This window comes from Hydrogenophaga sp. (assembly GCF_050182545.1).
GTDB lineage: Bacteria > Pseudomonadota > Gammaproteobacteria > Burkholderiales > Burkholderiaceae_C > Hydrogenophaga.
Window position 1 is genome coordinate 54323 of record NZ_JBFXCD010000015.1, and the last position, 42811, is coordinate 97133.

At 67.2% G+C, this 42811-nt stretch carries 39 protein-coding genes and 1 pseudogene (1 of these 40 only partly in view); 21 read left to right on the plus strand and 19 right to left on the minus strand.

The window, feature by feature from the left end; translation table 11 throughout:
* The 5 genes from AB7P10_RS15135 to AB7P10_RS15155 form a co-directional block, all read left to right on the plus strand.
* Nucleotides 1-202, plus strand: partial view of an amidohydrolase family protein gene (locus tag AB7P10_RS15135; RefSeq protein WP_428294677.1) — the end only. 833 nt of this gene lie to the left of the window's left edge; the window shows 202 of its 1035 coding nt (coding positions 834-1035); the start codon falls outside the window, past its left edge; the stop codon is at nucleotides 200-202.
* The gene (locus AB7P10_RS15140; RefSeq protein WP_428294678.1) at nucleotides 199-1107 is read left to right on the plus strand and encodes a VOC family protein; all 909 of its coding nucleotides are present in this window, start codon (nucleotides 199-201) and stop codon (nucleotides 1105-1107) included. The genes AB7P10_RS15135 and AB7P10_RS15140 overlap by 4 nt, the downstream gene beginning before the upstream one ends.
* A gap of 46 nt (nucleotides 1108-1153) precedes the next feature.
* Nucleotides 1154-2020 carry a fumarylacetoacetate hydrolase family protein gene (locus AB7P10_RS15145; protein WP_428294679.1) on the plus strand — a complete coding sequence of 289 codons (867 nt, stop codon included), beginning with the start codon at nucleotides 1154-1156 and terminating at the stop codon, nucleotides 2018-2020.
* Nucleotides 2021-2022: 2 nt separating this feature from the next.
* Nucleotides 2023-3576: a bifunctional 3-(3-hydroxy-phenyl)propionate/3-hydroxycinnamic acid hydroxylase gene (locus AB7P10_RS15150; protein ID WP_428294715.1), complete on the plus strand. Its 1554-nt coding sequence runs from the start codon at nucleotides 2023-2025 to the stop codon at nucleotides 3574-3576.
* 112 nt (nucleotides 3577-3688) lie between these two features.
* Nucleotides 3689-4024: an ankyrin repeat domain-containing protein gene (locus tag AB7P10_RS15155; protein WP_428294680.1), complete on the plus strand. Its 336-nt coding sequence runs from the start codon at nucleotides 3689-3691 to the stop codon at nucleotides 4022-4024.
* Between the two features lie 11 nt (nucleotides 4025-4035).
* On the opposite strand, the gene AB7P10_RS15160 is transcribed toward AB7P10_RS15155, so the two are convergent.
* Nucleotides 4036-4476 carry a hypothetical protein gene (locus AB7P10_RS15160; protein ID WP_428294681.1) on the minus strand — a complete coding sequence of 147 codons (441 nt, stop codon included), beginning with the start codon at nucleotides 4474-4476 and terminating at the stop codon, nucleotides 4036-4038.
* A 337-nt stretch (nucleotides 4477-4813) separates the two neighbouring features.
* The gene (locus tag AB7P10_RS15165; protein ID WP_428294682.1) at nucleotides 4814-5578 is read right to left on the minus strand and encodes an enoyl-CoA hydratase; all 765 of its coding nucleotides are present in this window, start codon (nucleotides 5576-5578) and stop codon (nucleotides 4814-4816) included.
* Between the two features lie 148 nt (nucleotides 5579-5726).
* Here AB7P10_RS15165 and AB7P10_RS15170 point away from each other — a divergent pair, with 148 nt between their 5' ends.
* Entirely contained in the window at nucleotides 5727-8012 is a 2286-nt protein-coding gene (locus AB7P10_RS15170; protein ID WP_428294683.1) for a patatin-like phospholipase family protein, read from the plus strand.
* Between the two features lie 111 nt (nucleotides 8013-8123).
* Here the strand turns inward: AB7P10_RS15170 and AB7P10_RS15175 are convergent, their stop codons facing one another.
* The 6 genes from AB7P10_RS15175 to AB7P10_RS15200 are packed head-to-tail and all read right to left on the minus strand — an operon-like array spanning nucleotide 8124 to nucleotide 15620.
* The gene (locus AB7P10_RS15175) at nucleotides 8124-8939 is read right to left on the minus strand and encodes an acyl-CoA thioesterase (protein WP_428294684.1); all 816 of its coding nucleotides are present in this window, start codon (nucleotides 8937-8939) and stop codon (nucleotides 8124-8126) included.
* 5 nt (nucleotides 8940-8944) lie between these two features.
* Nucleotides 8945-10153, minus strand: a complete 1209-nt coding sequence (locus AB7P10_RS15180; protein WP_428294685.1) for an acetyl-CoA C-acyltransferase — start codon at nucleotides 10151-10153, stop codon at nucleotides 8945-8947.
* Between the two features lie 9 nt (nucleotides 10154-10162).
* Nucleotides 10163-12562 (minus strand): 3-hydroxyacyl-CoA dehydrogenase NAD-binding domain-containing protein, encoded by a 2400-nt coding sequence (locus AB7P10_RS15185; protein WP_428294686.1) that lies wholly within the window; start codon nucleotides 12560-12562, stop codon nucleotides 10163-10165.
* A 32-nt stretch (nucleotides 12563-12594) separates the two neighbouring features.
* The gene (locus tag AB7P10_RS15190; protein WP_428294687.1) at nucleotides 12595-13035 is read right to left on the minus strand and encodes a DUF2147 domain-containing protein; all 441 of its coding nucleotides are present in this window, start codon (nucleotides 13033-13035) and stop codon (nucleotides 12595-12597) included.
* Nucleotides 13036-13070: 35 nt separating this feature from the next.
* On the minus strand, nucleotides 13071-14867 hold the full coding sequence (locus AB7P10_RS15195; protein ID WP_428294688.1) for an acyl-CoA dehydrogenase C-terminal domain-containing protein: 1797 nt from the start codon (nucleotides 14865-14867) through the stop codon (nucleotides 13071-13073).
* Between the two features lie 39 nt (nucleotides 14868-14906).
* Entirely contained in the window at nucleotides 14907-15620 is a 714-nt protein-coding gene (locus AB7P10_RS15200; RefSeq protein WP_428294689.1) for a TetR/AcrR family transcriptional regulator, read from the minus strand.
* Nucleotides 15621-15898: 278 nt separating this feature from the next.
* On the opposite strand from AB7P10_RS15200, the gene AB7P10_RS15205 reads away from it, so the two are divergent.
* From AB7P10_RS15205 to AB7P10_RS15220, 4 genes are all read left to right on the plus strand, one after another.
* Nucleotides 15899-16726, plus strand: coding sequence for a hypothetical protein (locus tag AB7P10_RS15205; RefSeq protein ID WP_428294690.1), 828 nt, complete (start codon nucleotides 15899-15901; stop codon nucleotides 16724-16726).
* Nucleotides 16723-17235: a hypothetical protein gene (locus AB7P10_RS15210; protein WP_428294691.1), complete on the plus strand. Its 513-nt coding sequence runs from the start codon at nucleotides 16723-16725 to the stop codon at nucleotides 17233-17235. The genes AB7P10_RS15205 and AB7P10_RS15210 overlap by 4 nt, the downstream gene beginning before the upstream one ends.
* Nucleotides 17232-17501: a hypothetical protein gene (locus AB7P10_RS15215; protein WP_428294692.1), complete on the plus strand. Its 270-nt coding sequence runs from the start codon at nucleotides 17232-17234 to the stop codon at nucleotides 17499-17501. Before AB7P10_RS15210 ends, AB7P10_RS15215 begins: the two co-directional genes overlap by 4 nt.
* Nucleotides 17502-17588: 87 nt before the next feature.
* The gene (locus tag AB7P10_RS15220; RefSeq protein ID WP_428294693.1) at nucleotides 17589-19724 is read left to right on the plus strand and encodes a calcium-binding protein; all 2136 of its coding nucleotides are present in this window, start codon (nucleotides 17589-17591) and stop codon (nucleotides 19722-19724) included.
* Here AB7P10_RS15220 and slmA read toward each other — a convergent pair whose 3' ends face one another.
* The 5 genes from slmA to AB7P10_RS15245 form a co-directional block, all read right to left on the minus strand.
* A complete protein-coding gene (gene slmA / locus AB7P10_RS15225; protein WP_428294694.1) occupies nucleotides 19725-20417 on the minus strand; it encodes a nucleoid occlusion factor SlmA in 693 nt (230 codons plus the stop codon).
* A 109-nt stretch (nucleotides 20418-20526) separates the two neighbouring features.
* Nucleotides 20527-22020, minus strand: coding sequence for an ATP-binding protein (locus AB7P10_RS15230; RefSeq protein ID WP_428294695.1), 1494 nt, complete (start codon nucleotides 22018-22020; stop codon nucleotides 20527-20529).
* A complete protein-coding gene (locus AB7P10_RS15235; protein WP_428294696.1) occupies nucleotides 22004-22696 on the minus strand; it encodes a response regulator in 693 nt (230 codons plus the stop codon). The genes AB7P10_RS15230 and AB7P10_RS15235 overlap by 17 nt, the downstream gene beginning before the upstream one ends.
* Nucleotides 22697-22699: 3 nt before the next feature.
* A complete protein-coding gene (gene argB / locus AB7P10_RS15240; RefSeq protein WP_428294697.1) occupies nucleotides 22700-23599 on the minus strand; it encodes an acetylglutamate kinase in 900 nt (299 codons plus the stop codon).
* A gap of 159 nt (nucleotides 23600-23758) precedes the next feature.
* A complete protein-coding gene (locus tag AB7P10_RS15245; RefSeq protein WP_428294698.1) occupies nucleotides 23759-25744 on the minus strand; it encodes an SDR family oxidoreductase in 1986 nt (661 codons plus the stop codon).
* 245 nt (nucleotides 25745-25989) lie between these two features.
* Here AB7P10_RS15245 and AB7P10_RS15250 point away from each other — a divergent pair, with 245 nt between their 5' ends.
* From AB7P10_RS15250 to AB7P10_RS15265, 4 genes are all read left to right on the plus strand, one after another.
* On the plus strand, nucleotides 25990-26508 hold the full coding sequence (locus tag AB7P10_RS15250; protein WP_428294699.1) for a phasin family protein: 519 nt from the start codon (nucleotides 25990-25992) through the stop codon (nucleotides 26506-26508).
* Between the two features lie 119 nt (nucleotides 26509-26627).
* Nucleotides 26628-27875, plus strand: a complete 1248-nt coding sequence (locus AB7P10_RS15255; protein ID WP_428294700.1) for a patatin-like phospholipase family protein — start codon at nucleotides 26628-26630, stop codon at nucleotides 27873-27875.
* A gap of 13 nt (nucleotides 27876-27888) precedes the next feature.
* Nucleotides 27889-28548 (plus strand): TetR/AcrR family transcriptional regulator, encoded by a 660-nt coding sequence (locus tag AB7P10_RS15260; protein WP_428294701.1) that lies wholly within the window; start codon nucleotides 27889-27891, stop codon nucleotides 28546-28548.
* Between the two features lie 26 nt (nucleotides 28549-28574).
* Nucleotides 28575-29351: a hypothetical protein gene (locus tag AB7P10_RS15265; RefSeq protein ID WP_428294702.1), complete on the plus strand. Its 777-nt coding sequence runs from the start codon at nucleotides 28575-28577 to the stop codon at nucleotides 29349-29351.
* 1 nt (nucleotide 29352) lies between these two features.
* Here the strand turns inward: AB7P10_RS15265 and AB7P10_RS15270 are convergent, their stop codons facing one another.
* The 3 genes from AB7P10_RS15270 to AB7P10_RS15280 all read right to left on the minus strand — a co-directional run bounded on the left by AB7P10_RS15270 (nucleotide 29353) and on the right by AB7P10_RS15280 (nucleotide 32941).
* Entirely contained in the window at nucleotides 29353-30456 is a 1104-nt protein-coding gene (locus AB7P10_RS15270) for a M14 family metallopeptidase (protein ID WP_428294703.1), read from the minus strand.
* A complete protein-coding gene (locus tag AB7P10_RS15275; RefSeq protein WP_428294704.1) occupies nucleotides 30453-31670 on the minus strand; it encodes a M20 aminoacylase family protein in 1218 nt (405 codons plus the stop codon). Before AB7P10_RS15275 ends, AB7P10_RS15270 begins: the two co-directional genes overlap by 4 nt.
* Nucleotides 31671-31789: 119 nt before the next feature.
* Nucleotides 31790-32941, minus strand: coding sequence for an ABC transporter substrate-binding protein (locus AB7P10_RS15280; RefSeq protein ID WP_428294705.1), 1152 nt, complete (start codon nucleotides 32939-32941; stop codon nucleotides 31790-31792).
* 218 nt (nucleotides 32942-33159) lie between these two features.
* On the opposite strand from AB7P10_RS15280, the gene AB7P10_RS15285 reads away from it, so the two are divergent.
* The 3 genes from AB7P10_RS15285 to AB7P10_RS15295 are packed head-to-tail and all read left to right on the plus strand — an operon-like array spanning nucleotide 33160 to nucleotide 36734.
* On the plus strand, nucleotides 33160-35256 hold the full coding sequence (locus AB7P10_RS15285) for a molybdopterin-containing oxidoreductase family protein (protein ID WP_428294706.1): 2097 nt from the start codon (nucleotides 33160-33162) through the stop codon (nucleotides 35254-35256).
* Nucleotides 35256-36368 carry an aminopeptidase gene (locus AB7P10_RS15290; protein ID WP_428294707.1) on the plus strand — a complete coding sequence of 371 codons (1113 nt, stop codon included), beginning with the start codon at nucleotides 35256-35258 and terminating at the stop codon, nucleotides 36366-36368. The genes AB7P10_RS15285 and AB7P10_RS15290 overlap by 1 nt, the downstream gene beginning before the upstream one ends.
* Before the next feature lie 36 nt (nucleotides 36369-36404).
* The gene (locus AB7P10_RS15295) at nucleotides 36405-36734 is read left to right on the plus strand and encodes a polyhydroxyalkanoic acid system family protein (RefSeq protein ID WP_428294708.1); all 330 of its coding nucleotides are present in this window, start codon (nucleotides 36405-36407) and stop codon (nucleotides 36732-36734) included.
* 15 nt (nucleotides 36735-36749) lie between these two features.
* On the opposite strand, the gene AB7P10_RS15300 is transcribed toward AB7P10_RS15295, so the two are convergent.
* Nucleotides 36750-37004 carry an acyl-CoA-binding protein gene (locus AB7P10_RS15300; protein WP_428294709.1) on the minus strand — a complete coding sequence of 85 codons (255 nt, stop codon included), beginning with the start codon at nucleotides 37002-37004 and terminating at the stop codon, nucleotides 36750-36752.
* An 11-nt stretch (nucleotides 37005-37015) separates the two neighbouring features.
* Here AB7P10_RS15300 and AB7P10_RS15305 point away from each other — a divergent pair, with 11 nt between their 5' ends.
* Nucleotides 37016-38710, plus strand: a complete 1695-nt coding sequence (locus AB7P10_RS15305) for a wax ester/triacylglycerol synthase family O-acyltransferase (protein ID WP_428294710.1) — start codon at nucleotides 37016-37018, stop codon at nucleotides 38708-38710.
* 70 nt (nucleotides 38711-38780) lie between these two features.
* Here AB7P10_RS15305 and AB7P10_RS15310 read toward each other — a convergent pair whose 3' ends face one another.
* Both AB7P10_RS15310 and AB7P10_RS15315 read right to left on the minus strand, forming a co-directional pair.
* A complete protein-coding gene (locus tag AB7P10_RS15310) occupies nucleotides 38781-39551 on the minus strand; it encodes a type III pantothenate kinase (RefSeq protein ID WP_428294711.1) in 771 nt (256 codons plus the stop codon).
* 72 nt (nucleotides 39552-39623) lie between these two features.
* Complete coding sequence (locus AB7P10_RS15315) at nucleotides 39624-40292, minus strand: helix-turn-helix transcriptional regulator (RefSeq protein WP_297650270.1); 669 nt, start codon at nucleotides 40290-40292, stop codon at nucleotides 39624-39626.
* Nucleotides 40293-40475: 183 nt separating this feature from the next.
* Between AB7P10_RS15315 and AB7P10_RS15320 the strand changes: the two genes are divergently transcribed.
* The 3 genes and pseudogenes from AB7P10_RS15320 to AB7P10_RS15330 form a co-directional block, all read left to right on the plus strand.
* A complete protein-coding gene (locus AB7P10_RS15320; RefSeq protein ID WP_428294712.1) occupies nucleotides 40476-41708 on the plus strand; it encodes a sensor histidine kinase in 1233 nt (410 codons plus the stop codon).
* 7 nt (nucleotides 41709-41715) lie between these two features.
* On the plus strand, nucleotides 41716-42756 hold the full coding sequence (locus tag AB7P10_RS15325) for a response regulator (protein ID WP_428294713.1): 1041 nt from the start codon (nucleotides 41716-41718) through the stop codon (nucleotides 42754-42756).
* Nucleotides 42722-42811: pseudogene (locus AB7P10_RS15330) on the plus strand (IS6 family transposase); the annotation flags it as partial. The gene AB7P10_RS15325 and the pseudogene AB7P10_RS15330, both read left to right, overlap by 35 nt.

The following is a 42811-nucleotide window of genomic DNA, read 5'->3' on the forward strand; positions in this document are numbered from 1 at the left end:
CGACGCGCCGACGCTGCGCCATCTGGTGGCCAGCTTTGGCGACACGCAGCTGATGGTCGGCACCGACTACCCGTTCAATTTCCACGACCAGACGCCGGTGCAGCGCATCGAGGCCGCCGGCTTCGACGATGCGGTCACCGCGCGGCTGGTGCAAGACAACGCCGGGCGCTTCCTGGGCCGGCAAAAGGTGACATTCCCATGAGTTCTCCCTGGATCGAGGGCCTGCGCAGCGTGGCCCTGAACGTGCCCGACCTGGCGCAGGCCGAGGCCTTCTACACGCAGGTGTGGCGCCTGGACGTGGCGCACCGCAGCGAGGGCAAGGCCCTGTACCTGCGTGGCACCGGCAGCGACCACCACCTGCTCGCGCTCTACGCCGGCGGTCCGGTACCGCAGCTGCGGCAGGTCACGCTGCGCGCGCGCAGCGCCGAGGCGTTGCAGGCGGTGGCCGAGGCCGTGCCGCGCGCGGGCGGCCACATCGTCTCGCCCATCGGCCCGCTGACGAAGAACCCGGCGGGCGGCACGGGCCTGACGCTGCGCGACCCGCATGGCCGCGTGTTCCAGGTGGTGCACGGCGACGCCCGCGCCGACGACATGGGCGAGTGGAAAGACCGGCCGGTGCGCCTGACCCACGTGGTGCTCAACAGCCACGCCGTGGACGACACGCAGCGCTTCCTGACCGAGGCCCTGGGCTTCACGCTGGCCGACCGCACCGTGGCCATCGCCTTCATGAACTGCAACAGCGACCACCACACGCTGGCGGTGGGCGTGGCCGACAACGATGCGCTCAACCACATCGCCTTCCTCATGCCCGATGCCGACTCGGTGATGCGCGGCGGCGGCCGCATGAAGGACGCGGGTCACCCGATCCAGTGGGGACCGGGGCGCCACGGCCCGGGCAACAACCTCTTCAACTACTTCATCGACCCGTTCGGCATCGTCATCGAATACACCGCCGAAGTGGAGCAGGTGGACGAGAGCTACACACCGCGCGGCCCGGCCGACTGGAAGTGGCCGCCCGGGCGCGTGGACCAGTGGGGCATCTCAGCCCCGCCCGGCCCCACGCTGAAGGAGGCGCAGCGCCGCGTGCTGTTCGCGCCGCCGGCCTGAATCCGTTCTTGCTCTTCCGTTCTTCTTTTCTCAACGACAGACTCCCATGAAGTTCACCACCTACCTGCGCGACGGCGCGCCCCGCCTCGCCGTTGTCGACGGCTCCGAACTGATCGACCTCAACGATGTCCAACCCCAGGTGCCGGCCGACCTGCGCGCCGCGCTGCGCGCCGGCGTGGACCTGCACGCCGCCGCCCGCGCCGCGCTGGCCGGCCCGTTCGCGCGGCTTGCCCTGGCCGCGACGAAACTCGCCCCGCTGTTGCCCGATCCGGGCAAGACCGTGTGCCTGGGCCTGAACTACTTCGACCACGCCAAGGAAGGCGGGCGCGAGAAGCCGGACTACCCCTGGTTCTTCTACCGGGGCAGTTCCTCGCTGATCGCGCACGGCGACGCCGGCGTGGTGCCCACGGTGTCCACCAAGTTCGACTACGAGGCCGAACTCGCGGTGGTGATCGGCCGCCGCGTGCCGCGCCACACGAAGGAGGCCGACGCGCTGCCATACGTGTTCGGCTACAGCTGCTTCAACGACATGAGCGTGCGCGACTACCAGAAGCGCACGCCGCAGTGGACCATCGGCAAGAACTTCGACGGCACCGGCGGCTTCGGCCCGGTGCTGGTCACGGCCGACGAACTGCCGCCCGGCGCGAAAGACCTGAAGATCCGGGGCCGCCTCAACGGCCAGGTGATGCAGGACGCCAACACCAGCGACATGATCTTCAACGTGGCCGAGACCATCGCGCTGTTGGCCGACGTGCTGACGCTCGAACCCGGTGACGTGATCGCCATGGGCACGCCGGCCGGCGTGGGCCAGGCCCGCACGCCGCCGGTGTGGATGAAGGCCGGCGACACCTACGAGGTGGAGATCGAAGGCATCGGCACGCTGATCAACCCGATCGTGAACGAGCGGGTGTGACGATGGAACGCGTGTTCGATGTCGCCATCGTCGGCTATGGGCCGGCCGGTGTGGTGGCCGCCGGCCTGCTGGGCCAGGCGGGCCTGCATGTGTACGTGTGCGAGCGCCTGACGGAGGTCTACCAGATTCCGCGAGCGATCGCGCTGGACCACGAAATCATGCGCGTGTTCCAGCAGCTCGGCGTGGTCGACGCGGTTGCGCCGTTCTGCGAACCGTTCACGCCCTCGGAGTACTTCGGCGTCGATGGCCAGTTGATCCGCCGCATGACCATGGTGGCCCCGCCCTACCCGCAGGGCCACACGCCGTCCATGGTGTTCACCCAGCCCGAGGTGGAGCGCGTGCTGCGCGAGCGCGTGGCGCAAATGCCCAACGTGGTGGTGGAGCTGGGTGTGGAGATGACGCGCGTGGCGCAAGACGCCTCGGGCGTGTCGCTCGACATTCGCGACGACAGCGGCCAACACACGGTGCGCGCGGCCTGGGCCATCGCCTGCGACGGTGGGTCCAGCACGGTGCGCACCCAGCTGGACATGCCGCTGGAAGACCTGGACTTCGACGAACCCTGGCTGGTGGTGGACGTGCTCGTCAACGAGCAAGGCCTGGCGAAGCTGCCCACCGTGAGCGTGCAGTACTGCGAACCCGAGCGCCCCTGCACGCTGGTGATCGGCCCGAAGAACCACCGCCGCTGGGAGATCTCGCTCAAGCCCGGCGAAGACCCGAAGGAAGCGGCCACACCCGAGGCCACCTGGCGACTGCTCTCGCGCTGGCTCACGCCCGAGGACGGCACGCTGTGGCGCCAGGCCAGCTACCGCTTTCACGCGCTGGTGGCGCAGCGATGGCGCCAGGGCCGCGTGTTCCTGGCCGGCGACGCGGCGCACATGCAACCGCCGTTCCTTGGGCAGGGCATGTGCCAGGGCGTGCGCGACGCCGCCAACCTGTCGTGGAAGCTCGCCGCCGTGCTGCGCGGCGAGGTCACGGGCGCGCGCGCCGAGGCCCTGCTGGAGAGCTACGGCGAAGAACGCAAGGCCCACGTGCGCGAACTCACCAGCCGCATCAAACACGTGGGCGCGGTGATCTGCGAACGCGACCCGGTAAAAGCCCGCGAGCGCGACGCGAAAATGCTCGCCGATTGCGGCGGCGTGGTGAAGGACACGCCGCGCCAGGACATCCTGCCGCGCCTGGAGACCGGCCTGCTCGCCGACCAGCAACACGCCGCGCGCGGCAGCCTGTTCCCGCAGCCCTGGCTGCTGAACGGCCCGCAGCGCCAGCGCATGGACGCCATCGCCGGCAACGGCTGGCGCCTGGTGCTCGCCCCCGGCCAGGCCACGCCGGCCAGTGCTGCGGCCCTGCCCTGGCTGCGCACGCTGGCACTGGGCACGGCCACCGCAAGGGAGACCGACGGCGTGGCCGAGGCCTGGTTCCAGCGCCACCAGTGCGTGGTGGCGCTGGTGCGGCCGGACAACTACGTGTACGGCGTGGCGGGCACGGCCGACGAGGCCGAGGCGCTGGTGGACGAACTGTGCGCGCGGCTGGGCATGGGAGAGGTGTGCGGCGTGTGAGACGTGGACGGGTGCAGGCCTGGGAGAGGGCGGTCCTACAATCGCCACGGCCTTCGCCCTCCGCGCGCGCACCGCACAGCCCCCACAACCCACCACCCCGACGAGCAAGCCCATGTCCGCAGGCGACTGGAAGGATCTGTACCAGGCGGCCCTGACGGGCGATCTGCCGCTGGTGCGGCACCACCTCGACGGGGGCGTGAACCCCAACTACCAGCACCCCGAGGTCCTGTGCACGCCGCTGGTGGCCAGCCTGATCCACGGGCATGACGAGGTTGCGCGGTGCCTGCTGGACCATGGCGCCGACCCGAACCTGCTGTCGGACTTCGACGACCTCACCCCCTTGCAGGCCGCGCGCCGGCATGGCCGCGAGGCGCTCACGCAACTGCTCGTCGAGCGGGGCGCCCGGGACGGCCGACGGCCGTTCTGGTGGGGGTGGCTGCCCGTTTGAGGGTCAACGCGTCAGGGCTCCCGGAGCCTGAGGGAGGCAACGCTGCGACGCAAGGGGCGCTCCATTTCCGCGAAGTCACGTTTCGTGGAGTTGAAGTTCACTGCGAGCATCCGGCCCCTGAACGAGGTCGCCAGCATGATGTTGTGGACGTCCGTGTCCACCGCATGGGACGTGAACTCCAGCTGAATCCACTGACGACCAGCGATTTCCGTCAACTCGCGCCGTTTCCAGACGATGCCCGGAATGACGCGCGTGAACACGCCCTCAAACGCCTTGAGCGCTTTGTCCAGATCCTTCGGGGGAAGGGCATTCGCCTTCAGGTCATAGGCAATCGCCGTTGAGCGCGCCGTATTGCCGACCACAAAGCTCGGCGGGGATGCCGAGGTGGGCCATTTCTGTCGTATCTCGTCGGCAGAAAGCGTCGTGAACCCGTCAGGAACGGTGAGGGTCACGGCCCCATCCGGGGTGACGACCTCTCCAGCATGCGCCGTGAACGCGAGCAGAAGAACGGGGAAAAGTGAAAGCAGTCGATTCAGCATAAGGGACCTGGACGATGGCGGGGATGAAGGTTTGTAATGATAAGAGATTAATCATTAAGAACTCGTCATCATCCTGGGCTGCAGTCGATACGCCTTGCTTTCCGGGGCGGGAAGTCCTGGACGATGCACCGCCGAAGCGCAGCACGCCAGGGCGTGCATGAAGGTCCTGCTGCCCGGGTGCCTGGTCAACTTGCTTGCATCACACCGGAGGGTCGAGCCGGGAACGCCGCGCGCGGCCCGGCCCGAAGATTCACAGCTTGGAAAAATCCGGCTTCCTGCGTTCCATGAAGGCGCCGAACGCTTCCTTCGCGGCCGGCTCGCCGAGCATGCGGCCGAAGCTTGCGCCCTCCTCAGCCATCACGGCCAGCACCTGCTGCGTCTGGTTCTTCTTCATGAGCCGCTTGGTCTCGATCAGCGCGCTGATCGGCTTGGCGGCGAGCTTGCGCGCGACGGTCTGCGCATAGCCCGCGGCTTCTGTCGGTGGCAGCACGCGGTTGACCAGGCCCACTTCGAGCGCGGCCTCGGCCATGAAGGGCTCGCCCAACAGCAGCGCCTCGGCCGCGCGGTGGTGGCCCATCATCTGCGGCACCAGCAGGCTGGACGCGGCCTCGGGGCACAGGCCGAGGTTGACGAAAGGCATGGAGAAGGCGGCGTTGTCGCCGGCGTAGACCAGATCGCAGTGGAACAGCATCGTCGTGCCCACGCCCACCGCCGGGCCACAGACGGCGGCGATCAGGGGCAGCGGAAACTCCGCGATGCCGCGCAGGAAACGGAACACCGGCGAGTCGGCGCCAGCGGGTGGGTTGTTCAGGAAGTCGGCGATGTCGTTGCCGGCGCTGAAGATGGTCTCGTTGCCCTGGATGACAACGCAGCGCACGCCCGGCTCGGCCTGCGCGGCCTGCAGCGCGTCGGCCAGCGCACCGTACATGGCGGCGGTGATGGAGTTCTTCTTGTCCGGGCGGTTGAACGTGAGGGTGCAGACGCCGGCTTCGGTGTGGACGAGGATGTCGCTCATGGGGGTGTCTCGTGTGGTGCGGGAAGGGAAGCCGCAAATTACCACGAACGGGCGTGCTTTTTTGAAGTGCGCGCCCTGCGGCTGACGGGTGCGTGACAGCGTGTTTCAGCGCATGGCCTGACGCGCACCCGCCCCTACACTTGCCGCCATGCTGTCCCGCCCCCTTTCCCTGTTCGCCGCAGGCCTGGCCGCGCTGCTGATATGCGCATCGATCCAGGCCCAGCCCCGGAACCCCGCCCCGGCCACGGGCGCCGCCACACCGGGGGAACGCCCCCGCGTGGGCCTGGTGCTCTCGGGTGGCGGGGCGCGCGGTTTCGCGCACGTGGGCGTGATCAAGGCGCTGGAAGCGGCGCGGGTGCCGGTGGACCTGATCGTGGGCACCTCCATGGGCGCGATCATTGGCGGGCTGTACGCCAGCGGCATGAGCGCGGAAGACCTGGAGCGCGAGATCCAGGCGGTGGCGTGGGGCGATCTGTTCGAGCGCCGCGAGCCGCGGCAGTTGCTGTCGCAGCGCCGCAAGGAGGAAGACTTCGAGCTCTCACCGGTGCTCTCGGTGGGTTTTCGCGATGGCCAGTTCATCCTGCCCAGCGGTGCGGTGTCGTCCCGCTCGCTGGAGATGCTGCTGCGGCGCTACACCCTGTCCACGCGCCACCTGGCCAGCTTCGATGGCCTGCCGACGCCGTTTCGCGCCGTCGCCACCGACATGGAGACCGGCCAGCCCGTGGTGATGGACCACGGCGACCTCGCAGCCGCGCTGCGCGCGAGCATGTCGGTGCCAGGGGTGTTCGCGCCGCTTGATGTCGATGGCCGCCTGCTGGGCGACGGTGGCCTGGTGAACAACCTGCCGGTGGACGTGGCGCGGCGCATGGGCGCGGACGTGGTGATCGCGGTGGATATCGGCACACCGCTGGGCAAGCGCGCGTCGCTGGGCACCTTGTTCGGGGTGACGATGCAGATGGTGCACATCCTGACCGAGCAGAACGTGCGCGCCAGCATCGCGTCGCTGACGCCGAAGGACCTGCTGCTGCAGCCGCCGTTGGGCGCACTCACGTCGGCGGACTTCGGCAAGGTGGCCGAGCTGGTGCAACTGGGCAACGACTACGGCAAGACCGTGAGCGAGGCGCTGGCGCGCTTTGCCGTGGACGCACCGAGCTACCAGCGCTGGGCCCGGGCGCGCGAGGCGACGGCGCAGGCCCACTCGGGCCGCATCGGCGCGGTCGCGTCGGTGAAGTTCGAGGGCGTGAACGAGGCGCATGCCCGGCGCCTGGCCACGGCACTGGACACGGCCGAGGGGCAGCGGCTGGACGTGCCCAGGCTGGAACGCGACCTGCAGAAACTGGCCGCCACGGGCGACTACGAGCGCGTGGACTACAGCCTCACGCGGCGCGACGACGGCGCCGAGGACCTCACCGTGCATCTGCGCGAGAACGGCTGGGGCCCCAACTACCTGCGCGTGGGCCTGGACCTGCGCACCGACTTTCAGGGCCAGGGCGCGTTCAACCTGCGCATCAGCCACAACCGGCACTGGCTCAACGACAGCGGCGCCGAATGGCGCAACCGCGTGCAACTGGGCGAGACGCTGGGCCTTTACTCGGAGCTCTACCAGCCGCTGACGCTGCGCAGCGACCGCTTCCTGGCGGGCTATGTGGACGTGAGCCTGCGCCGCGTGGAGTACTTCACCGAGGAAGGCGACATGGCCGCGCTGCTGCAGCGCCAGGGCCTGCAGGTGGGGGTGGACCTGGGATGGCCCATGGGACTGCTCGGCAACGTGGGCGACATGCGTGTGGGTCTGGTGGCGGCGCGGCGCAAGGTCCGGCCCGAACTCATCGCAGGGTTGATGCCCAACGAGGCGCGCGGCGCCCTGGTGTGGAGCGAGGCCGGCGTGCGCGCCGCCGTCATTGCCGACCAGCTCGACTACGCCAACTTTCCGTCGCGCGGCTACCGCGCCAAGGGCGAGTTGGTGATCGGTCGCCGCGCGTTCGAGGACTCGGAAAACAGCGGCAGCTTCACGCGCTGGGAAGGCTCCGCCACCGGCGTGAAAAGCTGGGGCGTGCACACGCTCAACGTGGGCGCACGCCTGGCCTACGCCAGCCAGATTCCGGTGGGCGCGCTGGACGAATACTCGCTCGGCGGCTTCCAGCAACTCTCGGGCTACCGCGTGGGCCAGGTGGCGGGCAACTACCTGGTGTTCGGCCGCCTCACGTACTACCGGCGTCTGCCCTGGAACGTCGGCATCGCGCGGGCGCTGTTCGTCGGCGGCTCGCTGGAAGCCGGCAACGCATGGACCGAGCGCCGCGACGTGTCGCTGGGCGACCTGCGCGCGGGCTCCAGCCTGTTCGTGGGCGCGGACACCGGCATCGGCCCGCTGTACCTGAGCATCGTGAGCGCGCCGCGCGGCTACACCGGGCTCTACCTGTTCCTGGGCCGGCCGTAGCGACATCGGCCGGCGCGCCAGGCCTCCCTTCCAGCAGACACCGCGGAACTGGCTCTGCCAGGCCGCAGGTGTCGCCCCCTTGAGGGGGTCGCGCGCAGCGCGGCAAGGGTGTCACTCCTTGTAATAGACGGTCTGGTGCGTGGTGGCCAGCAGCGCGCCGGCCTGGCTCCAGACCTGCGCACTCTGGTCGAAGAAGCCGTTGCGAAACGCCTGGGCCTGGGCCTGGCCGAGCAGCCAGCCGGTACCGACCGCGGCCAGCTGTGCCGCGCCGGCATGGAAGTACACCGTCATCGACACCGTACCCGCCGGCACGCGCGTCGCGCGGCGCAGCCACACGCGGGGAAAGAACACGTCGGCCATGGCCGCCAGGCTGGCGAAGTCGAGCGGCCGCAAGGGCTCTTCGCGCACCCACAGCGTGCTGCGGCTGGCGTCGCCGCGGCCATCCCAGGTGGTGGGGATGGCGCCCTCGGCGATGCGGATGTCGTAGCGCCTGACCCATTCCACCGGCGCGGCCATGTTGGGCCGGCCCACCGCTTCGGGCGTGGGCACGGCAGGCATGGGCGCGTCGTCCACGCCCCAGGTTTCACGCCGCGCCGCAGTCACGGCGGTGGCGGTGAGCACCGTGGACTCGGTGCCCTGCGCATCGGGCTGGGTGATCTCCATCACCCAGTGCTGCGTGGAGCGGTTGGTGCGCACCGGCCGCGCATGCACGGTGAAGGCACCATCGGCCAACGCGGCGGCGAAGTTCACCGTCAGCGCCACCGGCTCGCCCAGCAGCGCCGGGTGCCGCAGCACCGCATTCAGCACCGTGGCCGCGGTCACCCCACCGAACGGCCCGACCATGTTGCCGTAGGCGGGCGAGGTCGCACCGCTGTAACTGCCTTCACCCTGTACAGAGAGGGCAATGGCCTGGTCGAACACGTGCATGGTGGTCAGACTCGCTCGAAAATGCCCGCGGCGCCCTGGCCCATGCCCACGCACATGGTGACCATGCCGTACTTCTTGTTGTGCCGCCGCAGCGCGTGCACCACGGTGGCGGCGCGGATGGCGCCGGTGGCGCCCAGCGGGTGGCCCAGTGCAATGGCACCGCCCATGGGGTTCACCTTGCCTGGGTCGAGGCCCAGGGTGTTGATGACGGCGAGCGACTGCGCGGCAAAGGCCTCGTTGAGTTCGTACCAGTCGATCTGGTCCTGCGTGAGGCCGGCGGACTTCAACGCGGCGGGGATCGCCTCGATCGGGCCGATGCCCATGAGGTGCGGCGGCACGCCGCGCGAGGCGTAGCTGACGAAACGCGCCAGCGGCGTGAGGTTGTAGCGCTTCAGCGCGGCCTCGCTCACCAGAATCAGCGCGCCCGCGCCATCGCTGGTCTGCGAGCTGTTGCCGGCGGTGACCGAGCCGCGCGCGGCGAACACGGTGCGCAGCTTCGCGAGACCTTCGATGGAGGTGTCGGGCCGTGCGCCTTCGTCCAGGCTCACGGTGCGCGTGGTGGTGCTGACTTCGGCGCTTGCCAGGTCCACGCTGCGCTCGGTGACCTCCACGGGCGTGATCTCGTCGCTGAACTCGCCATTTCTCATGGCGAGCACAGCACGCTGGTGCGACTGCAGCGCGAAGGCGTCCTGCGCCTCGCGAGAGACCTTCCACTTCTGCGCCACCTTCTCGGCCGTCAGGCCCATGCCGTAGGCGATGCCGTAGCTCTCCACGTCGTCGGTGTTGGTGAAGATCGTGGGCGAGAGGCTGGGCGTGTTGCCCATCATGGGCACCATGCTCATGCTCTCGGTGCCGGCGGCGATCATCACGTCGGCCTCGCCCACGCGGATGCGGTCGGCCGCCATCTGCACCGCCGAGAGACCCGAGGCACAGAAGCGGTTGACCGTGATGCCGCCCACGCTGTTGGGCAGGCCGGCCAGGATGGCACCGATGCGCGCCACGTTCAGGCCCTGCTGCGCTTCGGGAATCGCGCAGCCGCAGATCACGTCTTCGACGGCCTTCGGGTCCAGGTCGGGCACTTGCGCCATGGCGGCGCGCAGGGCGTGCGCCAGCAGGTCGTCCGGGCGCAGGTGCTTGAACGAGCCCTTGTGCGAACGGCCGATGGGGGTGCGGGTGGCGGCGACGATGTAGGCGTCTTGAATCTGTTTGCTCATATCGCTTCCTCAGTTGCGGACGGGCTTGCCGGTGTTGAGCATGCCCAGAATGCGCTCTTGCGTTTTCGGGTGAACGATCAGTGAGCAGAAGGCCTGACGCTCCAGCGTCATCAGGTAGTCCTCGTTCACCATGGTGCCGGGCTCGACGTCGCCACCGGTGACCACGTGGGCGATCAGGCTGGCGATGTGGAAGTCGTGCTGGCTGATGAAGCCGCCGTCGCGCATGTTGACCAGGCTGCCCAGGATGGTGGCCTTGCCGTCGCGGCCGGCCACCGGGAACAGGCGCTTGTGCGGCGCGCGGTAGCCGCCGTTGAAGAGGCCCTTCGCTTCGTTGATCGCCACGTACAGCAGTTCGTCCTTGTGCGGCACGATCACGTCGGAGTGCAGCACGTAGCCCAGCTTGCGGGACTCCAGCGCGCTGGTGCCCACCTTGGCCATGGCCGCGGCGGTGAAGCCTTCGGTGAGGAAGGGCAGCAGGTCCTTGCCCGTCGAGGTCTCGGCGTTCTCGGCCGCGCGGCGTGCGATGTAGGTCAGGCCGCCGGCGCCGGGCACCAGGCCCACGCCCACTTCCACCAGGCCGATGTAGCTCTCCATGTGCACCACGCGGCGCGCGCTGTACACGGCCATTTCGCAGCCACCGCCCAGCGCCAGGCCGCGCACGGCGCTGATCACCGGCACGTTGGCGTAGCGCAGGCGCAGCATGGTCTGCTGCATGAAGCCTTCCGCATCTTCAATCGCGCTCACGCCCACGGCCATGAAGGCCGGCAGCATGGCCTGCAGGTCGGCACCCGCGCTGAAGGGTTCGTCACCGGACCAGATCACCAGGCCCTGGTATTCCTTTTCGGCCAGGTCCACGGCGGCCATCAGGCCTTCGCAGACCTCGGGGCTGATGGCGTGCATCTTGGTCTTGATGCTGGCGATCAGCACCTGCTCATCCAGCGTCCAGATGCGGATCGAATCGTTCTCTTCGATGGTCGTGCCGGCGGTCTCGAACTTCGGGCCGGCTTCGCCGAGCAGCAGCTCGGGGAAGTGCTGGCGCTGGTACACCGGCAGCTGCAGGCGCGGCTGGAATTCGCCCTTGGCCGGGTTCCACGAACCCTGTGCGGTGTGCACGCCGCCCGCGTCGGCCACCGGCCCCTTGAACACCCATTCGGGCAGCGGTGCCTGGCTCAATGCCTTTCCGGTGTCGATGTCTTCCTGGATCATCTTGGCCACCTCGAGCCAGCCGGCCTCCTGCCAGAGTTCGAACGGGCCCTGCTTCATGCCGAAGCCCCAGCGCATGGCCTGGTCCACATCGCGCGCGGTCTCGGCGATGGTGGCCAGGTGCACAGCCGCATAGTGGAAGCTGTTGCGCAGAATCGCCCAGAGGAACTGGCCCTGCGGGCCTTCGGCGTTGCGCAGCAGCTTCAGGCGTTCGGCGACCGGGCGCTTGAGCATGCGGCCATAGACCTCGTCGGCCTTCTCGCCGCCGGGCACGTACTCGCCACTGGCGAGGTCGAAGCGCAGGATGTCGCGCCCCACCTTCTTGTAGAAGCCGGCCTTGGCCTTCTGGCCCAGGTTGCCGGCCTCGATCAGCGCCTTGAGCACGGGCGGCGTGCCGAAGCTGCCGTAGAACGGATCGGTCTCCAGGCTCAGGTTGTCCTGCAGGGTCTTGACCACGTGGGCCATGGTGTCCAGGCCCACCACGTCGGCCGTGCGGAAGGTGCCGCTGCTCGCGCGGCCGAGGCGCTTGCCGGTGAGATCGTCGACCACGTCATACGTGAGCCCGAAGTTCTCTACCTCCTTCATCGTGGCCAGCATGCCGGCGATGCCGATGCGGTTGGCGACGAAGTTGGGCGTGTCCTTGGCGCGCACCACGCCCTTGCCCAGGCCGCTGGTGACGAAGGTCTCCAGGTCGTTGAGTATCTGCGGCTCGGTGGTCGGTGTGGCGATCAGTTCCACCAGCGTCATGTAGCGCGGTGGGTTGAAGAAATGGATGCCGCAGAAGCGCGGCTTGATCGCCTCGGGCAGGGCCTCGCTGAGTTTCGTGATCGACAGGCCCGAGGTGTTGGACGCGACAATGGCGTGCTCGGCGATGAAGGGCGCGATCTTCTGGTACAGGTCGAGCTTCCAGTCCATGCGCTCGGCGATGGCCTCGATGATCAGGTCGCAGTCTTTCAACTGGTCCATGTGCTCTTCGTAGTTGGCCTGGCCAATGAGGTCGGCATCGGCCGCCACGCCCAGCGGCGAGGGCTTGAGCTTCTTCAGGCCTTCCACCGCGCGGGTGACGATGCCGTTCTTCGGGCCCTCTTTCGCGGGCAGGTCGAACAACACCACCGGCACCTTGACGTTGACCAGGTGCGCGGCGATCTGCGCACCCATCACGCCCGCGCCGAGCACGGCGACTTTTTTCACTTGAAATCGGTTCATTGTGGGTTCCATGGTTGCTGGTGGGGGCGCATTCATTCCACCCGGATCCAGACTTGCGTTCGGTAGAACGGGCCGATGTAGCCGCGCATCTCGAGCTTCTTGCCGTCTTCGACGGGCTTGAGGCGCGTGCGATAGACCTTGCCGTTGTTGGGGTCGACGATGTCACCGCCGTCGTACACGCCCTTGTCGTCGGCGCTCTGCCGGAGGTTGCGCAGGATGGTCATGCCCAGGATGGGTTTGTCCTTGCGCTCGTCGGTGCACTTGTCGCACACCGCGTCCTGCTTCGCAGCCGGATCGAGCAGCTTCTCGATGGTGCCGCTGTAGACGCCGTTGGCTTCCTTGATGCGCACCAGGGACTTTTCCTTCTTCGTGTCATCGTCGATGGTTTTCCACAGGCCCACGGGCGACATCTGCGCGAACGCGGACAGCGACGCCAGCGACAGGGCAAGCGTGCTCACAACGGTCTTGATCATGAAAGTCTCCTGGTGGTTGGCGCCATGGCAGGGAATCAGGCCAGGGCTTCGTTCGTGTCCATCAGCACCTTCGAGCCGGCGCGCGCCGTGCGCATCAGCGCCGCGGTCTCGGGGAACAGCTTGGCGAAGTAGAAACGCGCGGTCTGCAGCTTGGCGGTGTAGAACGGATCGGTGTTGCCGGCGGCAATTTCGCGCAGCGCCACCTGTGCCATGCGGGCCCAGAAGTAACCGAACACCAGGTGGCCGGCCACACGCAGGTAGTCCACCGCGGCGGCGCCCACTTCGTCGGCGTTCTGCAGGCCCTTGAATCCGATCTCCGTGGTGAACTTGGTGATCTGCTCGCCCAGCACGGCCAGCGGGTTGATGAACTCGGCCATCTTCTCGTTGACGCCTTCCTCGACCACCAGCGCACCCACGAGCTTGCCGAACTTCTTCAGCGTGGCGCCGTTGTTGCCCAGCACCTTTCGACCCAGGAGGTCCAGGCTCTGGATGGTGTTGGTGCCTTCGTAGATCATGTTGATGCGGGCATCGCGCACGAACTGCTCCATGCCCCATTCCTTGATGTAGCCGTGACCGCCGAATACCTGCTGGCACTGCGTGGCGGCGTTGTAGCCGTTGTCGGTCAGGAAGGCCTTGGTGATGGGCGTGAGCAGCGAGAGCATGTCGTCGCTGTCCTTGCGCACCTTCTCGTCGGGGTGGTGGTGCACCTTCTCCAGCAGGACCGAGCAGAAGATGGCCAGCGCGCGGCCACCTTCGGCGTAGGCCTTGGCGGTGAGCAGCATCTTGCGCACGTCGGGGTGCACGATGATCGGATCGGCCGGCTTGTCCTTGGCCTTGGGACCGGTCAGCGAGCGCATCTGGATGCGGTCCTTCGCATAGGCCAGTGCATTCTGGTAGGCCACCTCAGTGAGGCCCAGGCTCTGGTTGCCCACGCCCAGGCGGGCCGCGTTCATCATCACGAACATGGCCTGCATGCCCTTGTTGGGCTGGCCCACCATCGTGCCGATGGCGCCGTCGATGACGATCTGCGCGGTGGCGTTGCCGTGGATGCCCATCTTGTGCTCCAGGCCGCCGCAGTAGATGCCGTTGCGCTCGCCCACCGAGCCATCGGCCTTGGCGTGGTACTTGGGCACGATGAACAGGCTCACGCCCTTGATGCCGGGCGGCGCGTCGGGCAGGCGGGCCAGCACCAGGTGGATGATGTTGTCGGCCATGTCGTGTTCACCGGCGCTGATGAAGATCTTGTTGCCGGTGAGCTTGTAGGTGCCGTCGGGCAGGGGCTCGGCCTTGGTGCGCATGAGGCCCAGGTCGGTGCCGCAGTGCGGCTCGGTCAGGCACATGGTGCCGGTCCATTCGCCGCTGGTCATCTTCGGCAGGTAGGTCTTCTTCTGTTCGTCGGTGCCGTAGGTGTGCAGCGCGGCGTAGGCGCCGTGCGTGAGGCCGGGGTACATGGTCCAGGCCTGGTTGGCCGAGTTCATCATCTCGTACAGGCACTGGTTCACCACCAGCGGCAGGCCCTGGCCACCGAATTCGGGGTCGCACGAGAGCGCGGCCCAGCCGCCGTCCACATAGGTCTTGTAGGCCTCCTTGAATCCAGAAGGCGTCTTGACTTCATGCGTCTTCTGGTCGAGCGTGCAGCCCTCGGTGTCGCCGCTGATGTTGAGCGGGAAGATGACCTGCGAAGCGAACTTGCCGCCTTCCTCGAGCACCGCATTGATGGTGTCGACATCGACCTCGGCATGCTGCGGCATGGCCTTGAAGTCGTCGGTGACCTTGAGCACCTCGTGCATCACGAACTGCATGTCTCGCAGGGGTGGGTTGTAAACGGGCATGAGGAACTCCTGTGCGGGTTTGGTGGAAATTGAAAAGGATCAGCTCCGCGCCACACGGGCGGGGGGCGGGGTCTTGCGGGCGCGCACGGCCGGCGCGCGCGCCGCTTGCGGGTTGCTGTAGCGCGCCACGATGCTGTCGAAGGCCTGCAACGCGCGGCGCACCGAGTCGGGGCTTCTCAGGAAGCGCGCCTCGTAGTGCAGCGCCAGGATCAGGCCATGGATTTCAAAGGCCGCCTGTGACGCGTCCGTGTCGGCGCGAAAGTGGCCTTCCTCGACCGAGATTTCGATGGCGCGGCGCAACGCGTCCTGCCAGGTGTTGACCGAGCTGGCCAGTGCATCGCGCACCGGGCCGGGCCGGTCGTCGAACTCGACCGCGCCACTGATGTAGATGCAGCCGGAATCGATCTCGACCGAGGTGCGCTTCATCCAGTTGGCGAACATCGCGCGCAGCCGGGGCAGGCCCCGCGGCGCGCTCATGGCCGGGTAGAACACCTCGTCCTCGAAGCGCGTGTGGTACTCGCGCACCACCGAGATCTGCAATTCCTCGCGCGAACCGAAGTGGGCGAACACGCCCGACTTGCTCATCTGCATCACCTCGGCCAGCGCGCCGATGGACAAGCCCTCCAGCCCGATCTGCGTGGCCAGACCGAGCGCGGCCTCCACGATGGCGGCCTTGGTCTGCTGGCCCTTCTGCAAGGGCTTGGGGGCCGAAGCGTCGGCGCGCGTGCGGCGGGCGGTGGGTGTCACGCTCATGCGGTCGGTCCTGGTGGGCAACGGGATCATGAAAAAAACAACCGCTCGAATAATCGAACGGTCGTTCTATTTTTACCGCAAAACCAGCCCCTCGCGCAAACGACCGGCCAATTTCGAGATTTTGTTTAGAGGCCGCGCCCTAATGCACGGCCCAGCGGAAGCGGCTCCGCCCATACCCAGAGGGGTGTCGCCGCTCCGGCCCCACCAGAATGAACCGATTCATACGCCGCAGGAGGAATCATGAAGCGTTCTGAAAGCCTCGCTTTGGAGGAGGTCCGATGAATCTATCGCAAGGCAGATACCAGCGTCTTCGCAGCGTCGCGCTGACAACCCTGGCGGTGCTCCTGGCCTTGGCAGCAGCCATCGGACTCGGGAAGGCGTTTCAGTACACACACTGGTCGGGGTTTGTGCCAGTTCAGACGCCGACAAGAGGCGGAAAAGCTGCGCCAACGATTGGCCAGTTGGGTGGTGTGGCCATGCACATTCCGCCCTTTGTGGCCGACTACCCCGAATTCGACGGCGATCCAACATGGGTGCATTGGCCACTCCACCAACCGCGCCGCGCAACGTCAACTTCGATCCGACGCTTCGGATTCTTGCTGCAACACCCAAGCATGCAGATGGTCTACGACCCCAGCCAGCGCTCGAAAGCCGGCACAGCCTTGGAACTTGAAGCCGACCACCCTTGGCTGCTGGCGCAGGCGGTCAGCGGTGAACAGTTTCCTGGGCCCGGGGCCTTGAGGCGATTCGTGCGCGAACGTGTGCCCGACGAAAGCAGTTGGCCCGACGCACCCCCCAACGGCCGGAAAGCGCTGGTGGAGCTGAAGCCTTTTGCAGTTCCACCACCCGCCGGAGCAACTGCAGGACACAGCCACCCACCGGATGACCGCCACCTCGCCTACGACGCCCAAGGCCGCCTGCTCGCCTATCTTGCCTGCAGCAACGACCCCGTGTTGCCGCGGCACTGCCTGCAAGTGTGGTCGCTGGAGGACCAGGGTTGGCCGGTGCTCATGTCAGTGCACTACCGCCGAACGCTGCAGGCGGACTGGGCGCTCATACAAAAGGGCGTGACCGAGGCGCTGCTCGCCATGAGGGTTTCGCCATGAGCCTGCTTTCTCGCTGGCGCCGGCCACTCCTGTTCGTACTGCTGCCTTTGGTGTTGTTCTATGGCACTTACTTCTTGTCGCGGTATGCCGTCTTCAGTTTGACCACGGACAGGCACTCGATCGTGATTGAAGAGCTCATTCGTTCCGCCGTCATGCAGCACTCGGAGGAAATGGGTGCACTGCTCAGATCTCACTCGTCGGGACCAAATCGTGCATCGGATTGCTCATTTTTTCTCCTCGAAGAAATCTGGCGCGACTGCAAGTCGATCACTTTGGTAGGCAAAGCGAAACGTGAACACGTTCTTGAACTTGAAGCGGTCATTCGATCGGTCGCTCCAGCCATCGTCGCCGACCCCTGCGCTCACTTTACAGATGCCACTCTGGTTGAAGGAATCGACCGACGTCGGTTTGGCTGCGACGGGATTCCCTCTCCGTTCCGCGCGGTTGTGAGGTACGCCTCAGGAGGAGAGATTCACTTTCACTTTTCATCTCAAGGGAGCATTAAATGACAGCCACTGTTTATGTCCGATCCATCATGCCGGGAACAAGTCAGAACGACGGCCCGGGTGTTTCACGAGTCGGTCATGCATGGATTGAGATTCACCACCCGGACGGCTCGATCGAGTCTCTCGGCTACTACCCCAGACCAGTCGCTCTCACCGCCCCTGGTTCTGTAAGCACGTCAGACGCCCAGGACTATGCAGGCAAGGGCCTGACTTCGGACCCTATTCCGATCACCAGTGCAGAGCTGCAAAAGCTGCGGGAATTCACCTGAACCATTAGCACCGAAGGTACCTGGACTTTGCTCGGCCACGGCAGCAACGATCGAACCTGGAATTGCGCTACATGGTCCATCGCGGCCTTGCAATACGCTGGAGCCGACGTGCGCTTTTCGTCCAGCGGCCTCGCTCCCTGGTTCATTCCTTTGTACATGGAGAAGGATCCCCTGCCCTCGACGTGGACGGCCGAGGGTTGGGGCGACATCAATCCCTATGGCATTGACCACTCCACCAACACCCAATTCACGAACTCCAAGAAGAACTCCTCCCCCCTCATCCTCGACCTGGACGGTGACGGCATCGAGATCAACCCGCTCAACGGTGCCATCACCTTCGACCACGACGCCGACGGCGTGCGCACTGGCACCGCGTGGGCCGGCGCTGACGACGGTCTGCTGGTGTTTGACCTTGATGGCAATGGCCTGATCGACTCCGGACGTGAGCTGTTCGGGAACAACACACTGCTGGCCAATGGCCAGAAGGCTGCCGATGGCTTCGCCGCCTTGCGTGCACTGGATGCGAACGCCGACGGCCTGATCGACGCCCTTGATGCCCAGTTCGCCGCCCTGCGCGTGTGGCGCGATTTGGACCAGGACGGGGTGAGCGACGCGGGCGAGCTGCAATCGCTCGAAGGAGCAGGCATCAGCCAGATCAACCTCGCCACAACCGCTTTCACCCAGACCCTCGCTGATGGCACCCGACTGGACGGCCAGGCCAGCTTCACCCTGAACGGCCAGGCGCACACCTACACCGACGCCTGGTTCGCCGAGAACCCGTTCTACCGCGAGTTCGCCACGGCCATCGAATCGTCTGCGTCGGAGTCTGCGCTGCCCGACATGCAGGGCTCGGGCGCCGTGCGCGACTTGCGCGAAGCCGCCACGATGTCCCCGCTGCTGAGCGATCTGCTCGCGCAGTTCGCCGTGGCCAGCACGCGCGATGCGCAGCGCGCCTTGCTTGAGCCCATCTTGGCCACATGGGCCGACACCAGCGACTTCGTGACCTTGAGCGATTGGGCCGATGCGGGCCACACCGTCACCTTTGATCTGCACCAATTGGACAGTGAGGCCACTGCGATCTGGAGCGAGCGCATCGCCGTGCTGGAAGCCTTCAACGCGCAGAACTACGCCACGCTGAAGACCAGCGGCGCCACCAACGTCTGGACAGGCTCCACCCGTCAGCGCCTGCTGCAGGAGAGCTGGGCAGCGCTGGAAGGCAGTGTCTATGGTGCGCTGGCCTTGCAAACGCGGCTCAAACCCTATGTGGACAGCATCGATCTGGTGATCGATGCGGCAGGCATGCGCTGGGATGGTTCGCGCCTTGAAGCCATGCTGGCCGAGCGCCATGGACTTGACGCTCGTCAGGCGCTGCTGGATCTAGCCGACCTGGCCCTTCACGCCGAGGCACCGCTCACCGCTGCGGGTGTCGATGCCCCAGCGCTGCTGCGCACATGGGTGGCCGAGCTGCCCGCGCGCAGCCCGGTGGTCGGGGAATTGCGCGAGATGGGTCTGGCCACGGGCTTGGGTACGGCAGCCAACGACTGGCTGGAGGGCACGGCCAGCGCGGATCACCTTCATGGCGCCGGTGGCGACGACGAGCTTCTGGGCCTGAGCGGAGACGACGCCTTGTTTGGCGAAGACGGGCACGACTTGCTGCGCGGCGGTGCGGGCAGCGACAGCCTCGACGGCGGTACGGGCAATGATCAGCTCTACGGTGGCAACGACCAAGACCTCCTGTTGGGCGGAGCAGGTGATGACCGGCTGTACGGTGAGGCGGGCAACGACGTGTTGCATGGCGGCGCGGGCAACGACTACCTCAATGGGGGCGCAGGCTCCGACACCTACCGCTTCGGTCGAGGCGACGGGCAAGACGAGATCCACAACCCTGACTATGTAGCCGATACCGGCCTCACCGTGCAGGACACGCTGCAGTTCCTGGACGGTATCGCCCACGACCAGCTCTGGTTCCGCCGCGTGAACACACACCTGGAGGTGAGCATCATCGGCACCGACGACACGGTGCGCCTGAACAGCTGGTACAGCAGCACGCCCATGCGCATCGACGCGTTCGAGACCAGCAGCGGGCAGATGCTGCTGGCCAATCAAGTTGATCAACTGGTCGAAGCCATGGCGGCTTTCTCACCGCCACCACCCGGAGAGTTCACACTCTCGCCGGATCAACGCTCCGCGCTCACACCGGCGCTGGCAGCCAGTTGGGTCTGATCAAAGCCGACCGTCGGGCAGCAACAGGTTCAGGCTGTGCTCCAGGCTTTCACCCGGCGAGCGCTTGAAGCCGCTGCGCGCGAAGCGCTGCAGGCGCCCGACGCAGAAGGCGGTGATGACCGAGGCATCGGCCTGCGCATCCACCGTGGGCGTGACCGCGCCGGCCAGCACCGAGGTCTCGCGCAGGTTCTGCTTGAGCGCCGATTCGATCTTGTCGAAGAACAGGTTCATGCGCTGCTGCAGGCGCTCGTTCTCGAACACCAGTGCGTCGCCCACCATGACGCGCGCCATACCGGGATTCTTCTCACCGAACTGCAGCAGCAGGGTGACGAGTTTGCGCGAGCGCGCGTTGGGGTCGGGCTCGCGCTCGCCCAACTGGTTGATCAGGCCGAACACCGACTGTTCGATGAACTCGATCAGACCTTCAAACATTTGCGCCTTGCTGGCGAAGTGCCGGTACAGCGCCGCCTCGCTCACCTCCAGGCGCGCGGCCAGGGCCGCGGTCGTGATGCGCTCGGCGCCAGGTTGCTCCAGCATGGTGGCCAGCGCCTGCAGGATCTGCACGCGGCGTTCGCCAGGTTTGGGCCGCTTGCGCGTGCCTCCATCGGTCTGGGCCGCGGCCTCGATGGCTTGCGCGGCTTCGAAGGCGGCGTCGTCCGCCGGGGAGGGAGACTCTGGGACGTTGGTGGTCATGGGCGAGCGGTCCGTGGGCTGGTGGAGTGATGCCGGTGGGGAATCTTCTCGCGGCCATTCTCGCACAGCGCTGTTACAACTCCCACCAGTGTGGAGGCGCCGCGCGCGGTCAGTGAGTGACCGCCTCGAAGGCGACGCGCACGCGCAGGCCGCGCCCGAGCGCACCGGGTTCGAGCTGCAGCTGGATGCGGTGGGCGCGCGCGATTTCGTCCGCAATGGCCAGGCCCAGGCCATTGCCTTCGCCAGCCGTGCCTGGCACCCGGTAGAAGCGCTGCAGCACGCGCTCATGCTCTTCGGAGGCGATGCCGGGGCCGTCGTCTTCCACCTCCATCCAGGCGCGCTCGGCCGCTCCCTCTTTCACCTGTTCGAGGCCGCAGCGCACGGTGATGCGCCCTCCGGGTGGCGTGTACTTGACGGCGTTGTCCACGAGGTTGAGCAGCAGCTCGCGCAACAGCCAGGCGTGGCCCAGGGTCTGCGCCGGCCGGGCTTCCAGACCGAAGTCGATCTGCTTGAGCCCGGCCGCGTCCAGGTACAGCGCGAGCATGTTCTCGCACAGTTCCATCAGGTCGACACGCTGCATCGGCTGCGTGTCGGCGCTCACCGCATCGGCGCGCGACAGCGCGAGCAACTGGTTGGCCAGCTGGGAGGTGCGCCGCGTGGCATCGCGCAGGCGTCGCACCTGATCGGCGCGCAGGCCGATCAGGCCATCACCGTCCAGGTTGCGCGTGGCCTGGGCCCAGGCCTCGACCTGGGCCTGCAACCCGGCCAGGGGCGTGCGCAGCTGGTGCGCGGCATCGGCCACGAAGCGGCGCTGTGCCTCGGTCTGCGCATTGACCAGATGGAACAGGCGGTTGAGCGAGGCCACCAGGGGCCGCACTTCGCCTGGAATATCGAGGGTATCGATCGCGCTGAGGTCGCGCGGCGACCGGTTCTCCACCGCCTCCTTCAGATCGATCAGCGGGCGCAGCGCGCGCGCCACCCCCCAGGTCACCACCGCGGCGGCCACCGCGAACAGCAGCAGGTTGGGCAGCAGCACACGCAGCAGCACATTGCCGAACCAGTGCTGGCGCGCGTCGGATCCGTCGGCGAGCATGACGATGAGTTGCCCCATGTCCGAACCGACGCGCTGGGCCACCACGCGGTAGGTGGTGCCGGCCTCGACCACGCTGAGGAACTCGGCGTCCTGCGTGGCGGGCAGGATGGTGGGCAGCCAGCGCTCACCCAGGATCTGGCTGCCCTGCGCATCGAACACGCCGAACGCGGCCAGCCCGTTGCGCTCGGACAGGAATTCCGCCACGGGCGGCGCCAGCAGCATGGCCATGCCGGGGCCCTGCACCAGGTCACTGGCGTTGAGCAGGGGTTCGTCGACGACCGAAGGGTCGCGGTCCGCCAGACTCGTCACCACAATGGAGTCCGCCAGCAAGGGCACCAGCCTGAGCAGGCGCTGGTCTTGCTGCAGCGCGGCGGTGCCCGCTGTCTGGTAGTGCACGAAAACGCTGCCGGTGCCGATCACTCCCAGGGTGAAGAGCAACAGCACCAGCAGCCGGCGCTGCAGGCCCCAGATCATGCCGCGCGATGCGACGGCCTCAGGCGGCTGGGACATGACCGGTGGCTTCGGCCAGTTCCAGGCGGTAGCCAAACCCACGGATCGCGCGCAGGCTGATGCCCGAGGGTTCAAGCTTGGCGCGCAGGCGCGAGACGTAGACCTCGATCGCGTTGGGCGTGATCTCTTTGTCCCAGCCGGTCAGCGCCTGCAGCAGCTTGTCCTTGGCGGCCGGCTTGGGCACCTGCATCAACAGGTATTCGAGCACCGTCCACTCGCGCGGCCCCAGCTCCATGGCTTGCCCGGCCAGCGTGACGCGCCGGTGCGCGGTGTCCATCTCCAGCGGGCCGAAGCCCAGCACCGCGGAGGTGGCGGCCTGCGAACGCCGCAGCAGCGCGCGCAGCCGCGCCAGCAGCTCGGGCAACTCGAAGGGTTTGATCATGTAATCGTCGGCGCCGATATCCAGCCCCTGCACGCGGTCGTGCAGGGCGTCGCGCGCGGTCAGGATCAGCACCGGCATCTCCAGGCCGCCGGTGCGCAACTGGCGCGTGAGCGACAACCCGTCCATGCTGGGCAGGCCGATGTCCACGATGGCGAGGTCGAAGCTGTCGCTCTCCAGCGCCTGCAGAGCGCGTTCGGCGCTGCCAACCCAGTCCACCGTGTAGCCGGCGTTGCACAGCCCCAGCTTGATGCCGCTGGCGACCATCACGTCGTCTTCGACCAGTAGCAGACGCATGGATCAGTGGCTTTTGATCATGGTGCCGAAAGGCTGGTTGCCCAGCACTTCAAGCAACAGCGCGTGCGGCACGCGCCCGTCGATGATGTGCACCGCGTTGACGCCGCACTTGGCCGCGTCGAGCGCGCCAGCGATCTTCGGAATCATGCCGCCAGAGATGGTGCCGTCTTCCACCAGATCGTCGATCTGGCGCGGCGTGAGCTCGGTCAGCAGTTCGCTGTTCTTGTCAAGCACGCCACGGATGTTGGTGAGCATCAGCAGTTTCTCGGCCTGCAGGACGGTGGCGAGCTTGGCCGCAACCACGTCGGCATTGATGTTGTAGCTCTCGTTGTGCTCGCCAAAGCCGATGGGGCTCACGACCGGGATGAACTGGTCGTCCTGCAGGGCCTTGACCACGCTCGGGTCGATGCTCTCGATGTCGCCCACCTGGCCCACATCGTGTTCGCGTGTGGGGTCCTGCTGGTCGGTCATGCGCAGCTTGCGCGCGCGGATCATGGCCCCGTCGCGTCCGGTCAGCCCCACCGCCTTGCCACCTGCCTGGTTGATGAGGCCGACGATGTCCTGCTGCACCTCACCGGCCAGCACCCACTCCACCACTTCCATGGTCTCGGCGTCGGTCACGCGCATGCCCTGGATGAACTGGCCCTGCTTGCCCAGGCGCTTGAGAAGCGTTTCGATCTGAGGCCCGCCACCGTGCACCACCACCGGGTTGATGCCGACCAGCTTGAGCAGCACCACGTCCTCGGCAAAGGCCTTCTGCAGTGCCGGTTCGGTCATGGCGTTGCCGCCGTACTTGATGACCATGGTCTTGCCGTGGTACTTGCGGATGTACGGCAGCGCTTGCGCAAGGACGTCGGCCTTGTCGCGCGGCGCGAGGGAGGAGAGGTCGGAGGGCGTGGTCATGCGAGGCTTCCTGCAAAGGCGGGCAAAGCCGAAATTTTAGGGCCGGCAGTCACCACGTCCTGAAATCCAGAAACACCGCGGAACCACCCTTCGACGGGCTCGGGACGCGCTGCGGGTGTTGTCCCCTTGAGGAGAGCGCGCGCAGCGCGGCTGGGGTGTTCAGAAATGAATTCCGCGCATCATCTGCTGCATCGCCACCGCCTCGGCAGAGAGCTGCGCCTTCGCGCCCTTCTCGCCCTTGGCCGCCGACGAATCGGGGAACATGCGGAAGCTGGTGTTCATCACGATCTGCGCCACGCGCGGCACCATCGCATGCATCACCTGCCCGGTGATGCCCAGGCGCGTGGCGATGCGCACCGGCTTGAAGATGCAGGCCTGCGCGATCATGTCCGCCGCCTCCTCGGGCGCCAGCGTGGGCACGTTCTTGTAGATCTGGGTCGGCGCGATCATGGGTGTGCGCACCAGCGGCATGTTGATGGTGGTGAAGCTGATGCCCTGGTCAGCGAACTCGCTGCTCGCGCAACGCGTCCACGCATCCAGCGCGGCCTTGCTCGCCACGTAGGCGGAGAAGCGCGGCGCATTGGTGAGCACGCCGATCGAGCTGATGTTGACCACGTGGCCCTTCTTTTTCGCCACCATGCCGGGCAGCAGGCCCATGGTCACGCGCAGGCAACCGAAGTAGTTGAGCTGCATGGTGCGCTCGAAGTCGTGGAAGCGGTCGTAGCTGCCCTCGATCGCGCGGCGGATCGAACGGCCCGCGTTGTTGATCAGGAAATCGACACCGCCATGGTTCTGGATCAGCAGTTGCACGAAGCGGTCGGCATCGGCCATGTCGGCAATGTCGGCTGGGTAGGCAATGAACTGATAGCCCTTGTCTTTCGCCTCCTTGCAGGCCTCGTCGAGCTTGTCCTGGTCACGGCCGCAGATGATGGTGACCGCGCCCGCCTCGGCGAACTTGTGCGCCGCCGCCAGCCCGATGCCGGAGCTGCCGCCCGTGACCAGCACCACCTTGCCCGCGACTGTGCCCTTCAGACTGCGGTCGATGTGCAGGTCGGGATCGAGGTGGCGTTCCCAGTAGTCCCACAGGCGCCAGGCGTAGTCCTTCAGGTTGGGGCAAGCGATGCCGCTGCCCTTGAGCGCGGCCAGCGTCTCGCGGCAGTCGAAGCGCGTGGGGTAGTTGACAAAGGTCATCATGTCCTCGGGCAGTCCGAGGTCCTGCATGACGGCCCTGTAGACGCGGCGCACCGGCGCCAGCGCCATCAGTCCCTTCTTCACGCTCTTGGGGATGAAACCCATCAGCGCCGCATTGACGAACAGGTTCATCTTGGGTGCGTGCGCCGCCTTGCTCAGGATGTCGAGCACGTCGCCCACGCGGTAGCCCATGGGGTCGACCAGGTGGAAACAGGCGCCGCTGCCGCGCTTCTGGTGGCTGATGTGGTCCAGCGCGTCCACAACGAAATCCACCGGCACGATGTTGATGCGCCCACCCTCCAGACCCACGCTGGGCATCCAGGGCGGCAGGATCTGGCGCATGCGCTGGATCAGCTTGAAGAAGTAGTAAGGCCCGTCGATCTTGTCCATCTCGCCGGTGCGCGAATCGCCCACCACGGCGGCAGGCCGGTACACGCTCCAGGGAACCTTGCATTCCTGGCGCACGATCTTCTCGCTCTCGTGCTTGGTCATGAAGTAAGGGTGGTCCAGGCCTTCGGCTTCTTCAAACATGTCCTCGCGGAACACGCCTTCATAGAGGCCGGCCGCGGCAATGGACGACACGTGGTGGAAGTGTCCGGCGTTGATCGCCCTGGCGAACTCCACGGTGTTTCGCGTGCCGTCCACGTTCACCGCGACCTGGCTCTCCTCGTCGGCCTCCAGGTCGTACACCGCGGCGAGGTGAAAGAAGTGGTCAATCTGCCCCTTGAGCGCTTTCACGTCGTCCGCCGACACGCCAAGCTTCTTCGCGGTGAGGTCGCCGAAAACCGGCACGGCGCGCGCCGCGCTCACGCCCCAGTACTCGCGCAGCGCTGCGACCTTGCCCTCGCTCTCCCTGCGCATCAGGAAGTGCACCACCGCGCCTTTGCGCTGCAGCAGTCGGGCCACCAGGCGTTTGCCGATGAAACCGGTTGCACCGGTGACGAAGTAGTGCATGGATATCTCCTGAAGCGGTGTTGTTGAAAGCAGGGGGAAGGGCGTACTGGGCGCAAGGCGTCAGGCATTCTGGTCCAGGACAGTGGTGCCCGCATTCCGCAAAAACCCGCGTGAGGCACGACCCACAGCTTGGTGCGTTTAGTCGTGCGACCCTACACACATGCGGCGCACGGGCCGTACAGTGGCTGCACCCGTGGCCGGCGCGCTGGCCTCGCCCTCTTTCCAATCCACTCCAGGAGTTCCGCATGGTCAAGAAAATCCAGAAATCCGGCACCGCAGACAAGGCCAGCGCCACCGGCTTCAACTCCCCGCTGTCGGGCGCCATCAAGGACTCGGCCCAGCAGATCTGGCTGGCCGGCCTGGGTGCTTTTTCCAAAGCGCAGGAAGAAGGTGGCAAGGCCTTTGAATCGCTGGTGAAGGAGGGTCTTTCGATCCAGCGCAAGACGCAGGCGGTGGCCGAGGAGCGCATCTCCGAGGCCACCAACCGCATGAGCAGCATGGCCACCGACATCTCGTCCAAGGCGCAAGGCCAGTGGGACAAGCTGGAGAACATCTTTGAGGAGCGCGTGGCCAAGGCGCTGAACAAGCTGGGCGTGCCTTCGGCGCGCGATGTGGACGCGCTGATCAAGCGCATCGACGCGCTCAATGCCCAGGTGCAGCGCCTGGGTGGCAAGGCGCCGGCCAAGACTGCGGCCGCGAAGAAGGCCACCCCCGCCGGCAAGACCGCCGCGCGCAAGACCACGCGCCGCACCAAGGCCGCCTGACGGCCGACGCCGATCGGCGGCACCAGGAAAAGAGGGGCGCGCGACGCCCCTTTTTTGCGCCCGCACCGGATGCTGCAACGCAGCACTTTCACCCACCCTCGCGGTCTACACTCGAACGCATGACGACGCCCCGCCCTGTCCTTCACCGCAACGCCGCGCGCCGGTCATACCGCCCGCGCATCACGCTGGCGCTGGCCGGCGGCGGACCGCTGGGCGCGATCTACGAGATCGGCGCGCTGTGCGCGCTGGACGACGGCCTCGAAGGCCTGGACTTCAACGCCTGCGACCACTATCTGGGCGTGTCGGCCGGGGGCTTCATCGCGGCCGGCCTGGCCAACGGCATGCGTCCGCGCCAGCTCTGCGAAGCCTTCATTGAGGACCGCACGGGTGAGGACAATTTCGACCCCGCATGGTTGCTCAAGCCGGCCTGGAGCGAATTCGGCACGCGCCTGCGGCGCCTGCCAGGTTTGGTGGGCAGCGCGCTGTGGGCCTGGGGCGCGCAAGGCAAGAGCCTGACCAGCGCCTTCGAGCGCGTCGGCGCGGCACTTCCCACCGGCGTGTTCGACAACGAGGACATCCACCTGCAGATTCAGCGCCTGTTCAGCCAGCCGGGGCGCAGCAACGACTTCCGCGAACTGCGCGCGCGCCTGACCTTGGTGGCGACGCAGCTCGACACCGGTGAGGCCGCCCCATTCGGCCGTCCGGGCTGGGACCACGTGCCGATCTCGCGCGCCATACAGGCCAGCGCGGCGCTGCCCGGTCTGTTCCCCCCGGTGGAAATCGGTGGCCAGCACTATGTGGACGGTGCCCTCAAAAAGACCGTGCACGCCACCGTGGCGCTCAATGAAGGCACCGACCTGCTGCTGTGCCTGAACCCACTGGTGCCCTTCCACACCAACCCCAGCCTGCACGATGGCCGGCGCATTCCTTCGCTGGTCGAAGGTGGCCTGCCGGCGGTGATGAGCCAGACCTTCCGCTCGATGATCCACTCGCGTCTGGAACTGGGCCTCAAGCACTATGAGCGCGCCTACCCGGGCACCGACATCGTTCTCATCGAACCCGACCAGCGCGACGCGACCCTGTTCTTCGCCAATACCTTCAGCTACCGCCAGCGCCGCGAGATCGCCGAGCACGCCTACCAGCAGACGCGCCGCCTGTTGCTGGACCGGGCCGCCCGGCTCACGCCCCAGCTTGCGCGCCACGGCATTTCGCTCGACCTGCGCGCCCTGCGCGACCCGGCGCTGCGGCTGCTGGCCCCGCAGCCGCGCAGCCGCAGCGCCGTGGGCGCGCGGCTGCATGCGACGCTCGATGAACTGCAGCGGCATCTGGAACACGGCCGCGCCATGCCCGCGCCGGCCACCCGCTGAGCGAGCGCCGTCCATGGCCAGGAAAGCCCCGCGCCGCACCGCAGAGCGCATCCTTGAGGTCACGCTCGAGCTGTTCAACCGCTTTGGCGAGCCCAACGTGTCCACCACGCTGATTTCCGCCGAGCTGGGCATCAGCCCGGGCAATCTCTACTACCACTACCCGGCCAAGGACGAGCTCATCAATTCGCTGTTCGAGCGCTACGAGCGCGCGCTGGGCGAGCTGCTGGGCGCCAGCGAGGGTGTGCGCAACGTGGAGGATGCCTGGTTCTTCCTGCACTCGCTGTTCGAGATCATCTGGGAATACCGTTTCCTCTACCGCGACCTGAACGACCTGCTGTCGAAAAACCGGCTGCTGGAAACCCGCTTCCAGACCGTGCTGAAGAACAAGTCGCGCGCGATCCGCCACTTGCTCGCCGGCATGAGCCGACACGGCGCGGTGCAGATCGACGCGCGCGAGACCGAGCCCACCGCCACCAGCATGGTCGTCGTTCTGACCTACTGGCTGAGCTTCGAATACGTGCGCGACCCGCGCCATGCGCTCGAACCCGACAACGCACAACAAGCGCTGCTGCGCGGCGCCTGCCACGTCCTCAACCTGCTGGCACCCTATCTGGAGGCCTCGCAGCGGCAGCACCTGATGACGCTCACCGGCGCCTACGGCGCCGCCGCCTGAGCCCCTCCCGCGAGCGAGCACACACCATGGCCGAATGGACCCCCACCCCCACCACCGGACAGGTCGAGCGCTTTGACGTCGAGCGCCTGCAACGCCTCTGGGGCCGCCTGCATCGGGGCGATGCCGAGCCCTGGCCCGACGAACCCGCCGTGCAGCAGGCCTGGGTGCTGTTCCACAACGGCGAGTTCCAGCGCGCCACCGAGGCCGGCCTGGCGATCGGCGACGCCGGCATGAACGTGGCGAACAAGGCCACCTGCATCTACGCCAACTACCTCGAACCGCGCGAACAGACGCGCCAGGAGCTGCTGCTCGAAGCCGCGGCGCGCGCCGAGTCGCTGCAGCGCCGCCACCCCGACAACACCGGCGGCTGGTACTGGCAAGCCTACGCCCTGGGCCGCTACAGCCAGGGCATCAGCGTGGCCAAGGCGCTCACCCAGGGCCTGGGTGTGCGCGTGCGCACCGCGCTGGCGGCCACCATTGCGCGCTCCCCCCGGCACGTCGACGCCCATCTGGCCCTGGCGGCTTTTCACGCCGAGGTGATCGACAAGGTGGGCAGCATGGTCGGGCGCCTGACCTATGGCGCCAACAAGACCGAAGGCCTGGCCCTGTACCAGCAGGCCATGGCGCTCCACCCCGACTCGATCGTGACGCTTACCGAATGCGCCAATGGCCTGCTGATGCTGGAAGGGCCGCAGGCCCTGCCCGAGGCCAACCGCCTCTTCGACCGCGCCGCGGCGATCGAGCCGCTGGACGCGATGGAGCGGCTGTATGTGGCGTCCGCGCGGGTGGCCCTGGAAGGCTGAATCAGGACGATCGGCGCAGCCCGTCCACAGCCTGGAACATGGCCTGGCGGGCCTGCGCGACGATCTGCGCCTTCCACTCGTCGGTATCCACATAAAACGCCGCCAGCATGCGCTGCTTGATCGCGGCGCGCAGTTCGGTCGGCGCCTCGGGGTGGATGTGCTGCCAGTGGTCGCCGCGCAAGGCATCAATGACCTCGGTGATCGGCACCGTGCCGTATTCCAAGGCAATGCCGGTGTACTGCGCCTGCGGGCATTCCTCGTAGGCGGCGCACCACATCAGACCCGTGAGCGGGGCCGAGGTGGACGTGCCGTCGTAAATGGAGGTCACCGGCGTCTGGCCTTGGCCGCCCCACCAGTCGCGGGCGCGCTTGAGGGCAGTGGCATCGTCGCGGCAGGCAAAGATGCGCTCGCCCAGGCCGCTGGGCCCCAGTCCGGTGTGCAGGTCGATCCACGCGAGGTGGCGCGCCCGGCCGACGTGCTTTCGCAGCACCCCGCGCAGCGTCCGGTTGCTCCAGGTCGGTGCCGTGCCGCCGAAGAACAGGCCATCGGAAAAGGTGTGCTGGCCTTGCGAAACAGCCGCCTGGTAGCGCGCGAGGCCGTGCGCCGCGATGTAGGCCTGGATGGCCATTTCATTGTCCGCTGCCGGCGGCCACTGCGCCGGCAGCAGCAGGTGGTGCAGCTCGGCATACGCCGCGTTCACCGGCAGGGGCTGGCTGAAGTCCTGGAAGTTGCGGTTGAGGTCCACGTTCTCGTGGGTCACGCGCCGCACCCAGGAGAAGCCGTGCGGGTTGAGCGCATGGATGTAGAGCACGGCCACGCCGGCCGCGCGCGCGTGCGCGCGCCACTCGGCATCGTGCGTGGCAAAGACCTGCACACCCGAGCCGCAGTAGCCCTCGGCGCCGTGGCAGGCGCTGCTGACGATCAGCAGGTGCTCGGCATCCGGGGCGCCGTCAAGCGCCACGTCCATCGCCAGCGTCTCGCCGTCGCGGCCGGGCAGCGGGTGGTTGTGGCTGGTGATCGCCATGCCCGCAGCCGCAGCCCCTTCGAGGAACTGCACCCGGGCACGGGCGTAAGAGGGGGCGAAAGCGTCTTGCGGTGCGATCAAGCGGCACCCCCGGTGCGCGGCTCGCTCAGCCATTTCTCGGCCAGCCGCACCCAGAAGGTGGCTCCCAGCGGAATCAGGTCGTCGTTGAAGTCGTAGCTCGGGTTGTGCAGCATGCAGGGCCCGCCACCGTGCCCCATCTCGCGGTGCGCGCCGTCGCCGTTGGCGATGAAGGCGTAGCAGCCCGGTCGTGCCTGCAGCATGTAGGCAAAGTCTTCCGCGCCCATGGTGGGCTCCTGATCCACCACGTGGTCCGCGCCCACGATCTCGGTCATGACCTCGCGCGCGAACGCGGTCTCGGCCGCGTGGTTGATGGTGGGTGGATAGTTGCGCCGAAAGCTGAATTCGACAGTGGCGCCGAAGGCGGCGCAGGTGTGTTCGGCGATCTCCTGCATGCGCCGCTCGATCAGGTCGAGCACCTCGTAGGTGAAGGTCCGCACCGTGCCCTGGATCTCGCAGCTGTCGGGTACCACGTTGGTCGCCTCGCCGGCGTGGATCATGGTGACCGAGATCACCCCCGCGTCCACCGGCTTCTTGTTGCGCGTGATGATGGTCTGGAAGGCTTGCACCATCTGGCAGGCCACCGGCACCGGGTCGATGCCGTTGTGCGGCAGCGCGGCGTGCGCGCCCTTGCCGCGGATGACGATGTGGAACTCGTTGCTCGACGCCATCACCGGGCCCGCGCTGGCGGCGAAGGTGCCCACGGCCATGCCGGGCCAGTTGTGCATGCCAAACACGGCCTCCACCGGAAACTGCTCGAACAGGCCGTCCTTGATCATCTCGCGCGCACCACCACCGCCCTCCTCGGCCGGCTGGAAGATCAGGTAGACCGTGCCGTCAAAGTGGCGGTGCTTCGCGAAGTGCTGGCCCGCCGCAAGCAGCATGGCGGTGTGGCCGTCGTGGCCGCAGGCGTGCATCTTGCCCGCGTGCTGGCTCGCATGGGCAAAGCTGTTGTGCTCCTGCATGGGCAACGCGTCCATGTCGGCGCGCAAGCCGATGGCACGCCCGCTGGCGCCGCCGTCGCGCCCGTGCACGATGCCCACCACGCCGGTGGTACCCATGCCGCGGTGCACCGGAATACCCCACTCGGCAAGCTTGGCGGCCACCACGTCGGCGGTGCGAACTTCTTCGAAACAGAGTTCGGGGTGGGCGTGGATGTCGCGCCGCACGGCGGCGATACCAGCCGCCTGCGTGAGAATCGAATCGATGAGTTTCATGGAGCCTCTGGGTGCAAGTGGGTATGCACCACCTGAAAAAAAGACCATGGTATCGAAGCCGCTCCACCCTGGCTGCCGCCGCGATGACAACCACCGCCCACCAGGGGCCTTGCACGCGGTCAGCGCCGGATCCGGCCGTCCTCGGTCAGCAGGGTCAGTTCCACGTACCTGGATCCGGTGTGCTTGTTCGGACCGAAATCCACCGGGAACCCGCCCAGATCCAGGTTGCGCATGCTCTCGATACCGGCGATGAAGGAATCGCGCGTGAGATTGCGCCCGGCCCGGTTGACCGCTTCGGTGAACACCTTGGCCGCCACGAAACCTTCGATACCCGAGTAGTTCGCCGCCCGGCCCTGCTTGGCCCGGACCGCGGCCAGGTACTCGCCCGAGATGCCGGTCACGGGGGTGTAGGGAAAGGGCATCACCTGGCTGACCACCACGCCGCGCGCGTCCTTGCCCAGCTCGTCGAGCAGGGCCTGCGTACCGACAAAGGACACGTTGTAGAAGTTGCCGATGAAGCCGCGCTTGCGCGCCTCGCGGATGAAGGCCGCGCACGACTTGTAGGCGCTGATCTGGACGATCGCTTCGGGCTTCTGCGCCATGATGGCGTCGAGCGACGCGGCCACGTCCACGGTGTTGCGCTCGACCGTGCCGGTGGAGGCGGGCGCCAGGTTCAGTGTCTTGAGGGCGCGTGTCACGCCCTCCAGCCCCGCCTTGCCATACGCATCGTTCTGGTAGAACACCGACACCTTCTTGATGCCGGTGCCGGTGATCTGCCGCACGATGGCCGCGGTCTCGTCAAAATAGGACGCGCGCACGTGAATGGCATAGCGGTTGAACGGGTCGCGCAGCGCCTCGGCGCCGGTGAAAGGCGCGAAGAACGGCACCTTGGCCTCGGTCGCCAGGGGCAGGGCCACCACGCTGGTGGGGGTACCGATGTAGCCAAACAGGGCAAAAACGCCGTCGGCGATGAGCTTGCGTGTGTTGGCCGCGCAACGCTCGGGCTCGTAGCCGTCGTCCATGCGGGTGAGCTCGATGCGCCGGCCGTTGACGCCCCCCTTCTGGTTCAGGGCCTCGAAGTACAGCTGGGCGCCCAAGTGAAACTGAAGGCCCAGTTGCTCGGCCGCGCCGCTGAACGGTGCCGACTGGCCCAGCACGATGCGGCTGTCGTTCACCCCCACCGACTGCGCCCGAGCCGACAGGGCCGCGCCTCCCAACACCTGCAATCCGGCCAGACGGCCCGCACAACCAAGAATTTCTCTGCGTCGCATGCTCAAGGTACTCCCCCCGGTAGGGCATTGAGATACCCAGCAGCGTATGCGATTTGTTGCATAAGACAAAGGGGGTTATGCCCTGAACGGTTCAGTCAGGGTGCGTGAACGGCGCAGCCCGCAAGCTTGGGGCACGCGAATATCATGAGCACCTCGCGAAACACAAACGCCTCGACCAGCCCCCGCAACACAATGGCCTGCCCCGATTGGTGCCCCGCATGAACGACACGCCGGGGCATGCCCTGAAACCCTCGCCCGCCGCCGGTGCCATACAAGTCGTCCAGGTGCGCGGCGCCTGCCCGCACGACTGCCCGGACACCTGCGCCCTGGTCACCACCGTGGAGAACGGCGTGGCCGTGCGCGTGGCGGGCAACCCGGACCACCGCCACACCGATGGCGCCCTGTGCACCAAAGTCTCGCGCTATGCCGAGCGCAGCTACCACCCGCAGCGCCTGCTCAACCCGCTCAAACGCAGCGGGCCCAAGGGCAGCGGCCGCTTCGAGCCCGTGAGCTGGGACGAGGCGCTGGACGACATTGCCGCGCGCCTCAAGGCCATCGCCGCGCGCGACCCCCAGGCCATCCTGCCCTACAGCTACGCCGGCACCATGGGTCTGGTGCAGGGCGAAGCCATGGCGGGGCGGTTCTTTCACCGCCTGGGTGCCTCGCTGCTGGACCGCACCATCTGCGCCTCTGCCGGCGGCGAAGGACTGATGCAGACACTGGGTGGCAAGGTCGGCATGAAGGTCGAGCACTTTGCCCGGTCGAAGCTGATCCTGATCTGGGGCAGCAATTCGATCGGCAGCAACCTGCACTTCTGGCGTCTGGCGCAGCAGGCCAAGCGCGACGGCGCGCGACTGGTCTGCATCGATCCGCGACGCAGCGAGACGGCCGACAAGTGCCACGAACACATCGCGCTGCGCCCGGGCACCGACGCCGCGCTGGCTTTCGCGCTGATGCACCAACTCATCGTGCACGGCTGGCTGGACCACGACTACATCGAACGCCATACCCTGGGGTGGGAGGGCCTGCGCGAACGCGCGCTGCAGTGGCCGCCCGAGCGCGCGGCGGCCGTGTGCGGCGTGCCGGCGCAGCAGATCGTTGACCTGGCACGCGACTACGGCACCACCCGCCCGGCGGCCATCCGGCTGAACTACGGCATGCAGCGCGTGCGCGGCGGCGGCAACGCGGTGCGCGCCATTGCTTGCCTGCCCGCGCTGGTGGGCGCCTGGCGCGACCCGGCCGGTGGGCTGCTGCTCTCCACTTCGGGCTACTTCCCTGCACGCCGCGCAGCCCTGCAGCGCCCCGACCTGCTGGCCGGGCGCACGCCGCGCACCCTGAACATGAGCACCATTGGCGACGATCTGCTGCGCGACGCCTCGGCGGCGTTCGGTCCAAAGGTCGAGGCGCTGATCGTCTACAACAGCAACCCGGTGGCGGTGGCGCCCGAGTCGGGCAAGGTGGTGCAGGGCTTCGCGCGGGACGACCTGTTCACCGTGGTGCTGGAGCACTTCCAGACCGACACCGCCGACCACGCCGACTACATCCTGCCGGCGACCACGCAGCTGGAGCACTGGGACATCCACGCCAGCTACGGCCACACCGACGTGCTGCTCAACCGGCCGGCCATCGCGCCAATGGGTCAGGCCCGGACCAACACCGACATCTTCCGCGCACTGGCCGCACGCATGGGTTTCGACGACCCATGCTTTGCCGAGGACGACCTGACGCTGTGCCGTACCGCCTTCGAGGGCTCTGTGGATTTCGAGATGCTGCTCGCGCAGGGCTACGCCACGCTGCCGGTGCCCGAGGCCCCCTTTGCCGAGGGCCGCTTCCCCACCGCCTCGGGCCGCTGTGAGTTCTTCAGCGAGCGGCTCGCAGCGCAGGGACTCGACGGTCTGCCCGACCACCTGCCCAACTTCGAAGCCATTGGAAGCTCCTCGGCGTTCCCGCTGGCCATGATCTCGCCGCCCGCGCGCAACTTCCTCAACTCCAGCTTCGTCAACGTGACCAGCCTGCGCGACATCGAAGGCGAGCCCCTGCTGGAGATCCACGCCGTCGATGCGCTGGCACGCAGCATCGTCAGTGGCCAGATGGTGCGCGTGTTCAACCAGCGCGGTGAATACCGCTGCAAGGCCAGCGTGTCCCGGCGCGCGCGGCCTGGCGTGGTCAACGGCCTGGGCATCTGGTGGCGCAAGCTCGGCCCCTTTGGCACCAACGTCAATCAGGTCACCAGCCAGCAACTGACCGACATGGGGCGGGGCCCGGTGTTCTACGACTGCCTGGTGGAGGTGGCCGCCCTGGAGGAGAGCGACTGATGCGCCTGCGGCGCCAGGCCGCGCTCGCGGCACCGCTTCTTGCCGCACTGATGGCGGGCTGCGCCGGCACCACCGGCGTGGGCTACTACTGGCAGTCCGTCACCGGCCACCTGCGCCTGATGCAGGCCGCGCGCCCCGTGGACGACTGGCTGGCCGATGCCCATACGGCCGCGCCATTGAAGAACAAGCTCGTGGTGGCCCAACGCATCCGCGCCTTCGCGGTGAGTGAACTGGCCCTGCCGGACAACGCCAGCTACCACCGCTATGCCGACCTGCGGCGCCGCGCCGCGGTCTACAACGTGGTGGCCGCGCCCATGCTCTCGCTCACCTTGCAGACCTGGTGCTTTCCCGTCGCCGGCTGCGTGGGCTACCGCGGTTACTTCGACGAAGCCGATGCACGCCGATTTGCGCAAAGCCTGCCCGGCGATCTGGAGGTGGCGGTGTACCCGGTGCCCGCGTACTCCACCCTGGGCTGGATGAACTGGGCCGGCGGCGACCCGCTGCTCAACACCTTCATCGCCTACCCGGATGGTGAGCTGGCGCGGCTGATCTTCCATGAACTGTCGCACCAGGTCGCCTACGCCAGCGGCGACACCGAGTTCAACGAGTCATTCGCCACCGCGGTCGAGCGGCTGGGTGGCGCACGCTGGATGGCCTCGCAGGCCAGCGAGGCGACGCGCAAGGAATACGAGGTGTTCGACCAGCGCCGGCGCGCGTTTCGAGCCCTTACGCGCTCGGTTCGCCAGCAACTGCAGGCGATCTACCAGGACGCCACGCTCGACGCCGCCGAGAAGGGGCGGCGCAAGGCGGCCACCATGGTCGACTTCCGGCGCCGCTACCAGGACCTGCGGCTCCAGTGGAATGGCTTTGCCGGGTACGACCCCTTCGTGGCCCAGGCCAACAACGCCAGCTTTGCGGCCCAGGCCGCCTACGACGGCCTCGTGCCCGCGTTCGAAGCCCTGTTCGAGCGCGAGGGGCGCGACTTCGCGCGGTTCTATGATGCGGTTCGCGCGCTGGCCGCGATGCCTCGGGCAGAACGCCACGACAGCTTGCGCCGCCTCGCGCCCACCGGCGCGGTAGTGGCCAGCAGCGACGGGTTTGCGAGGCCCTGATCCCACCACGCCATACGAAACGAGACGAGAGACACCATGGCAGACATCCATATCGAGCGCGATCACACCCTGGGCCTGACCGCGGCGCGCAAGCTCGCCTGGCGCTGGGCCGAGCAGGCCGAGAGCGAGTTCGACATGAGCTGCACCTACGAGGAAGGCGACGCCTGCGACGAGGTGCAGTTCACACGCTCGGGCGTGAGCGGCACGCTCAAGGTGTCGGCCGAGCGCTTCGAGCTCGACGCCCGCCTGGGTTTCCTGCTGGGCGCCTTCAAGGACCGCATCGAAGGCGAGATCGTGAAGAACCTCGACACGCTGTTGGCCGGGAAAGGCAAAAAACCCGCGGCCAGAAAGAAGAAAGCCGGCTGAGCCGGCTGGGGTGCATCACTGCAGCGATTCGATCAGATCGACATACTGCTGCATCGCGTCCTCCTGTCCCGTTCCCTTCAGGCCGTTCCAGGCGTCCCATTTGGCGCGGCCCACCATGTCACCAAAGCCCGGCTTCTTCTCCCCGTTGTCGCCCGCTGTGGCTTGCTTGTAGAGCGCGTAGATCTTCAGCAGCGTGGCGTTGTCGGGGCGCTCGCTCAGGTTCTTGGAATTCGCCACGGCGGCGTCGAAACGGGACTTGAGGTCGGCCATGAATGCTCCTGATGGGGAATGAATCGCCCGGCTCGCGGCGGCCGGGCTTAGGGTGGTCCCGCTATCTTACGTTCAGGCCACTGCGCACAATAGAGCCACAAACCCAGAGTAATGCCGTGCCGGGTGCTCCCCGCAACGGTCCACGCACCCGAGGAGCATCCATGGTTCAACGCGTCGCCGCGCGCGCCGGCACATCGGTCAGGCAGGCGCTGGCCAGCACGCTAGGTCTCGAAGGCGAGCGCATGAGCAAGGTCGACACGGCCTGGCTGCGCATGGACTCGCCGTCGAACCTGATGATGATCGTCGGCGTGTGGATCCTGCGCCCCGGTATCACCCATGCGGCGCTGTCCGAACGCGTGCGCGAGCGGCTGTTGCCCTACCGCCGCTTCCAGCAAACCGCCCGGGAGGACGCGGCCGGCGCGCACTGGGCGGACGACCCGGATTTCCAGCTGGCGCGCCACGTCGTCACGCACAAGCTGAGTCGACGCAAGGGGCAGAGCGAACGTGACGCGCTGCAGGCCCGGGTGGGCGCCCTCGCCATGCAACCCCTGGACCATGCGCACCCGCTCTGGCGCTTCGAGCTCATCGAGCAGTACGGTGGCGGATCCGCCCTGGTCGCGCGCATCCACCATTGCATCGCCGATGGCATCGCTCTCATCAGCGTGATGATGAGCCTGGTTGACGGCGGCGACGCCCCGCCGCAGCGGCGACGCCGCGCGCCGGGAACCGGCCTCGACAGTCCCGAAGACTGGCTCGCCGACACCCTGATCCGCCCGTTGGGCGACATCGCTGCCAAGGCGCTCGAAGCGGCGGGTGGCGGCGCCGCCCGGTCGTTCTCGATGCTCGCGGCGCCGCAGCAAGGCCTGAGCGACACCCTGGGCCAGGCGATGGACCTCGCCCGCATGGGTGGTCAGCTGGCCAGCGACATCGCGGCCCTGGCGCTGATGCCCGACGACTCGCCCACGCGCCTGAAGGGTCAGCCCGGCAGCACCAAGCGTGTGGCTTGGTGCGAGCCGATTCCCCTGGACGAGGTCAAGGCCATCGGCAAGGCGCTGAATTGCTCCGTCAACGACGTGCTGCTGGCCTGCGTGGCCGGCGCGATCGGCGCGTACCTGCAGGGCCTGGGCGACGACACGCAGGGCAAGGAAATCCGCGCCATGGTGCCGATCAACCTGCGGCCGATGGAAGACGCCTGGAAACTGGGCAACCGGTTTGGCCTCGTCCCGCTGGTGCTGCCCATCGGCATGGCCAACCCGATCGAGCGCGTGTTCGCCGTGCGCGCGCGCATGAACGAACTCAAGGGCAGCCTGCAGCCCCTGCTCGCGTTCGGCCTGCTCTCGGTGGCGGGTCTGCTGATCAAGCCGGCGCAGGATGCCCTGCTCGGCCTGTTCGGACGCAAAACCACGGCGGTGATGACCAACGTGCCGGGGCCGGCGGCCAAGCTCAAGGTCTGCGGCGCCACGCTGGAGCAGACCATGTTCTGGGTACCGCAAACAGGCACCGTCGGCCTGGGGGTGTCGATCCTGAGCTACGGCGGCGGGGTGCAGTTCGGCGTGATCGCCGACACCACGCTGTGCCCCGATCCGCAGCGCATCATCGACCGGTTCGAACCGGAGTTTGCGCAGCTCCTGACACTCACGCTGATGCTTCCCTGGGGGGAGGCCGGACAAGCTCCCCGCGCCGCGGCTGCACGAGCCGCTGCGTGATCGCTGCGCAGCGGCGTGTCAGATCCAGAGCCCCCGAGGATCCGGCTGGGGATCGCGCGCCGCAGGGGGTCTAAACCAAGGCCAGACGGCGGTCGGCGACTTCGAGCAGGCCGTCGAAAATCAGGCTGTCCACCAGCTCGACGTCAGTCGACATGCTGGGCGCCATCTTCCAGCCCGCGCCGCCGGTCATGAAACACGCCGGCTCCTCGCCGCAGTGCCGGCGCAGGTTCTCCACCATGCGCTGCACCGCGCCCGCGATCGCAAAGGTACCGCCGCTGGTGAGCGCATCGCTGGTGTTGGTGGGAAAGTCGCGCACCTCGCCGGTGGGCACGTGCAGGCCGGCCGTGCCGGACTCCAGCGCGCGCAGCATGATGCCGTGCCCGGGGAGGATGATGCCCCCCAGGAACCGTCCCTCGGCATCGATCGCCTCCACAGTGACGGCCGTGCCCACCATCACCACCACGCAGGGCCGTTTGGGCCCCCGCGCGAGCAGGCGCTGGCGCGCACCGATCATCGCCACCCAGCGGTCCGAGCCCAGGCGGGCGGGGTGGTCGTAGCCATTGACCAGCCCGGCTTCGGCATTGCTTGACACCACCCATTGGGGTGTCACGTCCCAGAGTTCGAGCTGCTCTTCCACCCGCCGCTTGACGGCGTCTCCCGCCACCACGCAACCCAGCACCCAGCGCGGCGGTGACAACCGCGCCCAGTCCCCGTCCTCCAGGGACTCGATGTTCTCCAGGAATTGCGCGCCACTGGCCAACAGGGCAGCCCCAACGCGCGGCGCATCGTACAAGGCCCATTTCAGGCGGGTGTTCCCTACGTCCAGGGCCAGCAAGGTCATGCGCGGATTATGGGCGGGCGATCTTCGTGGGGATGACGCAGTGCAGCAGCTTCGTCGTCGCGGTGCGCAGGCTCAGATCAGACCGATCCAGCAGGCACGCTGAACCGCCGCCAGTTTGTTGTCTGTCTGCAACTTTCCCATGGCGTTGGCGAGATGGTAGTTCACCGTGCGCTCGGAGCAGTCCATGCGCAGCGCGGTCTCGCGCGCGGTGAGCCCCTCGAACGCCAGATTGAGGCTTTCGAGTTCACGCGGGCTCAGGCCCACGCGCTGTTCGGCAATCGTGCGCCGCAACATCGGCCAGACATTGAACGCCGACCAGGCCAGCACCGCAGCCTCGGAGCGGTCCGCAAACGCGCGCGGGCTGAACATGAAACACTCGAACGCACGGCCCGCCGGCAGGCTGAACGCCACGCGCACCAGCGTCTGGTACCCGTGCGCCAGCCACAGGCGGCGCCAGCGGCTCGACTGCTCGAACGAGGACTTGGAGATGTCTTGCCAGGCCACGAGCGGCGCGTCGCTGTCGCGCCAGCCCGCCCCGAAATCCCGGCTCTCGGCAAGCGCCTCCGCCGGGCCGAGCAACCGAGGGGGATGCACCGCGAGCACCTCACGCTGGTCCCTGCCACCCGTGGGGTTGGGGCCAAGAACCAGCACGGCCTCCACACCCTGATCGCGCAGCGCGCACACCCAGTCGGCCAGAATGCCATCCAGGCCCACACTGTCAAAGTTGACAGGCAAGGTCATGGTTTGCAACACCCTGTTGCATACACAATGCCTGATGTCTCACGATGGGGAGTACGGGCAGGGGGTATAGGGCGATCGAAGGAGTGCATATTGTCTTTGGACCGGTTGTGGATGCGCAGCGCCAAGGCCCGCTTGTGGCGATGGATGCTGGACGAGGTCGTCCACGCGCCCGTGGAGCCTATTTTGCACCCATCCCGCTACCGGTTGCTGTGGATCGGTGCCTTCACCTTTGTCGGGCACCTGCTGATCTATGGCATCTGGGGGTATCTGGTCCCGCAGCCCTACGAGAACGTGTGGGCCCGTCTGGTCATGGCCTTCCTGGCGTTGATCTATGTGCTTCCCCGGATTTCACGAGACCCATCGGCCAAGGAGAGTGGCCGACTGTTCAGCCTGGCCACATGGATTCAACTGCCCTGGTTCTTCACCTGGATGTACTGGATGAACGGCGGAAACGCCGTCTGGCTGGGCAGCGTCGCCGCCATGATCCTGATCTATTACCACGCCACCGACTGGCGCCTGGCCACGATCGGGCTGATCACCGGTGGCCTGGCCGGCTGGGGCAGCGCGGAGCTGTACGGCGCGGAGATGCACCCTTTCGAGGAGCCCCTGGGAAACGTTGTGGTGATCGTCTTTGCATGGCTCATGGGGCTGATGCTGGGCTTCTCCAGCGCCAATCTGCGGCGCGCCCGCCTGCTCAACACGCTGAGCACCATGGGCGTGATGGCGCACGAGCTGCGCACACCCCTGGCCACGGTCAACCTGATGGGCGACGTTTTGCGCAACCTCGTGCAGCACGACGTGCCCGAGTCCAAACGCAAGAAGCTCGACGAGCTGGCCACGCGGCTGCAAAACCTGGTGCGCAGCATGAACCGGCAGATCGACACACAGATATCCAATGCGCAGCTCATGCGCCTGCCGCGCGAGCAGTCCGAGATCCGGGCGGCCGAACTGGTGCAGGAGGTGGTGAGTCAATACCCCTACCGGTCTTCGCGAGAGCGCGACTGCGTGCAGGTGCACATCCAGACCGACTTCTGCTTCACCGCCTCGCGCCCGCTGTTCGCGCAGGTGCTCACCAACCTGATCAAGAACGCCCTGCACGCGCTCGCCGCCGCCAGCACTGCGCCGAGCCCGGGCGATCTGCGCGTGGATGTGGGCATACACCATGGCAAGGGCCGCATCGCCGTCTCCGACGATGGCATCGGCATCACGCACGAGCAGCAACACCGCATCTTCGAACCTTTCTTTTCGACCCAGACTGGCGCCGGCAACGGCCTGGGCCTGACGTTCTGCAAGAACGTGGTGGAAGCGGCCCAGGGGCGCATCAGTGTGCATTCCCAGCCTGGCCTCGGCGCGGTCTTCATGATCGACTTGCCCCTCACCCCCCACGTGACCACCGCGCGGGCCGCAACCGGCTGACGACACCATGGCATTGACGATCTCTCTCTTCCACCGCCCGGGCGGCGTCCTGTTTCTGGATGACGACACCGACTACCTTGAAATGCTGGGCATGGTGATCCCCGCCCACTGGCAGGTCGAGCTTTACTCGCGCCCCTCGGGGTTTGCCACGCGCATGCAGAACGAACCCGCGCGTTGGGAGGCGGATGCCATGGCCCAGTTGCAGATGATCGAACGCTGGCGCCAGGGGCAGCCACTGCTGCCGCAGGTGTTGCGGTACTGGGCGATCAACGCCTCGCGCTATGAGCTGGCACAGACTTGCGTGGTGGACTACGCGATGCCGGGCACGGACGGCCTCAAGGTGCTCAACACCCTGCTCGACTGGCCGGGGTCGCGCGTGCTGCTCACCGGACAGGCCGATGAGCAGATCGCCATCCAGGCTTTCAACAACGGTCTGATCGACCAGTTCGTGCCCAAGCAAACGACCGACATCACGCGCCACCTGCTGGGCGTGCTGCGCAAGCTGGCGCAAACGCCCCACCCGCGGCTCAACACCCTGTGGCGCGCCGCGCTGCGCCCCGCCCAGCAATCGATGCTGCAGATACCATCAGTGGCCAAGGCGCTGCGCGCCTACACGGAACAGCACTGGGTCGAGTACGTGGTGCTGGGCGAACCTTTTGGTCTCGTGGGCCTGGACGCGTTGGGCAACTGCCACTGGCTGCAACTGGAATCCACTTCCAGCCTGCCCGATCTGGCCGAACTCGCAGGCTCGGCCGGTCTGGGCTTCGACGCGGTTCGCTCAGTGCGCGCCGGCCAGCGGCTCGCAGCCGTCGAGCTGCATCAGCAAATGGGGCTGAGTGGCCCGGTGCGCACGGCCCAGGCCTTCCCGGTCGGCGATGACGGCGTGCTGGTGGGCGCTGTGTTCACGCTGCAACCCGCCGACCTGCCCCAACCCATCTATGCCTACCGGCATTTCCTCGAGGCGCAGGGCGCGCGAGGGCTTTGTCACGTTGCCGATGGCGTAAGCTGGCTGGATGCAAAAGACGAAGTCTCCGTATCACGGTCATAGATTTCCTGCGGCTGTGATCAGCCAGGCGGTACGCTGGTACTTTCGGTTCCAGCTG

Coding starts and splice junctions, on each gene's coding strand:
- AB7P10_RS15300 (WP_428294709.1), bottom strand. CDS start 37,004: ATGGCCGACCTCAAGTCCCGTTTCGACGCCGCCGTGGCGAATTCCAAG.
- AB7P10_RS15325 (WP_428294713.1), top strand. CDS start 41,716: ATGGCATTGACGATCTCTCTCTTCCACCGCCCGGGCGGCGTCCTGTTT.
- AB7P10_RS15245 (WP_428294698.1), bottom strand. CDS start 25,744: ATGCACTACTTCGTCACCGGTGCAACCGGTTTCATCGGCAAACGCCTG.
- AB7P10_RS15295 (WP_428294708.1), top strand. CDS start 36,405: ATGGCAGACATCCATATCGAGCGCGATCACACCCTGGGCCTGACCGCG.
- AB7P10_RS15185 (WP_428294686.1), bottom strand. CDS start 12,562: ATGAACCGATTTCAAGTGAAAAAAGTCGCCGTGCTCGGCGCGGGCGTG.
- AB7P10_RS15290 (WP_428294707.1), top strand. CDS start 35,256: ATGCGCCTGCGGCGCCAGGCCGCGCTCGCGGCACCGCTTCTTGCCGCA.
- AB7P10_RS15285 (WP_428294706.1), top strand. CDS start 33,160: ATGAACGACACGCCGGGGCATGCCCTGAAACCCTCGCCCGCCGCCGGT.
- AB7P10_RS15170 (WP_428294683.1), top strand. CDS start 5,727: ATGCTGTCCCGCCCCCTTTCCCTGTTCGCCGCAGGCCTGGCCGCGCTG.
- AB7P10_RS15190 (WP_428294687.1), bottom strand. CDS start 13,035: ATGATCAAGACCGTTGTGAGCACGCTTGCCCTGTCGCTGGCGTCGCTG.
- AB7P10_RS15250 (WP_428294699.1), top strand. CDS start 25,990: ATGGTCAAGAAAATCCAGAAATCCGGCACCGCAGACAAGGCCAGCGCC.
- slmA (WP_428294694.1), bottom strand. CDS start 20,417: ATGACCACCAACGTCCCAGAGTCTCCCTCCCCGGCGGACGACGCCGCC.
- AB7P10_RS15195 (WP_428294688.1), bottom strand. CDS start 14,867: ATGCCCGTTTACAACCCACCCCTGCGAGACATGCAGTTCGTGATGCAC.
- AB7P10_RS15275 (WP_428294704.1), bottom strand. CDS start 31,670: ATGAAACTCATCGATTCGATTCTCACGCAGGCGGCTGGTATCGCCGCC.
- AB7P10_RS15140 (WP_428294678.1), top strand. CDS start 199: ATGAGTTCTCCCTGGATCGAGGGCCTGCGCAGCGTGGCCCTGAACGTG.
- AB7P10_RS15310 (WP_428294711.1), bottom strand. CDS start 39,551: ATGACCTTGCTGGCCCTGGACGTAGGGAACACCCGCCTGAAATGGGCC.
- AB7P10_RS15200 (WP_428294689.1), bottom strand. CDS start 15,620: ATGAGCGTGACACCCACCGCCCGCCGCACGCGCGCCGACGCTTCGGCC.
- AB7P10_RS15150 (WP_428294715.1), top strand. CDS start 2,023: ATGGAACGCGTGTTCGATGTCGCCATCGTCGGCTATGGGCCGGCCGGT.
- AB7P10_RS15145 (WP_428294679.1), top strand. CDS start 1,154: ATGAAGTTCACCACCTACCTGCGCGACGGCGCGCCCCGCCTCGCCGTT.
- AB7P10_RS15280 (WP_428294705.1), bottom strand. CDS start 32,941: ATGCGACGCAGAGAAATTCTTGGTTGTGCGGGCCGTCTGGCCGGATTG.
- AB7P10_RS15235 (WP_428294696.1), bottom strand. CDS start 22,696: ATGCGTCTGCTACTGGTCGAAGACGACGTGATGGTCGCCAGCGGCATC.
- AB7P10_RS15315 (WP_297650270.1), bottom strand. CDS start 40,292: ATGACCTTGCCTGTCAACTTTGACAGTGTGGGCCTGGATGGCATTCTG.
- argB (WP_428294697.1), bottom strand. CDS start 23,599: ATGACCACGCCCTCCGACCTCTCCTCCCTCGCGCCGCGCGACAAGGCC.
- AB7P10_RS15305 (WP_428294710.1), top strand. CDS start 37,016: ATGGGGAATGAATCGCCCGGCTCGCGGCGGCCGGGCTTAGGGTGGTCC.
- AB7P10_RS15255 (WP_428294700.1), top strand. CDS start 26,628: ATGACGACGCCCCGCCCTGTCCTTCACCGCAACGCCGCGCGCCGGTCA.
- AB7P10_RS15175 (WP_428294684.1), bottom strand. CDS start 8,939: ATGCACGTGTTCGACCAGGCCATTGCCCTCTCTGTACAGGGTGAAGGC.
- AB7P10_RS15155 (WP_428294680.1), top strand. CDS start 3,689: ATGTCCGCAGGCGACTGGAAGGATCTGTACCAGGCGGCCCTGACGGGC.
- AB7P10_RS15180 (WP_428294685.1), bottom strand. CDS start 10,153: ATGAGCAAACAGATTCAAGACGCCTACATCGTCGCCGCCACCCGCACC.
- AB7P10_RS15260 (WP_428294701.1), top strand. CDS start 27,889: ATGGCCAGGAAAGCCCCGCGCCGCACCGCAGAGCGCATCCTTGAGGTC.
- AB7P10_RS15205 (WP_428294690.1), top strand. CDS start 15,899: ATGAATCTATCGCAAGGCAGATACCAGCGTCTTCGCAGCGTCGCGCTG.
- AB7P10_RS15265 (WP_428294702.1), top strand. CDS start 28,575: ATGGCCGAATGGACCCCCACCCCCACCACCGGACAGGTCGAGCGCTTT.
- AB7P10_RS15165 (WP_428294682.1), bottom strand. CDS start 5,578: ATGAGCGACATCCTCGTCCACACCGAAGCCGGCGTCTGCACCCTCACG.
- AB7P10_RS15210 (WP_428294691.1), top strand. CDS start 16,723: ATGAGCCTGCTTTCTCGCTGGCGCCGGCCACTCCTGTTCGTACTGCTG.
- AB7P10_RS15215 (WP_428294692.1), top strand. CDS start 17,232: ATGACAGCCACTGTTTATGTCCGATCCATCATGCCGGGAACAAGTCAG.
- AB7P10_RS15230 (WP_428294695.1), bottom strand. CDS start 22,020: ATGTCCCAGCCGCCTGAGGCCGTCGCATCGCGCGGCATGATCTGGGGC.